General features: G+C 55.5%; 43 protein-coding genes, 2 tRNA genes, 3 rRNA genes and 1 pseudogene (2 of these 49 only partly in view). 39 read left to right on the forward strand and 10 right to left on the reverse strand.

Annotated features, from left to right (window positions below):
• From BLU07_RS00765 to rrf, 5 genes are all read left to right on the forward strand, one after another.
• Positions 1–748 (forward strand): 16S ribosomal RNA (locus BLU07_RS00765); it begins 789 nt to the left of the window's first position.
• Between the two features lie 130 nt (positions 749–878).
• Positions 879–955, forward strand: a tRNA-Ile gene (locus BLU07_RS00770).
• 24 nt (positions 956–979) lie between these two features.
• Positions 980–1,055, forward strand: a tRNA-Ala gene (locus BLU07_RS00775).
• A 295-nt stretch (positions 1,056–1,350) separates the two neighbouring features.
• Positions 1,351–4,241: ribosomal RNA gene (locus tag BLU07_RS00780) — 23S ribosomal RNA — on the forward strand.
• 131 nt (positions 4,242–4,372) lie between these two features.
• A 5S ribosomal RNA gene (gene rrf / locus BLU07_RS00785) occupies positions 4,373–4,488 on the forward strand.
• Together the 16S, 23S and 5S rRNA genes with 2 tRNA genes alongside form the textbook arrangement of a ribosomal RNA operon.
• A 304-nt stretch (positions 4,489–4,792) precedes the next feature.
• Here rrf and BLU07_RS00790 read toward each other — a convergent pair.
• From BLU07_RS00790 to BLU07_RS00805, 4 genes are all read right to left on the reverse strand, one after another.
• Positions 4,793–6,253, reverse strand: a complete 1,461-nt coding sequence (locus BLU07_RS00790; protein WP_092383197.1) for a protein adenylyltransferase SelO — start codon at positions 6,251–6,253, stop codon at positions 4,793–4,795.
• Between the two features lie 90 nt (positions 6,254–6,343).
• Positions 6,344–7,408, reverse strand: a complete 1,065-nt coding sequence (locus tag BLU07_RS00795; protein WP_092383199.1) for a putative urea ABC transporter substrate-binding protein — start codon at positions 7,406–7,408, stop codon at positions 6,344–6,346.
• A gap of 550 nt (positions 7,409–7,958) precedes the next feature.
• A complete protein-coding gene (locus BLU07_RS00800; protein WP_172830076.1) occupies positions 7,959–9,302 on the reverse strand; it encodes a metal-dependent hydrolase family protein in 1,344 nt (447 codons plus the stop codon).
• Between the two features lie 68 nt (positions 9,303–9,370).
• Positions 9,371–9,976: a LysE/ArgO family amino acid transporter gene (locus BLU07_RS00805; RefSeq protein WP_092383201.1), complete on the reverse strand. Its 606-nt coding sequence runs from the start codon at positions 9,974–9,976 to the stop codon at positions 9,371–9,373.
• A gap of 89 nt (positions 9,977–10,065) precedes the next feature.
• On the opposite strand from BLU07_RS00805, the gene BLU07_RS00810 reads away from it, so the two are divergent.
• Positions 10,066–10,935, forward strand: coding sequence for a LysR family transcriptional regulator ArgP (locus BLU07_RS00810; RefSeq protein WP_092383203.1), 870 nt, complete (start codon positions 10,066–10,068; stop codon positions 10,933–10,935).
• 6 nt (positions 10,936–10,941) lie between these two features.
• Here the strand turns inward: BLU07_RS00810 and BLU07_RS00815 are convergent, their stop codons facing one another.
• Complete coding sequence (locus BLU07_RS00815; protein WP_092383205.1) at positions 10,942–11,841, reverse strand: mechanosensitive ion channel family protein; 900 nt, start codon at positions 11,839–11,841, stop codon at positions 10,942–10,944.
• Positions 11,842–12,012: 171 nt separating this feature from the next.
• Between BLU07_RS00815 and BLU07_RS00820 the strand changes: the two genes are divergently transcribed.
• A complete protein-coding gene (locus BLU07_RS00820; protein ID WP_092383207.1) occupies positions 12,013–13,344 on the forward strand; it encodes a sodium-dependent transporter in 1,332 nt (443 codons plus the stop codon).
• 145 nt (positions 13,345–13,489) lie between these two features.
• Here BLU07_RS00820 and tssH read toward each other — a convergent pair whose 3' ends face one another.
• On the reverse strand, positions 13,490–16,225 hold the full coding sequence (tssH, locus tag BLU07_RS00825; RefSeq protein WP_092389486.1) for a type VI secretion system ATPase TssH: 2,736 nt from the start codon (positions 16,223–16,225) through the stop codon (positions 13,490–13,492).
• Positions 16,226–16,230: 5 nt separating this feature from the next.
• Positions 16,231–17,064: a hypothetical protein gene (locus BLU07_RS00830; RefSeq protein WP_092383209.1), complete on the reverse strand. Its 834-nt coding sequence runs from the start codon at positions 17,062–17,064 to the stop codon at positions 16,231–16,233.
• 321 nt (positions 17,065–17,385) lie between these two features.
• On the opposite strand from BLU07_RS00830, the gene tagH reads away from it, so the two are divergent.
• From tagH to BLU07_RS00965, 27 genes and pseudogenes are all read left to right on the forward strand, one after another.
• Positions 17,386–19,083, forward strand: a complete 1,698-nt coding sequence (tagH, locus tag BLU07_RS00835) for a type VI secretion system-associated FHA domain protein TagH (RefSeq protein WP_172830077.1) — start codon at positions 17,386–17,388, stop codon at positions 19,081–19,083.
• Positions 19,080–19,904, forward strand: a complete 825-nt coding sequence (locus tag BLU07_RS00840) for a PP2C family protein-serine/threonine phosphatase (protein ID WP_092383213.1) — start codon at positions 19,080–19,082, stop codon at positions 19,902–19,904. The genes tagH and BLU07_RS00840 overlap by 4 nt, the downstream gene beginning before the upstream one ends.
• Before the next feature lie 23 nt (positions 19,905–19,927).
• On the forward strand, positions 19,928–20,491 hold the full coding sequence (tssJ, locus tag BLU07_RS00845; protein ID WP_092383215.1) for a type VI secretion system lipoprotein TssJ: 564 nt from the start codon (positions 19,928–19,930) through the stop codon (positions 20,489–20,491).
• Positions 20,492–20,524: 33 nt separating this feature from the next.
• On the forward strand, positions 20,525–21,859 hold the full coding sequence (gene tssK, locus BLU07_RS00850) for a type VI secretion system baseplate subunit TssK (RefSeq protein ID WP_092383217.1): 1,335 nt from the start codon (positions 20,525–20,527) through the stop codon (positions 21,857–21,859).
• Between the two features lie 67 nt (positions 21,860–21,926).
• Positions 21,927–23,225 (forward strand): DotU family type VI secretion system protein, encoded by a 1,299-nt coding sequence (locus BLU07_RS00855; RefSeq protein WP_092383219.1) that lies wholly within the window; start codon positions 21,927–21,929, stop codon positions 23,223–23,225.
• Entirely contained in the window at positions 23,222–26,818 is a 3,597-nt protein-coding gene (tssM, locus tag BLU07_RS00860; protein ID WP_092383221.1) for a type VI secretion system membrane subunit TssM, read from the forward strand. The genes BLU07_RS00855 and tssM overlap by 4 nt, the downstream gene beginning before the upstream one ends.
• Before the next feature lie 26 nt (positions 26,819–26,844).
• A complete protein-coding gene (gene tagF / locus BLU07_RS00865) occupies positions 26,845–27,438 on the forward strand; it encodes a type VI secretion system-associated protein TagF (protein ID WP_157719032.1) in 594 nt (197 codons plus the stop codon).
• Positions 27,439–27,612: 174 nt separating this feature from the next.
• The gene (locus BLU07_RS00870) at positions 27,613–30,000 is read left to right on the forward strand and encodes a serine/threonine protein kinase (protein ID WP_092383225.1); all 2,388 of its coding nucleotides are present in this window, start codon (positions 27,613–27,615) and stop codon (positions 29,998–30,000) included.
• A 41-nt stretch (positions 30,001–30,041) separates the two neighbouring features.
• Positions 30,042–30,455, forward strand: coding sequence for a TssQ family T6SS-associated lipoprotein (locus BLU07_RS00875; protein ID WP_092383227.1), 414 nt, complete (start codon positions 30,042–30,044; stop codon positions 30,453–30,455).
• A 19-nt stretch (positions 30,456–30,474) separates the two neighbouring features.
• Positions 30,475–31,476, forward strand: coding sequence for a type VI secretion system protein TssA (gene tssA / locus BLU07_RS00880; RefSeq protein WP_092383229.1), 1,002 nt, complete (start codon positions 30,475–30,477; stop codon positions 31,474–31,476).
• A gap of 48 nt (positions 31,477–31,524) precedes the next feature.
• Entirely contained in the window at positions 31,525–32,052 is a 528-nt protein-coding gene (tssB, locus tag BLU07_RS00885; RefSeq protein WP_197675100.1) for a type VI secretion system contractile sheath small subunit, read from the forward strand.
• 28 nt (positions 32,053–32,080) lie between these two features.
• Entirely contained in the window at positions 32,081–33,580 is a 1,500-nt protein-coding gene (gene tssC, locus BLU07_RS00890) for a type VI secretion system contractile sheath large subunit (protein ID WP_092383233.1), read from the forward strand.
• Between the two features lie 88 nt (positions 33,581–33,668).
• Entirely contained in the window at positions 33,669–34,154 is a 486-nt protein-coding gene (locus BLU07_RS00895) for an Hcp family type VI secretion system effector (RefSeq protein ID WP_092383235.1), read from the forward strand.
• Between the two features lie 298 nt (positions 34,155–34,452).
• The gene (locus tag BLU07_RS00900) at positions 34,453–35,259 is read left to right on the forward strand and encodes a type VI secretion system accessory protein TagJ (RefSeq protein WP_092383237.1); all 807 of its coding nucleotides are present in this window, start codon (positions 34,453–34,455) and stop codon (positions 35,257–35,259) included.
• A gap of 13 nt (positions 35,260–35,272) precedes the next feature.
• Positions 35,273–35,770 carry a type VI secretion system baseplate subunit TssE gene (gene tssE, locus BLU07_RS00905; RefSeq protein WP_157719034.1) on the forward strand — a complete coding sequence of 166 codons (498 nt, stop codon included), beginning with the start codon at positions 35,273–35,275 and terminating at the stop codon, positions 35,768–35,770.
• A gap of 2 nt (positions 35,771–35,772) precedes the next feature.
• Positions 35,773–37,647 carry a type VI secretion system baseplate subunit TssF gene (tssF, locus tag BLU07_RS00910; RefSeq protein WP_407920100.1) on the forward strand — a complete coding sequence of 625 codons (1,875 nt, stop codon included), beginning with the start codon at positions 35,773–35,775 and terminating at the stop codon, positions 37,645–37,647.
• Positions 37,644–38,666 carry a type VI secretion system baseplate subunit TssG gene (gene tssG / locus BLU07_RS00915; protein ID WP_157719036.1) on the forward strand — a complete coding sequence of 341 codons (1,023 nt, stop codon included), beginning with the start codon at positions 37,644–37,646 and terminating at the stop codon, positions 38,664–38,666. The genes tssF and tssG overlap by 4 nt, the downstream gene beginning before the upstream one ends.
• A 269-nt stretch (positions 38,667–38,935) precedes the next feature.
• Positions 38,936–41,173, forward strand: a complete 2,238-nt coding sequence (locus BLU07_RS00920; protein WP_092383245.1) for a type VI secretion system Vgr family protein — start codon at positions 38,936–38,938, stop codon at positions 41,171–41,173.
• 15 nt (positions 41,174–41,188) lie between these two features.
• Positions 41,189–42,295: a DUF2169 family type VI secretion system accessory protein gene (locus BLU07_RS00925; RefSeq protein WP_157719038.1), complete on the forward strand. Its 1,107-nt coding sequence runs from the start codon at positions 41,189–41,191 to the stop codon at positions 42,293–42,295.
• 2 nt (positions 42,296–42,297) lie between these two features.
• The gene (locus tag BLU07_RS00930; RefSeq protein ID WP_092383249.1) at positions 42,298–43,602 is read left to right on the forward strand and encodes a PAAR-like domain-containing protein; all 1,305 of its coding nucleotides are present in this window, start codon (positions 42,298–42,300) and stop codon (positions 43,600–43,602) included.
• Positions 43,599–44,453 (forward strand): ankyrin repeat domain-containing protein, encoded by an 855-nt coding sequence (locus tag BLU07_RS00935; protein ID WP_197675042.1) that lies wholly within the window; start codon positions 43,599–43,601, stop codon positions 44,451–44,453. The genes BLU07_RS00930 and BLU07_RS00935 overlap by 4 nt, the downstream gene beginning before the upstream one ends.
• Before the next feature lie 83 nt (positions 44,454–44,536).
• Positions 44,537–45,154: a hypothetical protein gene (locus tag BLU07_RS00940; RefSeq protein WP_092383253.1), complete on the forward strand. Its 618-nt coding sequence runs from the start codon at positions 44,537–44,539 to the stop codon at positions 45,152–45,154.
• Between the two features lie 28 nt (positions 45,155–45,182).
• Positions 45,183–45,995 carry a hypothetical protein gene (locus BLU07_RS00945; protein ID WP_092383255.1) on the forward strand — a complete coding sequence of 271 codons (813 nt, stop codon included), beginning with the start codon at positions 45,183–45,185 and terminating at the stop codon, positions 45,993–45,995.
• A 25-nt stretch (positions 45,996–46,020) separates the two neighbouring features.
• Positions 46,021–49,959, forward strand: coding sequence for an RHS repeat-associated core domain-containing protein (locus BLU07_RS00950; RefSeq protein ID WP_092383257.1), 3,939 nt, complete (start codon positions 46,021–46,023; stop codon positions 49,957–49,959).
• Positions 49,960–49,970: 11 nt separating this feature from the next.
• Positions 49,971–50,252: a hypothetical protein gene (locus BLU07_RS00955; RefSeq protein ID WP_092383259.1), complete on the forward strand. Its 282-nt coding sequence runs from the start codon at positions 49,971–49,973 to the stop codon at positions 50,250–50,252.
• 63 nt (positions 50,253–50,315) lie between these two features.
• The gene (locus BLU07_RS00960) at positions 50,316–50,498 is read left to right on the forward strand and encodes a hypothetical protein (protein ID WP_092383261.1); all 183 of its coding nucleotides are present in this window, start codon (positions 50,316–50,318) and stop codon (positions 50,496–50,498) included.
• An 11-nt stretch (positions 50,499–50,509) separates the two neighbouring features.
• Positions 50,510–50,767: pseudogene (locus tag BLU07_RS00965) on the forward strand (transposase); the annotation flags it as partial.
• A 36-nt stretch (positions 50,768–50,803) separates the two neighbouring features.
• Here the strand turns inward: BLU07_RS00965 and BLU07_RS00970 are convergent.
• Positions 50,804–52,009 carry an IS256 family transposase gene (locus BLU07_RS00970; RefSeq protein ID WP_092383263.1) on the reverse strand — a complete coding sequence of 402 codons (1,206 nt, stop codon included), beginning with the start codon at positions 52,007–52,009 and terminating at the stop codon, positions 50,804–50,806.
• A 44-nt stretch (positions 52,010–52,053) separates the two neighbouring features.
• Here BLU07_RS00970 and BLU07_RS00975 point away from each other — a divergent pair, with 44 nt between their 5' ends.
• Both BLU07_RS00975 and BLU07_RS00980 read left to right on the forward strand, forming a co-directional pair.
• Positions 52,054–52,482, forward strand: a complete 429-nt coding sequence (locus BLU07_RS00975; protein WP_092383265.1) for a hypothetical protein — start codon at positions 52,054–52,056, stop codon at positions 52,480–52,482.
• A gap of 16 nt (positions 52,483–52,498) precedes the next feature.
• Positions 52,499–53,353: an ankyrin repeat domain-containing protein gene (locus BLU07_RS00980; protein ID WP_092383267.1), complete on the forward strand. Its 855-nt coding sequence runs from the start codon at positions 52,499–52,501 to the stop codon at positions 53,351–53,353.
• A gap of 240 nt (positions 53,354–53,593) precedes the next feature.
• On the opposite strand, the gene BLU07_RS00985 is transcribed toward BLU07_RS00980, so the two are convergent.
• Positions 53,594–54,169 carry a hypothetical protein gene (locus BLU07_RS00985; RefSeq protein WP_157719040.1) on the reverse strand — a complete coding sequence of 192 codons (576 nt, stop codon included), beginning with the start codon at positions 54,167–54,169 and terminating at the stop codon, positions 53,594–53,596.
• A 50-nt stretch (positions 54,170–54,219) separates the two neighbouring features.
• Positions 54,220–54,624, reverse strand: coding sequence for a DUF5675 family protein (locus tag BLU07_RS00990; protein ID WP_092383271.1), 405 nt, complete (start codon positions 54,622–54,624; stop codon positions 54,220–54,222).
• A gap of 199 nt (positions 54,625–54,823) precedes the next feature.
• Between BLU07_RS00990 and BLU07_RS00995 the strand changes: the two genes are divergently transcribed.
• The 3 genes from BLU07_RS00995 to BLU07_RS01005 form a co-directional block, all read left to right on the forward strand.
• Positions 54,824–55,660, forward strand: a complete 837-nt coding sequence (locus BLU07_RS00995) for a YihY/virulence factor BrkB family protein (protein WP_407920101.1) — start codon at positions 54,824–54,826, stop codon at positions 55,658–55,660.
• Between the two features lie 100 nt (positions 55,661–55,760).
• Positions 55,761–56,726, forward strand: coding sequence for a zinc-binding metallopeptidase family protein (locus BLU07_RS01000; RefSeq protein WP_092383275.1), 966 nt, complete (start codon positions 55,761–55,763; stop codon positions 56,724–56,726).
• A 223-nt stretch (positions 56,727–56,949) separates the two neighbouring features.
• Positions 56,950–57,671: the 5' portion of an ATP-grasp domain-containing protein gene (locus tag BLU07_RS01005; RefSeq protein ID WP_092383277.1), read on the forward strand. Its footprint extends 586 nt past the window's final position; only the first 722 of its 1,308 coding nucleotides appear in the window; the start codon lies at positions 56,950–56,952; the stop codon falls past the right edge of the window.

Consider the following 57,671-nt stretch of genomic DNA (forward strand, 5'->3'; position numbering starts at 1 on the left):
CCTGGTAGTCCACGCCGTAAACGATGTCAACTAGCCGTTGGGGACCTTGAGTCTTTAGTGGCGCAGCTAACGCACTAAGTTGACCGCCTGGGGAGTACGGCCGCAAGGTTAAAACTCAAATGAATTGACGGGGGCCCGCACAAGCGGTGGAGCATGTGGTTTAATTCGAAGCAACGCGAAGAACCTTACCTGGCCTTGACATGCTGAGAACTTTCCAGAGATGGATTGGTGCCTTCGGGAACTCAGACACAGGTGCTGCATGGCTGTCGTCAGCTCGTGTCGTGAGATGTTGGGTTAAGTCCCGTAACGAGCGCAACCCTTGTCCTTAGTTACCAGCACGTTATGGTGGGCACTCTAAGGAGACTGCCGGTGACAAACCGGAGGAAGGTGGGGATGACGTCAAGTCATCATGGCCCTTACGGCCAGGGCTACACACGTGCTACAATGGGCGGTACAGAGGGTTGCCAAGCCGCGAGGTGGAGCTAATCTCTCAAAACCGTTCGTAGTCCGGATTGGAGTCTGCAACTCGACTCCATGAAGTCGGAATCGCTAGTAATCGCGAATCAGAATGTCGCGGTGAATACGTTCCCGGGCCTTGTACACACCGCCCGTCACACCATGGGAGTGGGTTGCTCCAGAAGTAGCTAGTCTAACTTTCGAGAGGACGGTTACCACGGAGTGATTCATGACTGGGGTGAAGTCGTAACAAGGTAGCCGTAGGGGAACCTGCGGCTGGATCACCTCCTTAATCGAAAGATCACAAACGCTGTTCAAGCACTCACACGAATTACTTGATTCCCTGGTTTTGGCGATTGGCATGTGGCTCTGTGAGCTGCAACAAGCCCAGATGATTGGGTGGTGAAAAGCCCGAGGCAATTGGGTCTGTAGCTCAGTTGGTTAGAGCGCACCCCTGATAAGGGTGAGGTCGGCAGTTCGAATCTGCCCAGACCCACCAATTGTCGAGGTGTGAAGGTCTGAAGGGGCCATAGCTCAGCTGGGAGAGCGCCTGCCTTGCACGCAGGAGGTCAGCGGTTCGATCCCGCTTGGCTCCACCATCGCCGCACAAAAACCGGATATGACACAGAGTACAGACAGGAATGATCCTGGGAGCTTGCTCCATTAGAATCGATCATTGCTGTCTGGTCTTTGCGCCAGACGTTCTTTAACAATTAGGGTTTGTGATAGAAGTACAGCGTATACAGTGTTTCACTGCATTGTATACAGCTAAGGTAACTTGTGATCTCAAGCAAGTTCCGGATTGTCGTGAATCATGTCAAATACCTATGACAGCGAATGATCGGCTTACCCACGGGTTTACCTGGCGGGTGTGCAGATTGTTTGGGGTTATATGGTCAAGTGAATAAGCGCATACGGTGGATGCCTTGGCAGTCAGAGGCGATGAAAGACGTGGTAGCCTGCGAAAAGCTTCGGGGAGGTGGCAAACAACCTTTGATCCGGAGATGTCTGAATGGGGAAACCCACCCAACACAAGTTGGGTATCACACACTGAATACATAGGTGTGTGAGGCGAACCCGGGGAACTGAAACATCTAAGTACCCGGAGGAAAAGAAATCAACCGAGATTCCCCAAGTAGCGGCGAGCGAACGGGGACTAGCCCTTAAGCAGTTTTGAGTTTAGTGAAAGGTTCTGGAAAGTTCCGCCATAGTGGGTGATAGCCCCGTACACGAAAAGCTCTTAGCTGTGAAATCGAGTAGGTCGGCGCACGTGAAACGTTGACTGAACATGGGGGGACCATCCTCCAAGGCTAAATACTCCTGACTGACCGATAGTGAACCAGTACCGTGAGGGAAAGGCGAAAAGAACCCCTGTGAGGGGAGTGAAATAGAACCTGAAACCGTATGCGTACAAGCAGTGGGAGCGGACTTGTTCCGTGACTGCGTACCTTTTGTATAATGGGTCAGCGACTTATATTTTGTGGCAAGCTTAACCGTATAGGGGAGGCGTAGGGAAACCGAGTCTTAATAGGGCGTTTAGTCGCAAGGTATAGACCCGAAACCGGGCGATCTATCCATGGGCAGGTTGAAGGTGCCGTAACAGGCACTGGAGGACCGAACCGACTACCGTTGAAAAGTTAGCGGATGACTTGTGGATAGGAGTGAAAGGCTAATCAAGCTCGGAGATAGCTGGTTCTCCTCGAAAGCTATTTAGGTAGCGCCTCGTGTATCACCACTGGGGGTAGAGCACTGTTTCGGCTAGGGGGTCATCCCGACTTACCAAACCGATGCAAACTCCGAATACCAGTGAGTGTCAGCACGGGAGACACACGGCGGGTGCTAACGTCCGTCGTGAAAAGGGAAACAACCCAGACCGTCAGCTAAGGTCCCAAAGTTATGGTTAAGTGGGAAACGATGTGGGAAGGCTTAGACAGCTAGGAGGTTGGCTTAGAAGCAGCCATCCTTTAAAGAAAGCGTAATAGCTCACTAGTCGAGTCGGCCTGCGCGGAAGATGTAACGGGGCTCAAACCATACACCGAAGCTACGGGTTCATCTTAGGATGAGCGGTAGAGGAGCGTTCTGTAAGCCTGTGAAGGTCAATTGAGAAGTTGGCTGGAGGTATCAGAAGTGCGAATGCTGACATGAGTAACGACAATGGGAGTGAAAAACTCCCACGCCGGAAGACCAAGGGTTCCTGCGCAACGTTAATCGACGCAGGGTGAGTCGACCCCTAAGGCGAGGCCGAAAGGCGTAGTCGATGGGAAACGGGTTAATATTCCCGTACTTCTAGTTACTGCGATGGGGGGACGGAGAAGGCTAGGCCAGCAAGGCGTTGGTTGTCCTTGTTTAAGGCGGTAGGCTGAGATCTTAGGAAAATCCGGGATCTTAAGGCCGAGAACCGATGACGAGCTTTCTTTTATGAAGGCGAAGTGGTTGATGCCAAGCTTCCAGGAAAAGCCTCTAAGCTTCAGGTAACTAGAAATCGTACCCCAAACCGACACAGGTGGTCAGGTAGAGAATACCAAGGCGCTTGAGAGAACTCGGGTGAAGGAACTAGGCAAAATGGCACCGTAACTTCGGGAGAAGGTGCGCTGGTGAGGGTGAAGTATTTACTACGTAAGCCCATGCCAGTCGAAGATACCAGGCCGCTGCAACTGTTTATTAAAAACACAGCACTCTGCAAACACGAAAGTGGACGTATAGGGTGTGACGCCTGCCCGGTGCCGGAAGGTTAATTGATGGGGTTAGCTTCGGCGAAGCTCTTGATCGAAGCCCCGGTAAACGGCGGCCGTAACTATAACGGTCCTAAGGTAGCGAAATTCCTTGTCGGGTAAGTTCCGACCTGCACGAATGGCGTAATGATGGCGGCGCTGTCTCCACCCGAGACTCAGTGAAATTGAAATCGCTGTGAAGATGCAGTGTATCCGCGGCTAGACGGAAAGACCCCGTGAACCTTTACTATAGCTTTGCACTGGACTTTGAATTTGTTTGTGTAGGATAGGTGGGAGGCTTTGAAGCGTGGACGCTAGTTCGCGTGGAGCCAACCTTGAAATACCACCCTGGCAACTTTGAGGTTCTAACTCTGGTCCGTTATCCGGATCGAGGACAGTGTATGGTGGGTAGTTTGACTGGGGCGGTCTCCTCCCAAAGAGTAACGGAGGAGTACGAAGGTGCGCTCAGCACGGTCGGAAATCGTGCGTAGAGTATAAAGGCAAAAGCGCGCTTGACTGCGAGACCAACACGTCGAGCAGGTACGAAAGTAGGTCTTAGTGATCCGGTGGTTCTGTATGGAAGGGCCATCGCTCAACGGATAAAAGGTACTCCGGGGATAACAGGCTGATACCGCCCAAGAGTTCATATCGACGGCGGTGTTTGGCACCTCGATGTCGGCTCATCACATCCTGGGGCTGAAGCCGGTCCCAAGGGTATGGCTGTTCGCCATTTAAAGTGGTACGCGAGCTGGGTTTAGAACGTCGTGAGACAGTTCGGTCCCTATCTGCCGTGGACGTTTGAGATTTGAGAGGGGCTGCTCCTAGTACGAGAGGACCGGAGTGGACGAACCTCTGGTGTTCCGGTTGTCACGCCAGTGGCATTGCCGGGTAGCTACGTTCGGAAGAGATAACCGCTGAAAGCATCTAAGCGGGAAACTTGCCTTGAGATGAGATCTCACCGGGAGCTTGACTCCCCTAAAGGGCCGTCGAAGACTACGACGTTGATAGGCTGGGTGTGTAAGCGTTGTGAGGCGTTGAGCTAACCAGTACTAATTGCCCGTGTGGCTTGACCATATAACACCCAAGCAATCTGGTGTGTATGGACAGATGAACGACAAGACGGACTTGTGCGATCACTGTTACTAAACATCTATCACAACCCTATTGGCCCTGGCGTGGTAATCCACGACAGTGCAAAAGAATTGCTTGACGACCATAGAGCGTTGGAACCACCTGATCCCATTCCGAACTCAGCAGTGAAACGACGTATCGCCGATGGTAGTGTGGGGTTTCCCCATGTGAGAGTAGGTCATCGTCAAGCGCCAAATAAAGAAACCTCGCCATTTGGCGGGGTTTTTTTATTTCTGTTTCATGGATAATCCTTCTGTTACTACCACCGTCCATGTGACAAATTCGCCGGGAGCGAATTTGGACAGCCGCAGGCTGCCCGCAGGGCGCGTGCCTGGATGGCACGCGTCAATGTAGGTCATCGTCAAGCGCCTATACTGAAACGCCCCGCTCTGGAAACAGTGCGGGGCTTTTCTTTGTGCGCAGGAAAGCGGCTGACGGCAAGTCTCCAGCCTCCAGGGAAGCCCACCATTAGAAAGCATCCCACTACACTGCCCTCAGGTCCCGCAGAACGTTTGCAATACGCGTTCGCTGGGTTCAGGCGGGCGGCAGTAGTCTGCCATGCCCGGTGAGCAGGCATAGGGTTGGCGTAAATGGCTCAGCAACTGTTCGCAGGGTTGCAGCTCTCCGAACTGAACAGCTGCTTGCAAGGCGTGTTCAACCTGATGATTGCGCGCTATCACTTGCGGGTTGTGCGCCTGCATCAGCGCTACTGCAGTGGTCTGATCCCCATGCTGATCGTTCAGACGGGCTTGCCAGCGTTGTTGCCATTGAGTAAAAGCGGGCTGCTGGAACAGCGGCTGGGTTGGCAGTTGAGCCAGGCTGGCTGGATCGCCGGACAGGGCCCGGAAGCTGTTGGTAAAGTCGGCCTTTTCCTGTTCCAGCAGCTTGAGCCAGTCGTCGATCAGGCGGCGGTCAGACTCAGTCGCGTCTGCAAGACCCAGTTTGCAGCCCATGCCTTGTAACCAGGCCTTTTGGTAATTGTCGACATAGTCACCCAGTGCCTGTTGGGCGAGGCTGATGGCGTTCTTCTGGTCCTCGGCGAGAAGGGGAAGCAGGGTTTCGGCAAAACGCGCCAGGTTCCACTGGCCTATTGCCGGCTGGTTGGCATAGGCATAGCGGCCATGCTGATCTATCGAGCTGAAGACGGTATTGCTGGCATATTCATCCATAAAGGCGCAGGGGCCGAAATCAATGCTTTCGCCACACAGGCTCATATTGTCGGTATTCATGACGCCGTGAATGAAACCGACCTGCATCCAGTTGGCAATCAGTTCGGCCTGACGCTGAATAACGGCACGCAGCAGGGCCAGATAGGGGTTGTCCGCCTGCGCGCAATCCGGGTAGTGGCGGTTGATGCAGTAGTCGGCCAGTTCTCGAACCCGCTCGACCCCTCCCTGATGGTGAGCGTACTCGAAGGTGCCGACGCGCAGGTGACTGGCAGCGGTACGCAAGAGTACGGCACCGGGTTCTACCTGTTGACGGTAGACCGGCTCGCCAGTAGCGACAACTGCCAGGCTTCGTGTGGCAGGAATACCAAGGCCGTGCAATGCTTCACTGATAATGAATTCACGCAACATGGGGCCCAGACCAGCGCGGCCATCGCCACGGCGAGAAAAGGGCGTTGGGCCAGAGCCTTTCAGCTGCAGGTCAATGCGCTGGCCGTCGGGGGTTAGTTGTTCACCCAGTAGCACGGCGCGGCCATCACCAAGAATAGTGAAATTGCCGAACTGGTGACCGGCATAGGCCTGGGCCAGTGGCTCGCTGCCGGGTGGCAATGCGTTGCCCGCACAGATAGCCAACAGCTCATCGCTGTGCAGCGTGGCGGGATCCAGCCCCAGGATGTCCGCCAGTGCCGGGTTGCGCAATACCCAGTGCGGTTCAGCTACCGGCGTCGGCAATTGGTGGGCAAACAGCCCGGGATTGAGACGCGCATAACTGTTGTCCAGATTCCACATGCGTTGCTCCTGACGGGTGAAGGCAGGCAAGCGTTGGCTTGCCGCCGCACCTGTCAGTGTAACGGACGTCAGGTGTCATGTGGTGAACACTCAAAGCGTATTGTCCACAGCCATCTGCAGAAAATCATGGTTGAAACGCATGCGAACAAAGTCCGGGTTGCCCAGGACCGAACCGTCGGGCATGGCAATACCGATAACGTCAGCCGAGGCTGCCCCGTCGCCCAGCAAACCATGCTCAAAGGAAAAAGCGGTAACGAAATCCATGGTTTCGGTCAGCCGTTCTGATGTCAGATAGTCCAGCTTGGCCTGCGGTGTCGGGAACAGGTAAGTGGCTTCCAGCTGACGTTCGAAACCGGCCAGATCCGTCCCCGAGCCGGCTGCCATAAGCTCGCGGGCGGCGATGCCTTCCGGCGTGTCAGACAGGAGAATCCCGACTGCCTCGAACCAGGCGCCAGTCATTGCCTTGCCCAGCTCGGGGTTGGCGGCGAGTGTAGCCGAGTTGACACCCATGATGTCGAGGATTTCACCGGGGATCTGGGTGGAATCAAACACCTTGACTGCTTCAGGGTGCTGCATGACGGTTTCCAGTTGCGGGTTCCACAGGGTAACTGCCTGCACGCTGTCATCCAGAAAGGCATTGGCAATATCGACGTCCGACGTATTCACCACACGCACGTCACGTTCACTGAGACCGACGGTATCCAGCGCGCGTGCAAGCGTGTAATGGGAAACCGACAGCTCCAGCAGATTTACGTCCAGCCCGGCAATGTCTTCCAGTCGTGTGCGGTTTTTCAACACGACGGCATCATTGCCATTGGAGAAGTCACCAACGATGACTGCGGTGGTATCTACGCCAGCTGCCGAGGGAATGGTCAGCATGTCCATATTGGTCATGGTTGCGCCATCGAAACGCCCGGCCGTGTAGAGGTTGATGGCTTCGATATAGTCGTTGACCTGAACCAGCTCCACGTCGATACCGTATTTCTTGGCCCACTTGTCCATGATGCCGCTCTCATCCATATACTGCCAGGGCATGAAGCCGACATAGATTGACCAGGCCAGAGAAAATTTCTTTGGCTCGGCATGGGTCGTGTTGGTGAACAGGGTAGTGCTTACCAGCAACGCTGAAAGCAAGCAAAGTCGTTTGATAAACATGGTCGTTCTCCTTTGATATTTCACTGTCTGGTTCGCGTTGCAGGTCAACGCGTTGCGCTGTAGTCATAGGCACAAGGCCATTGATTGAAGGGAATGGAGCGGGCGTGTCAGTGAGCGGGCCAGGGACTGGCAAGCCAAGCAATGACTGCTGTGAAATTGCTCGCTGAAACCGCGATACAGGTATGCCCCTGCCAACCAGGTGGCATCTGGCTGGTAATCGACAACAAGGGTATGCAACCGGATACGTTGGTGTGAGTGATACCGGGTTGTGCAGACAATACAGACATCAATGGTTACCCCGCTGAGAACCATGTGATCTGGTCGTCCAGATGGAAATTCGGCGCAGGCCGTCCGGGTCGTCCCGGATATGCAGCAAACAAGTGCTGCCAGGTCGAAAGTAGTAAAGCAGGTTTTATGCCAATGAATGGAAGAGTGGCAGTACAAAGGCTTTGTGTGGCCGCCACAGGCACGTGGATATCAGAGGGGTGCCCACCCGAGAGTCACAAAAGGGTTTTTTCCAAGGCTGCCGGCACCAAAGCAGCGCACAGGTTTACAGGGTGTTCTTGTGGATAACGCCATTCTTGATGATCAGACGAAAGTTCTGTTCAGGGTCTGCGATGAGTGACAGGTCTGCCGTGGGGTCGCCCTCAACCAGCAACATGTCGGCAACTGCCCCTTCAACCAGAATGCCCAGCGGACCAGCCAATGGGTAGCGAGGGCCAGCCAGACCGATCAGGGCACCATTGTTAGCCGTAGCAATCTGCAGTACTTCTCCGGGGCTGTACCATCTCTGCATGGAGACCAGCAGCGCATTCTGGTTCTCACCCAGGTTGCCAGTGCCGAGCATATCGGTCCCGAAGGCCACCTTGACGTCATGTTTTTTCGCCAGGTCAAAGGCGCGGTCGGTCCCCTGGTGCACCATTTGTTGTTTCAGTCGCGACGGCCCGGTTTGCGGGTTGGACAGCTCGTTATCGATAAATGGCTGCAGGCTCCACCAGGCCTCTTTGCTTGCCATCAACTTGACCGTATCTTCATCCACCAGTTGACCGTGTTCGATGCTTTTTACCCCGGCTTCAAGTGCCATGCTGACGGCTCTGGAGGTGTAGGCATGCACCGCCACATAGGTGCCCCAGTTTTCCGCTGCCATTACTGCAGCACGCAATTCGTCCCGGGTGTATTGAGTGACATCCAGCGGGTCATACATCGAGCTGACGCCGCCGCCAGCCATCAGCTTGATCTGGGTGGCGCCAAGCATCAGTTGCTCTCGGGTGCGCTTGAGTACTGCATCGGCACCATCTGCGATCGCCGTCACACGGACCTGATCGGGATAACTCAATGGGGCGTTGCCGGCAGTCGGGACTTCATGGGGTAAACGAAAGTCCCCGTGGCCACCGGTTTGCGAAATCATTGCCCCGGAAGGAAATATTCGCGGCCCTGAAATGACCCCTTCATCAATCGCTCGGCGCAAACCGAATGAAGGCCCACCCATATCCCTGACCGAGGTGAACCCACGCATCAGAGTGGCATCGCCGACGGCACCGGCCAGCAGATGAATATACGCAATATCAGCGGTGAGGGCGGTGACAGAGGAGGGTTTGACCAGAGTGGAGTGCCAGTGGGCATCGATCAGCCCGGGCATCAGAGTGCGGCCGTCACCGTCAATCACCGTCAGGTTGTCGGTCGATTCAAGGGCGATTGAAGCAGAGGAAATCTCTTCAATCAGGCCATTGCGCACCAGTACATTTACCCGCTGCTGGCTGCGCTCGGCTGACTGGCCATCGAACAGATAGACGTCTTCCAGCAGCAAACCGTCGCTAGCGGCTGTTGCGGGCAAGGACAGGCTGAATGACAGCATCAGGATGCAGCTCGGCAACAGGCAGCGCAGGCGAATCATGGGCAGGATCTCGAGTGGATTGAGTATGCCAAAAGTCTAGCAGGTGATGATCAAAACGCGACTGCGGTCTACCAGACTTTTACCAACAGGGATCCAGCCAGGGCCAAGAGCATCAGGGCAATCAGGCTGTCGAATACCTGCCAGGCGCGTGGGGTTTTCAATTGCCGGGCCAACAGGGGGGCGCCGGCGGTCAGGCCACCAAACCAGAGTGCAGAGCCCAGCGTTGCGCCACACGCATAGGCCCAGGGACTGGTTTGCTGGGCGCCAACGCCTCCGATCAGTACCACAGTATCCAGATAGACATGCGGATTGAGCAAGGTTATTGCGAGGGTGGCTGAGGCCAGTTTGCCAGGGCTGCTGATCTGTATCGAGGGCTCGAGGGTCAGGCTGCCCTGGCCGCGCCAGGCACGCAGTGCGGCTTGCCCACCCAGCCAGAACAGCAGGGCGCTGCCAGCCAGTGTCAGCGCCGGAATAACTGCAGGCAACAGGCGCTGTATCGTATCGAGAGCAAAAATACCGCTGATGATCAGCAGGCTGTCGCAACTGATACAGATGGCTGCCAGCAGGCGGCGATGCTGCCCGAACATGCTTTGCGTCAACACCCAGGTGTTTTGCGCGCCAACTGCAACGATCAGACTCAGGGTGATACCCAGCCCGGAAAAGAATGACCCCATAAACCCTCCTTTCAGATCAGGTCGCCATTCTCGGGTTTCTGGAGTAAATTAATCCAACGAATAAATCTATTTGCTGATAAGAAAATCTAATGCTTGAGTATCGTTTGTTGGCAGCCCTGGCCGCAGTCATCGAAGAGGGCAGCTTTGAGCGCGCGGCGCAGCGGCTATATATCACCCAGTCCGCGGTCAGTCAGCGCATCAAGCAACTGGAAAGTCGTTTGGGTCAGGCTGCCTTGTTGCGCATCAGTCCACCGCAACCGACCGCTTTTGGACGTCAATTGCACAACCATTTGCGGCAGGTCGAGCAAATGGAGCAGCAGCTGGGGCTGGGTGATCCCCTGGAAGCAGTGCCTGTCCGGCTGACGGTCAATGCCGACTCACTGGCTACCTGGTTACCGGCTGCTTTGAGTCTGCCGGAGTATCCCGGGGTGCGTTACCATCTGAGCGTGGAAGATCAGGCGGTGGGTCTGAAGCGGATGAAAAACGGCGAGGTGATGGCCTGTCTGTGTGCCAGTGCAGAAGCAGTCAACGGCGGTCGGGTCGAGTTTCTCGGTTTGCTGCGTTATCGTGCCGTCGCCACCCCGGCTTTTGTGGCCCGGTACCGCGCACTTCCCGGTCAGGGTCACTGGCTAAGTCGTGCTCCCTGTCTGGTATTCAATCAGGACGACCGTCTGCAACATGACTATCTGGCCAGTCAGGGGGCCGGCAGCCCTCAACATTGCCATTATTGTCCGAGTTCAGAGGGCTTTGTGCAGTGTGTGGAGCAGGGGATCGCTTTTGGCTTGATCCCGGAATTGCAGATCCGCCAGCAACTGGCCAATGGCGCGCTGATTGAAGTGTTGCCGGACACGCCGGTGGATGTTCCTCATTATTGGCACTACTGGCGAGCAGAAAGCGCGGTGTTGAAGACCTTGCGCCTGTCGGTACGCGAAGCGGCGCGACAGGTCCTGCAGACCTGAGCGAATTCAGTTGTTGCTTGTGGGGGCTCCGTCCGTCTGCTCCTCACCGGCGTGTTCTTCCTTGACGGCTTCCTTGGCCGCTTCGGTTTCCAGGGTCAGATAGCGCCGCAGCATGGCTTGCTCGGTACGGCCTTTCTTGCGTGCCGGTACTGGAAAACGCACCAGCAAATTGATCTCTTCCGGCTTGGGAAACAGCAGGGTGATACGTGGCTCCACCGAGGGCACATCAATCCCCTGTTGTTTGCCGAGACGCGACAGATGTGTCCGCGCTGCCTGGATAAACTCTCCGCATACCTCATTGGCCGCCTGCAACAGATGACGTTCCGCACGGGACCAGTCATCCTTGCGTGACAGCGGCACTACCGAGATATGCAGAACATAGTCCTCGGTAAAACTTTCGTTGATCACCGCTTCGCTGAGAAAAGTCGAGTTGGGTAATACGATCGCGCGCCCGGTGTGCTGGTGCGACAACTGCTCCGGGCCAATTTCCAGAATGGTGGTGGTCAACATGGTCAGATCGATCACATCGCCACGCAATTTCTTGACTTCGATACGGTCACCCAAAGAGAACATGCCGGCACTGGAACGCAGCATCCCGCCGGTGAAGCACATCAACAATTCCTTGGTCGACAGAATGATCGCCGCAGCAAAGGCAACGACGGATAGCGCCAGAGTCCGCAGCTGATCAGCCCACACCACAATCAGCAGGAAAATACAGGCAATCACCGCCAGATAGCGCGCCATGACCAGCCAACGACGCTGTGATTCGTGGGTCGACCAACTCACGCGACGAATGCTGGCCGCACCCAGTCGATAGGCCATGCTCAGGGCAATGATCAAGAGCCCGCTGCTGATCAGTTTGCCGAGGAAAACGCTTTCAGTGAAGGTGTTGAGCAGGGTGTCCATGGGGTGACATTGGCCAAAGTGAAAGGAGGGTGGAATCAATGTGCCGATAGTGCCCGATTCACTGCGGCGGATCAAAGTCTGCGGCCTTGCCGGTCAGCGTATGGCTTGCAAGCAGGTATTGACCCGCTGTTAGAGTAGTTGGCTTTGCCAGCCGAATTTACAGGAGTCGTTATGTCCAACCCGGGGGCGGAAACCGCGAAAACCCGCGGCCAATGGTCCTCAGAGCCGGCTTTTATATTTTCCATGGCCGCTGCTGCTGTCGGCCTGGGTAACCTCTGGCGCTTCCCCTACATGGTCGGTGAGTATGGGGGAGGTGCCTTTATTCTGGCCTACCTGATCGCTCTTTTTATTGTCTGTTTGCCGATCATGTATCTCGAAGTTGCGGCCGGCCGCCTGGCACAAGGCAATACGGTGCATACCTATCGCCAGGTTCATCGCTGGGGCGCCTGGTACGGATGGTTCGTGGTCGGACTGACGGTGATTATCTCCAGTTATTATCTGGTGATTACCGGCTGGACCCTGGGGTATGCAGTGGATGCCATACGCGACGATTTGCAGGTGTTCAGCGATTTTTCCGCGGGCTATGCCTCGGTCTATTACTTTCTTGGCATCATTGCCCTGAGCAGTCTGGTACTGATCAGGGGTATTGGCGCGCTGGAAGCCTTTTCCAAGATTCTGATGCCGGTGCTGCTGATCATCATCATCGCTCTGGTCATCACTGCATCGCAAATGGAAGGCTGGCAGCAAGCCAAAGAATTTCTGTTGTATGCCGACTTTTCTGCCTGGCAAGAATCAGAGTTGTGGATCATGGCCTTCGCCCAGGGGTTTTACACGCTGGCGATCGGGCAGGGTTATCTGGTGACTTACGGTAGTTACATCCCGGCTAAGGCGCATGTGCCTCGCGCCTGTCTGATTGTTGGCGTCACTGAAAGCGGGATTGCCTTGCTGGCCGGCTGGATGATTTTTCCCTTCGTGTTTACCTATGGCATGGACCCGGGTCAGGGCAGCCAGCTGGCTTTCAGTACCTTGCCCGTCGTGTTTGAAAACATGAGCTGGGGCGTGCCGGTGGCGATGGCGTTTTTCCTGTTGTTCTTTATGGCCGCTTTCAGTTCCTGCCTGGCGGGGTTGAAGGTGATTGTCAGCGCCATTGCCGAAGAGTTTGGAGTAAGCAATCTCCGCGCCGTTGGGATGGTTGCGGTTATGATGCTGGCCTTGGGTTTACCGTCGGCGCTCAGCTTTTCTCCGCTCGAACTCAGCGTAGGTGGCACACCGGTGCTGGACTGGATCGACCAACTGGTGGGCGGTCAGGTGGTGCTTTTTTCGGGCGTTCTGGGCGCTGGTTTCTTCTGTTGGATGGTCAAACCCATGCGTTTGCGCAAAGGGTTGGGCACCCGCTCACACTGGTGGGAGTGGCGCATATATATCGTTGGCCGGTGGCTACCCTTTTTGGTACTCGGCTGGGTGCTGTTGATCTGGTTGCTGGGTGGAGGATTGGCCGATTGAATGACAGGCAATGATCGGACTCCATCTATCCTGCGCGGGTAGAGCTGTCGCACCTGGCAGGGATACCCAGGTGCTTCAGGCTCAAGAGAAAATACCGCATCCCGGGGCAGCGTGATTCTCGGCACTAGTACCCATCGTCCCCTGCTCAGGGCTCCCTGGTATCTTCAAAGGTGAAAGTGAAATCGTCCTTGCTGGCAGTCATATGTACCGAGACGAGGCCGTTGCCCTGGCTCAGGCGCGTCAGGTATTCATGGCTGATAGCGGGCAATACGGTTTGAGTGAGAATGGCGTCGATCATCCGTCCGCCAGACTCCACTTCGCTGCAACGACGTATGATCAGATCGACGGCCTCTTGGGCGTAGGTGAAGCTGATGTCGTGTTGCGTTGACGTGCGTCGGCAGATGCGCTCAAGCTGCAAGCGGACAATCTGCTCAAGCGTGTCCCGAGAGAGTGGATAGTAAGGCACCACCACAAGACGCCCCAAAAATGCCGGCGGAAAAACATCAAGCAGCGCAGGGCGCAGGGCTTTTGCGAGCGCGTCCGACTCGGGCATCAGCTCGGGTTCCTGGGTCAGCTGCATGATCAGATCGGTGCCAACATTCGAGGTCAGCAGGATGATGGTATTGCGGAAGTCGATTTGACGACCTTCTCCATCTTCCATCCTGCCCTTGTCAAACACCTGGAAGAACAGCTCGTGTACATCCGGGTGGGCTTTTTCGATTTCGTCCAGCAATACCACCGAGTAGGGCTTGCGGCGAACGGCTTCGGTCAAGACGCCGCCTTCACCGTAACCCACGTAGCCCGGTGGAGCGCCTTTGAGGGTGGAAACGCTGTGAGCTTCCTGGAATTCGCTCATGTTGATGGTGATGAGGTTCTGTTCACCACCGTAGAGTGTTTCGGCCAATGCCAGGGCGGTTTCGGTCTTGCCAACACCGGATGGGCCGGCCAGCATGAAAACGCCAATGGGTTTGTCCGGGTTGTCCAGGCGGGCACGGGCTGTCTGGATACGACGACTGATCATGTCGAGGGCATGCCGCTGGCCAGCCACGCGCTGTTCCAGCGTGTCGCCCAGATTCAGCACCGTGGTTATTTCATTGCGCAACATTTTGCCGACAGGAATACCGGTCCAGTCTGCAAGCACTGCCGCCACTGAACTTTCGTCTACGGCCGGAAGAACCAGAGGTGACTCGCCCTGCCGGGTCGCCAATTGCTGAACAATAGTCTGGTGCTCGTCCATATACTGTGCCAGTTCGGCTTCAGTTGCATCCTGCCTGGAATCCGAATCCGAATCCGAATCCGAATCCGAATCCGAATCCGACGCTGTGTCTGCCTGGGGTTGTTTGAGCAGATTGCGCAGCTCTACCAGGCGACGGGCCAAGGCGCGCTCTTCGTCCCAGCGTTCCTGCAATCGAGACGCTTCATCTCGCGCGTCTGCCAGTGCCTGAAGGCAGTGTTGCTCCCGGGTGTCAGCATCAATGCCGAAGCTCTTTTCATGGGCAATGATCGACAGCTCGGCTTCAAGACCGGCAATTCGGCGTTGGCAGTCATCCAGTGCGGCAGGCAGGGTGTGCTGACTGATGGCCACCCGCGCACAGGTGGTATCCAGCAGACTGATAGCTTTGTCCGGCAGTTGTCTTGCCGGTATATACCGATGCGAAAGCCGCACTGACGCCTTCAGAGCTTCATCCAGAATATGGACGTCATGGTGTGTCTCCAGAGCGCCGACCAAGCCCCTGAGCATATCAATCGCATTGTCCTCATCAGGCTCGTCAATCTGAATCACCTGAAAACGCCGGGTAAGAGCGGGATCCTTCTCGATATGCTTCTTGTACTCGCTCCAGGTGGTCGCACCTATGGTGCGCAGGTTGCCTCGAGCCAGGGCGGGTTTCAGCAGGTTGGCGGCATCGCCCGTTCCAGCGGCGCCGCCTGCGCCGATAAGCGTATGTATTTCATCAATGAACAGAATGATGGGGACCGGACTGCTCTGAACCTCGTCGATAATCTGGCTGAGGCGCTGCTCAAATTCACCTTTCATGCTGGCGCCGGCTTGCAGGAGCCCCACATCCAGCATCAGCAGGCGAATCCCTTGCAGCGGAGGCGGTACGTCCCCTTCAGCTATGCGCAGGGCAAAGCCTTCTACTACGGCGGTCTTGCCCACACCGGCCTCGCCGGTCAGCAACGGATTGTTCTGTCGGCGACGCATGAGAATATCGACCAGCTGTCGAATTTCCGGGCTGCGGCCGATGACCGGGTCAATCTCGCCATTGTGCGCGCGTTCGGTAAGGTCGACCGCAAAACGTTTGAGGGCGTCCTGTTTGCCCATCGCCGCTGGCGACATGGACTGACTGGATTCGCCGGGTGCCAGGCCTGCCAGATGACTCTGGTCTGAAGGTCCTTGAATGTCTTCCGGAGAGCCGTCGGTTATGGAAGAAAATGACTGATGAAGCGCCTCGGGGTCGATAGCCGCTAGGTCAGGACTGATACTGGCCAGCACGCGCTGCAGACGATCGGTCTTGAGCATGGCAAACAGCAGCGACCCGCTACGGATACTGGAAAGCCCGAACAGCAGGGTGCTGTAGACCCAGGCGCGCTCAATACTGAATTCGATGTCATCCGAGAAGTCAGTAATCTGGTTGGCGCCTGAGGGTAACCGGTCAATGGCCGTATTGAGGCTGGCAGCCAGTTTTCCGGCATCAAGGCCAAAGTGCCGCGCGATGCGGTGGAGGTCATTATCGTCAGCCAGCAACAGTTGATGCAGCCAGTGCGACACTTCTATGTAGGCATTGCCGCGAAGCTTGCAGAAAACGGTGGCCCCTTCAACGGCCTTGTAGAGCAGCGGGTTGAGCTTTCCGAAAAGGTCGATTCGACTGATTGCGCTCATTGGCTTCATTGTCCTTGCTGGCTGGTTGCTGAAGCCAGTGAGGCGGGATACGGGGTCGGGCGCGCGGTGAATGGGCGCGAATGCTCATCACGTTCGTCGGTTACCGGTGTCTCGGTGGTCGGGTCGAGTGCCCACGATGAACCGCGGCGTGCCAGGGTGTAAGCCACTGGCTTGCCCTCTTCCATGACTTTCTGCGGGCCTCTGGACTCAAGTGAATACAGGGTGACCTCATAGGCTGTCGGGTGGTGGCCTGCGCGCCACTGGCTCGGAACCAGCCGGGCGTAATTCAGCGTATTCGAGCCTGGCAAACGTCCCAGCACCCGGATTCCGAGATTGGCTTCGGCTACCAGAGGGTAGTGAACCGGTCGGTTGCGGCGTGAAACATCAAGAACATGCAAAAACGAAAAGCGCGTCCAGTCGCCAATGCTGAACAGGTCATTGCCGGGGGCCGACAGCACCAGATAGTTCTTGCGTGGAATATTGATCTGGGAAAGGTGCGCTTGCGTTGTATCCAGATGAGGGAAGCCGCCCCATGGACTGTCAGTTACCTCAAAGCGGCGACGCAGAAACTCGATTTGCGGGCCTGAAGAGCCTTGGCTGATGTAGTTGATGCCGTTATTCACATCGGGTTTGTGGATCAGGGTGTCCTTATTGGTATGCAGGCTGAAGCTTGAGCTCAACAGACTGGTTGCAGGCGCCTCACCACGCCATATCTGTTCGACGGCAAGCACAAGCCCGGGATCCACCTCGCTTGCAGAAGACGAAAAGGGTATCAGGGCAACGACCGCAAGCGCACAGAAGGACGCGAGGGTCTTGGTAAATCGATTTTTGAGTTGCATGGCGATCCCGTAGAGCAATGATGACTGATGGCAAGAGCCCGTAACCGATCCGAGACGGACTGAAGACGTAAATATCAATTGAGGCGAAGGAATGGACTGCAGGAAGGGTGGTCAACGCATCCATGCTTGCGACTCGAGGCGTAGGATATACAGGAGCGCAGATCGGTTCAATTCAATAAAGCTTCTCATTTTGTGAACCGCGTCACATTTTCGACGATTTAAACGGCAGGCGATACAGGCTATAGTGGCGTCCGCTATGAAACTGTCAAATTTTTGCTATCGATGAACGTGTCGATGCGAGAAGCCAGGGAAGGACAAACAATGGGATTCAGCATGTCAGCTGTCGGCTTGGAAGTGGCCGTGATCGCATACGGTGGTGAACCGGTTCCGGAGCCAATTGTGTGTCAGTTGGAGGGCCGTGCCGGCCTTACTATCGGGCGTAATCCAGGCAATGACATGGTGCTTGATGACCCCGCCCGTCAAGTCTCGCGATTTCAGGCAAAAATCTCCAGAGCTGCCAAAAACGCTGAACTGTCCAATGTGAGCAGTCAAAGCAGCGTACTGATCAATGGAACAGAGGTGAGACCTGGGGCGAGCGCACACGTCAGTGCGGGCGACAAGATAGTCATGGGCAAGTATTTGCTGGAGGTGAGGACAACCCAGTCCAGCATTGCACCGGACACAGATACGGACACAGACGCAGACACGGATGAACAACAGCAAGCTGCTGCTGCAAACGCGTGGGGAATTGCTGAACCACCGAAGCCCACAGATAGCGGAATGGTCCAGATTCCGGATGACTATGATGTCTTTGCCTTGCCGGACAGCGAGCCGGTTGAGTCAACAGAGACACAGGTCCAGTCGCTTGGCGACTTTGCTGACATCGAAGCCAGGGCACTGCTACAAGGTCTTGATCCCCTGGAGCCTGATCGCGCGGATCAGTTGATGGAAGAGCAGAAACCAGATAAGGGCGCAGTGCTTGAACTGGTGGATGAAAAACTGGACCCCATGAAGCTGTTTGGCGAAGGTGGCAGCGAGACAGCGGTGGAAACCCTGGCACTGGACCATGGGCCGGAAATACAGGGAATCATCAACCTGAATCAGCCGCCGCGTCGGGACGCTGAAGCAAAACAGGCAACTGACGAGCCCGCTACTCCGCCCGACAGCACCCCGATTGAAGAGGTTGCGGAGCAGCAGCCCGCGGCCGATGACAGCCTCATGTCGCTGCTTGAGAGTCGCTCAGACTCACCAGACGAAGCACCGCAGCCCGAGCCCGCTGTCGAAGAACTTCAAGAACTTCAAGAACTTCAAGAACTTCAAGAACTTCAAGAACCTCAAGAGCCTCGGGAACCGCAGCAACCGCAGCAACCGCAGGAATCACCGCGTACACGTAAACAGCAAACAGCGGTAACAGCACATCATTCCGCCGATGCAATGAAAGTAGCGCTGGCTCAAGGCTGTGGGATATCAGAAGAATCTCTACCTGAGTTGACGTCGGATATCATGCACGACCTCGGAATGCTGTTGCGGGCATTCAGTGATGGAACGGTAAGGTTGATGCACTCACGGTCGATCACCAAGCATGAAATGCGCGCGAATGTCACCATTATCGCGAGCGCAGGAAATAATCCACTGAAGTTTGCCCCCGATGGCGCTTCAGCACTACAGCAGTTGTTGGGTAAACGCTTCAGTGGGTTTATGCCGCCGATTGAAGCGATTGAAGATGCTTATGACGACCTCTCTGCGCATCAGCTGGGACTGCTGGCGGGTGCACGTACTGCAGCAAGCGATCTGGTGGAAAAACTCAGCCCGGAAAAAACGGTAGAGAATACCGAAGAAATCGGGGCGTTGGAGCGACTGCTGCCCGTATTCAAAGAAGCAAAGATGTGGCGCAGGCACAAACTCCGCTACAAGAAGATAGCGGATGACAAGGAAAGTTTCGCAGCATTGATCGAGAAGGCATTCGTACTTTCCTACGAAGATGAAATAGAACGCATTTATTCAGGGCGTGAACAATGAACACCTTTGTAGTGAGCAACGGCATGCAAATTGAGTATGCCAGTTTGTCGCGTCAAGGGGGTCGTGAGAATAATGAGGATGCATGTGGTTACTGCGTAACCAATGACAGTGCCTGTTTTATAGTGTCTGACGGTGCCGGTGGTCACGGTGGCGGTGAAGTGGCCTCCGAGACAGCGGTAAGAACTGCCCTGAGTGCTTTCAGCTCCCATCCGGAATTCAGTACGGATAACGTAAAAAATCTGATGAAACAGGTTAACTCGGCAGTTCGGTATGGGCAGGGTCTGAGTGAGCGCCTGAGCAAAATGAGTGCAACCATTGTCGGGCTGTTTCTTGACCCCGAAGGGGGAAAGGCGCTGTGGGCTCATATAGGAGACACACGGCTTTACCTGTTCAGGCGCGGTGAGTTTATACAGCTGACGAAAGATCACAGCGTCGTGCAGCGTTACATAGACGCAGGCCTGGTAGACGGGGATGGCAGCAGAAATCACAAAGACAGAAATATGTTGTTCGCCGCTTTGGGGATGCCAGAGGAAATCGATGTTGAAGTGAGCGAATCAGTATTTGATACGTGTGAAGGAGACGTATTTTTCTTGTGCACCGACGGGTTTTGGGAGTTGGTGAACGAAGAAGAGATGCAGGAGCAGTTAATGCATTCGACCGCTGCACAGGAATGGCTGCTCAGGATGGAAAACCTCCTTGAGCAAAGAGCCAAAAAGGGGCACGACAACTACAGCGGATTGGCAATCTGGCTGGGAACACCCCATGAGATGACGGTTCCCTGGGTAAAACATGACCTCAGTGATGAAAACAATGCGCTCTGACCGGCAAAACGCCAGGATCTATTGTGGCCAAAGGTGTGGTGAATAACATGAATGTTTCGCAAGGCGTGACAGTTAAAGTTATCGCAGGATTTGTAGTGCTTCTGTTATTGGCCGGCTGCGCGAAGAGCGTCAGTCCGGATCATGAAACGCTTGTCACATTGCAGATAAATTCCAGCACGCTCATAAATCCGGATTTGAATGAACGGGCGTCACCCGTAGAGGTGCATGTCTATTTCCTGAGAGATGACAATGCTTTCCTGGAACAGGACTATTTCGACCTGGTGGCCTCGCCCGAGCAAGCCTTGAGGCAAGACCTGCTGATGAATGAAAGTGTCATCGTGGTGCCTGGCCAGGCCGTACAGAAGAGAATGTATGTTGATGACGGATATGCCTATGTCGGTGTTGTTGCTTCGTTCAGAGATCTTGAAGGAAGTGTGTGGCGAGATATCAAGCAACGACCCGCCAAATCGGATGGCGGGTTGGGATCAGTCATCATGCCGACGGGCTGGCTGATGCGCAACAAGGGATGGAGTCTGTATGTGTCGTTGCATGAAAACGAAGTCAGAATTTCAGAGAACATAAAATAGTCAGATGCTTGCAGTAAAGACAGGGATGACGTTATGGGATTTAACAACAAGGTCGTATGGTCAGAAGGGATGTTCTTGCGCCCTCAGCACTTTCAACAGCAAGAACGATATATCGAGTACTGTCTACACGAGCGCAATCTGGCGAGTGAACCCTATTACTGGGGGTTCAAGAATCTGGAGTTGGATACCGCTGCGCTGGCGATAGGGAAAATACGTCTTTTGCAGGCTGAAGGGATACTTCCAGACGGGACGCCCTTCAGTTTCCCCGATATGTGTGATGGGCCAGAACCCAAAGGCTTTGTAGAAGGTGCCGTAGGGGAAATCATCTATCTGGCACTCCCCTTGAAAAGGCCTGGCGTAGAAGAAACCATTTTTGAAGAAAAGTCTGGTTCCTTGGCCCGATATATTGTCTCTGACGACGATGTCAATGACTGCAACTCTATTGGCGGTGATCCTGCTGAACTGCAGACAGGGATACCCCGCTTCAGATTGCTCATGGGGAAAGAGTTAACCGATGCATGGACGGCATTGGCTGTGGCAAAGGTCATAGAATGCAAAAACAATCGTCAACTGGTACTGGAAAAAGACTTTGTACCGCCGCTGTTGAGAAGTGGCTGCAATCATGTTTTTCATGCCTGGATTGTTGAGTCCCTGGGGCTTGTGTATCAACGGGCGGATGTATTGGCCGAACGTCTGAACCAGCCCGGCCGTGGTGGGGTGTCGCAGGTTTCTGAATTCCTGATGCTGCAAATGTTGAACCGGTACCAGCCAGTGCTGTGGCACGCGGCCGAGTGCAGCAAGCAGCACCCCGAATCGCTTTACAAGCTGATGATACAGATTGTCGGTGAATTGGCAGCTTTCTCGAAAAGCCCCCGGCGGCCTGCAGAAATGCCGAAATACAATCACGATAACTTGCGAGACTGTTTTGAACCGCTGATGTTGGTGATGCGGGAAAGTTTGTCGCAAGTGCTTGAGCAAACGGCGATTCAGATTGATCTGCAGGAAAAGAACTATGGCATCTATGTGGGCCACGTGGGTGACAAGACGTTGCTTAAAAGCGCTAACTTCATCATCGCTGCACATGCAAGTATTACCGGTGAGATGTTGCGCACTCAGTTCCTGAGCCAAGTCAAGATCGGGCCTACCAGTAAAATAAGAGACCTGGTCAACTTGCATTTGCCCGGCGTCAAGATAAAACCCCTGCCCATTGCGCCAAGAGAAATCCCTTACCACTCTGGCTACAACTACTTCGAGATGGAGTGTAATGGCGAGCTGTGGGGTGATATCCAGAACTCGGGTGCCTTTGCGCTGCATGTGGCTGGAGAGTTCCCCAATCTCGAACTTGAATGCTGGGCGATTCGCAAATGAAAAGAGTGAGCCTTTTTTACTGCAAGCACGCGTACGTTCGGGCTTTCAAGAGTGGCTGTGAACACCTATGACACAACATCACAATACCGGCAGAAATAGTACTGACAGGGTTTTCGCGGTCCCCAATCCTGGTGGTTCGGAACCAAGGCAAGCTGACACGCCGGCTGCGTTTCAATTTGCCGATGAATTCCAGATTCATTCAGGTAGCAATCGCCTGATAGCTGCGGCTAATCCATTGCTGAATCTGATTTACCAGATACGCACACTGGTACATAACTCAGAGCCGGAAAAGCTGCGTGACTATCTGGTCAAAGAGATTAAAAGCTTTGAATCGAGGGCCAAGTCACAAGGGATCGCCCGCGATGATGTCATGGCGGCGAGGTATTGCCTGTGCACCGTACTGGATGAGACGGCAGCACAGACCCCTTGGGGCGGTTCAGGCACATGGTCCAAGCATAGTTTGTTGGTAACTTTCCATAATGAAACCTGGGGCGGTGAGAAGTTTTTCCAGTTGCTTGCAAAGCTGTCGCAATCACCGTCACAGCATGTGGATTTGCTGGAGATGATGTATTACTGCATCTGCCTGGGATTCGAAGGACGCTACAAGGTAGTCAATAACGGGCGAACGCAACTGGAGAGCTTGCGAGCAAGGCTGGCGGAGATCATCAAGACGCATCGCGACGAATACGCCAAGGCGCTTTCCCTGAACTGGCGCGGCGTAGAAGCAGCTGCTTCAAAAGTGTGGAATGTTATTCCCGTCTGGGTGTCCTTGCTCGTCGCCCTGCTGATTGGCTTTATGGTGTTTGTACTGTTCACTTTCAAACTGGCTGACAAATCAGACTTTACATTCTCTGCTATCAGCAGGCTGGAAGTGCCTGAGTTGCCAAAGGTCGCACCCTCGCCACCGGTACAGGCAAGATTCACCAGGTTCCTTCTGGAGGAAATCAATGCCGGCCTGGTGTCCGTTGATGAAACGCCGGAATACAGCAGGGTCATCATCCTGGGTGATGGTCTGTATGACTCGGGTAGCGCAACGGTTCGCAATCGTTACCTTCCCGTGCTGGATAAAATTGGCGCTGCCTTGCAAGCCGCCAAGGGGGATGTCGTCATTGCAGGGCATAGCGACAACATACCCATCCGAACCATCCGCTTTCCATCCAATTGGCATCTGTCTCTGGAGCGCGCCAATTCAGTGGCTGCCATCCTGTCAAGATCCGTTACCGATGTTGCAAGAATTTCAACAGTAGGTCGTGCTGAATTAGAACCTGTTGTCTCCAATGACACGGCGGAGGGTCGAGCCATGAATCGACGTGTCGAAATTACCATTTTTGCAACGCCTGCAGAACTTACTTTTGAGATTAAATGATGCGCAGACTTTACCGGCTGATTTTTAATCGAATCACTTTTATCATCATTGGCATTATCGCTTTTACCGCGTTCATATGGTACGCGGGCCCGCTGTTTGCCTTTGCGGAGTGGCGGCCTCTGGCGCCAGTATTCAATCGACTTGTTGTCATTGGCGTCGTCTATTTTCTGATTCTGCTCAGGGTGCTTATCTACTTCTGGGTCGCCAAGAGAATGAACGCCAAGCTGATGAATGCAATGGCCGGCATTTCTAAAAATGACGGCCCTGAAGACAGCGTTCATCAAGAATCAATTGACTCGATCTCCAGCCATTTCGTGAAGGCGATGGGGCAGTTGAAAACAATGAAAATGGCCTCGGGCAATGAAGGCTTCTGGCAGCGTTTGCGCAAGCGCTACGTGTATCAGTTGCCATGGTACGTTTTCATTGGTGCACCTGGTTCCGGTAAAACCACGGCACTGGTCAATAGTGGTTTGAGCTTTCCGCTGGAGGAAAGCACGGGCAAAGACAGCATCAAAGGGATTGGTGGAACGCGTCAGTGCGACTGGTGGTTTTCCGATGAAGCTGTGCTGATAGACACGGCTGGGCGTTATACCACTCAGGATAGTGATGCAAGTCTTGATAAGGCGGAGTGGGACGGCTTTCTCAATCTTCTGAAAAAGTATCGTCCCAAACAACCCCTGAATGGTGCCATCCTGACCATCTCCATCCAGGACCTGCTTGGCGAGGATGCGGAGGGTCGCGCACAGCATATGAAGCGGTTGCGCGCACGTCTGAATGAGCTGAATTCCGGATTGGGAATCGTGCTGCCAGTCTACGTGCTGGTAACCAAAGCCGACCTTCTGGGTGGTTTCAACGAGTATTTTTCGGCCTTGAACAGGGAGGAACGGGCTCAGGTGTGGGGGTTCACGCTGCCCTGTAACGACAATGGGCGTGTCGCGGACAAAGCTGAGCTGCTGCGGGAAATGGACCAGCTTACAAAGCGCCTGCACGACGATCTGCCCAAGCTGATGTTGCATGAAAATGAACTGTCACGTCGTGCCAGGGCCTATTCGTTACCCCAGAATTTTGCAAACGTGTCACCGCTGCTGTGCGATCTTGTGGCTGAGGTATTCACCAACAATCAATTTACCGACAATGTACTGCTGCGAGGGGTATATTTCACCAGCGGTACCCAGGAAGGTACGCCGTTTGATCGTGTGCTGAGCGTACTTGGCAACAACCTGGGTTGCGACGCACGGGTGACGCTGCAAAGCTCTCCGGTAAAAGGAAAGAGCTTCTTTCTTGAAGATTTGCTGAAAAAAGTGATTTTCAGGGAAGCACACCTGGCCGGTCGAAACCTGAAAGCTGAACGACGCGAGGCTTTCCTCAATTACTGCGGGCATGGGCTGGTAATTGCCTCACTGGCGATTACCTGTGCTTTATGGATTTCAAGCTACAAGAAAAACACGGACCACCTTGAATTCGTTGACAGTAAAGTTGATTTTCTTGAGGGCGATCTCGACGCGCTCAGAGAAACCCGTGGCCAAAGTCTGTATGAAATAATACAAGTACTCGATCAAATGGACATGCTGGCAGACAGCAGACAGTTTGTATTCGATCAGCCGCCCTATAGTCACAGGTTCGGCTTGTATCAAGGGTATAAAGTGCATTCTGCTTCTGACCTGAAGTATAAGGCTACCCTTGAAAGTACACTGTTGCCGCGGGTCATAAAACGGCTGGAATATATTCTTTCCCAGCCAGCCGAAGGCAACCTTGAGGTGTCCTATGAGGCGTTGAAAGCCTACCTCATGTTTTATGATGCCATGCATTACGATGCCAATGATCTTTATGATTTTGTCATCGCGGACTGGCATGCCAACTTGCCGGCGAGCATTCAGGGGGCCCAGCGTGACAGAATGGATTACCACTTGCGCAACCTGCTGTTCCATGACTACGTGGCTTCGCCATTTCAGTTGGATGAGGGCATGGTCAAGAGTAAACGCTCTGAACTGGCTGCCTACAGCTTTGCGCATAGAGCCTATAGCCGAATAAAAAGAAGCCTGACCGAAGCCGTGACCGGAGAATTCAACGTTGCCCAGGCTGCAGGGCCGCAAGCGATGCTGGTTTTTTCCCGGGAAAGTGGCAAGCCTTTAACGTCAGGCATCCCCCTCTTGTACACCTATAATGGCTATCACAAGCTGTTTTTGCCGGAGATCAGTTCGGCGCTGGGGGCGCTTCATCGGGAAGAAAGCTGGGTGTTAGGAAACGCGGGTCATATAGAGACTGATTTCAGGGATGAAATTTTCCAAAGTAGCCTGCAACGCGATGTAAAAAGGTTGTATCTGCATGAATACGTCAATCAGTGGGAGGAATATCTTGCTGATATCCGGCTGATCAACACGACATCGATGACGCAGAGCCTCGAGGTCGCTCGCGTGCTGTCAGCCCCGGATTCTCCTGTTGCCCAATTCCTGCGTTCGGTCGCCAAGGAAACGCACCTGCTGGCGGGCACCCAGAAAACATCCAATGATCAATATTCATTGCTGGGTCGGGCCAAGATGCGGGTAACCACCACAATGTCCGATGTCGAGCGTGTGGCAGGGCCGGATATATTTCAGCGCCGAGGTGATATTGAACAGTTGGAACTGATTGTTGATGACCGCTTTCAGCCGATCCGGCGAATGGTTGAAGGTGACGGTGGTGCAGTCCCCCTGGATTCGGTCATCAACATGTTCAACGATCTTTACATGACGCTGTCGAGTACGGACGCAGCAGCTCGAAGTGGTGTCACCTCGGCCACCCTGGCGTCTCCCCAGGGCGTTGACTTGACCCGCGTTCGTGCTGAAGCGGCACAGCTGCCAGTTCCGTTGCGTACCATGCTGGAAAATCTGGCGGATGCCAGTGATCAGCAGATTTCGGGAAGCACCCATAAAAGCCTGTCAGGTGAACTGGAAAGCCGTATAGGACGGTTCTGCCGAACGGCAGTCAATGGCCGTTACCCTTTCCAGCGTGGCTCCAGCAGGGATGTGACGACAGCTGACTTTACCCGGTTGTTCAGCCATGGCGGCATGTTCGACCAGTTCTTCCAGGAGCACTTGAGACAGCGAGTCGATACCACGGCCCCGGTCTGGACTATGCGCCAAGCGGGCGGCGTCAACGTCCCTGTCCACTCCTTTCAGCGGGCGGCGCGCATCCGCGACGTCATGTTCCAGCATGGGAGTGCTGCACCGCAGATGGCATTCACCTTCAAGGTGATCGAAATGGATGCCTCGATCGCATTTGCCAACTTTGATTTTGATGGCCAGGTTTTCCGCTATGCGCATGGGCCACAAATGCAGTATCAGGTGAAATGGCCCGGACCACGAGGGGCAACCCAGGTGCGAGTCGAGTTGGCTGATTCCAGTGGTCAGAGAGCATCAGTGGTCAAGGAAGGCCCCTGGGCAGCGTTGCGGTTTTTTGATGAGGCGGAGAACCGGCGCTCGGGTGGACCGGAAAAGTTCATTTCAACCTTTGTTGTAAACGGGAACAAATTGGTACTCGAAGTAACCGCCAGTAGTGTAGAAAGCCCCTTCATGCTTTCTGACTTTACCAATTTCAGATGTCCGGTTCTGTAAGGGGGCAAATAGTGAATTCCGCAGTTATGCAGAAGTTTGCGTTTGGGTTTTATGGAAAGATTCCATCAGTTGGCGACTTTGTGCATAGAGGCTTGTCCGGAGCATCTATCTCCTTGATAGATGCCTGGCTTCAGGCCGGAATGGATTCAATGGATTTGAACAGCTCGCCTCATTATGAGCGCTACATGGTATCGCCCATATGTTGTTTTATTTTGCCAAAGAACGTGTGGAGTCATAACGCTGTCGCCGGTTTCATAATGCCCAGCATTGATCGCGTCGGGCGGCTATTTCCTTTGGTGGTCATGCTTGAAATGTCCCAGGAAGAGGACATCGATCACGCAATACTGGCAAGCGCCCTTGCCCACGCCAGTGCCGACGCCCTGCATGCATTGCATCAGCGCCTGAGTCCAGGCGAGCTCTATGACAGGCTGGTGTGCTCCCGCGAGTTGACGATAAAGGCGGGTAACAGCGCTGTGTTCGATGCCGGGATAGGTGATTCCTGTTCAATCGGGGGAACGCGCTCGCTTTGGTGGCGCCTGAGTGGATCCGAGATGACGGAACCGACTGTATTTGAGAATTCAGCGGCAGAAAAAATATTCCCCTATTTGTTTTCGGGGTGACTGCTGACGCATTCAGGCGCCTTAAACGGCAGAAAGTTGATTAAAAGTGTGCACTGCTTCACAAAACGACAATTTAGAGGCGCAGAGAGGCCCAAAGGCCGTTGATTTATGGGATAGGGCTACCTTAGACTCAGCGCCTGTCAGAAACGGACCTCGCCCCAGGAAGTATGTTGCATGGATGCCTCGTCAACAGCCCGATCATCGTTACTTGATATGGATAGCGCAGGCAATCCTGACGCTCCCTGTGTCAATGCGCTGCCTTCAGGAACACGATTAAAGGAATTTGAGCTCCTTTCCCCTCTGGGGCAGGGTGGCTTCAGTATTGTGTATGCGGCGATGGATACGGCCTTGCAGCGTCCGGTAGCCGTCAAGGAGTATATGCCGTCGAGCTTTGCCAGTCGTGCCGATAGCTCGCAGGTCATCCTCAGATCACAGCGTCACAAAAGCTCCTTCGATGCCGGCATGAACAGTTTCATCGAAGAAGCGCGTTTGCTGGCCCAATTCAAGCATCCTGCCCTGGTTGAAGTGCTCAGTTTCTGGGAAGAAAACGGCACGGCCTACATGGTCATGCCCCTCTACAGTGGCAAAACACTCCGGCAGACGCTCCGTGACCAGCCCGGCTGCGCCAATGAAGTCTGGCTCAAGGGTCTCATCGCCCCGATTCTGGATGTGCTGGAATTACTCCACGAACAGCAGATTTACCATCGCGATATCGCTCCGGACAACATCATCATCAAACTGGACGGGCTGCCCGTTCTGCTTGACCTGGGGTCTGCGCGCAAAGTGGTTACTGACAGCGAGCATGCGCCTACAGTGGTGGTCAAGCCGGGTTATGCGCCGATTGAACAGTACGCAGAAGACAAAAGCGTACCCCAGGGCCCCTGGACCGATATCTACGCACTGGGTGCATTGCTGTATTACTCCGTAACCGGTCGGGCACCCAGCGCGTCGGTTTCACGGATGATGAAGGATTCGCTGCAGCCGCTGAGTGATCAACCGCTGACTGGTTACTCCAGAGAGTTTCTGGCGGCCATTGATCTGGCGCTTGCCTTGCAACCAGCGGACCGGCCGCAGTCCATACGCGAGTTCCGGGATGCCCTGGAAGTCAGTAACTTGTCAAAGTCACAGGCACAAATGGCCAGGGCAGTGCCTGCGGACTCAAACCCTGAATATCTGGATGAAGAAAAAACGGTCATTCTTTCTGCCGCGGATCTGGAGCAATTACTTCAGGGCGACGCCGAACCGGATGCCCGGACTGACGCTGGTGAATACCAGGACGTGTTCAGCGCTCAGGAACCGCAGCAGGAGACCCACGCTTTTGCGGATATGGATGAGTTTCTCAATCCCCCAACGCCGCAATCGCTCGGCACGGTTTCCGTACCTGAAAGCCATGCTGCAGCCAGTGTGCAGGCAGTGTCCGACAACCGCAAAGCGACCGGCAATCGGCCCAGCAATCGCCGTCTTTTGGCATGGGCTGCAGCCGTAGTCTCCGGCACCTTGTCAGTCACCCTGTTGATCGCAGCCATACTGACCAGCCAGAATGAAGATCAGCCTGCCAGTGTGCTGGCCGACGTTCCCCAGCCGGACGTGGAAGCACCCATTGACGTTGCTGTGGCCAGCGACGAAGACCCCGAGCCTTCGGTTGATCAAATGGATACCACTGCGGGTGAGGCGCTCTTTTTCGACGTGCCCCGGCAACCTGAACCCCCTTTTGCGGACCCGTTCCTGCATAGCCCGGTACCCTATGAGACAGCAGGGGAGGATGCATTGCTGTTTTCTGCCCTGAGCCAGGAAGCGCAGCAGGGTGCGCCTGGGTTATCGAACGAAGACTTTTTGTTCGCCGAGGCGCAAGAGGGTGCCAGCAACCCTGGTATTACCCTCAGTCAGGCGAGCGAGCCTCCGCCAGTGGTGACGGCCAGCCCACGCCCCGGCAATACCAGCCGGCCACAAGCCACGTCCACCCCCGCCCGGGCCGAACGCAATACGGCGCCGGAAGTTGCCACCGGGAAGATTGCGCTGAATGTTTTGCCGTGGGGAGAAGTCTGGGTTGATGGCGAGCTGATGGGTATTACGCCCCCCCTGCGTGAACTTCAGTTACCTGTAGGTCAGCGCAGCATCGAAATTCGCAACCCGGGTTTCTCCAGCCTGACACACAGCATCGAGGTCAATGCAGACCGGGTACCGCTCATAGCCCATGAGTTCATCTCCGGTGCTGGCGCGCGCAATCTGGATGTCCCCGAGAGGTCGGCGCCGAGAGTGACTGAGGTACAGCAAAGCCCGCGTACTCCGCGTACTCCCGCCCAACCGCAGGCCCCTGCGACCCCGGCCAATACGGACAGCCCTGCTGCCATGCAGTTTGGTTTCGCCGATCTTCGTGTCAGCCCGTGGGCAGAAGTATGGGTAAACGGTGAAATGCAGGGTATCGCCCCGCCATTGAATGAACTGCGGCTGCCGGAAGGGGAGCACATCATTGAGTTTCGCAACCAGAATGCCCCCGTCGCCAGGCAGACGGTAACGATATCCAGTGCGCGCCGTGCAGTGCTGGTGCAGACATTCGACTGACAGACGCTTTTTCATACACCCAAGGGTTAAGTGGCATAGACATGAAACGATCGATTCAGAATTTTGCCTTGACTGGCATGTTGGCCATCCTGCTGACAGGTTGTCTGGCAACAGGGCCTACCGTAGCGCCGCCTCTGACAGCCGAGGAGATTGCCCGTCAGCGAGCCAGCCAATCACTGGATGATGCCTTGGCACTGTACGAGAAAGGCTATTACCAGCAGGCGGAGCACCGGCTGCTGAGTGAAGACATCTGGCGGGGCAGCAATCAGACGCAGCAGTCTGCCTTGAAGCACCTGGCTTTCATCTACTGCATCAGCGACAGGAAACAGATGTGTCGCCATGCCTTTGAGCGCGCGATACACATCAATCAGAACTTTACCCTGAGTTCAGCAGAGGCGACGCACCCGCTCTGGGGGCCGGAATATCAATTGGCCCGCACGGGCAAGCAGAATTGATGAAAACGCCGGAGTCAGTATGAGCATCGATATCTCGATTTTGCTTGAGCCTGTATCGGTCGATAACCCGGCTGGCGCGGAGCTTGATTATGACCAGGAATTCGTTTCCCTGGTCACTGAAATGCAGGGCAAGCCCGAGCAGCAGTATGGGGAAACCCTGATCCACGCTGTCGAGCCTGACTGGACGCTGGTTTCACGGGAAGCCCAGGCCCTGTTGAAAAAAAGCAAGGACTTCAGGTTGGCGGTCATGATTACTCGGGCGCTGACCAGAACCGAGGGTGTAGCCGGCGCAGTGCTTGGAGTAGAACTGCTACTGGCATTGACCGAGCACTATTGGGCCAATGGCTTTCCGGCGCTGGAGTTTGAAGGGGAGGCGGACCCCTTGCTGCGCAGCAACGCGCTGACAGAATTGACTGCTAATAACGGCCTGATCAAGGACCTGCGCGAGCGCATCATCCATAGCCGCACACTGGGCAATATTGCGCTCGGCTCCCTGGAACGTATCCAGCAGTCGCGGGAAGCCGTCGATGACATTCCGCTGTCACGAGACAACGTCACGACGTTTCTGCAGGATGAATTGAAGGATGGCAACCCGGATATCGCCGCGCTGCCGACATTGCACAAGCTGACGAATACGCTGAAAGAGCGCATCCAGTGTCAGCTGGGCGCCGAATATGCACCCGATTTCGGCGCATTGTGCAGCTTTCTTGACTGTTTTCTACGCCCGGAACTGGCCGCAGAGGAGTCCCCGCAAGCGCCGGAGGCGCCCGCTGTGAGCCAGGGCCCGGCGTCAAACGGAGTTGCACATGCATCAGGCCGGCTTGGGCGTCAGGACGCCATCTCCATGCTTGATGCGGTGTGCGCCTACCTGGAAGAGTGTGAACCCGCCAACCCTGCACCGCTACTGATTCGCAGAGCGCGGAACATGATCGGCCAGGATTTTGTTTCGATTCTCAGAGACATAGCGCCTGACGGGTTGCATCAGGTTGAAATGATAACTGGTATTTCCGCAAGAGAATGATCAGCACACAGCTGACATGCCGTTCAAGGAGAGAATATGACGTCCCCAATCAATTCCAAAAGCAGTCAGAAGTTCATAAGCCGTAACCGCGCCCCGCGTGTACAGATTGAATACGATGTCGAGCTTTACGGCTCGGAAAAGAAAATCCAGTTGCCCTTTGTCATGGGCATCATGGCCGACCTTGCAGGCAAGCCACTTGAGCCCATGGATTCAGTCGCTGACCGCAAGTTTCTTGAAATCGACATCGACAACTTCGATGAGCGAATGAAAGCCATCAAACCAAGGGCAGCCTTCCACGTGGACAATACCTTGACCGGTGAAGGCAATCTGGCGGTTGAGCTCAATTTCGAAAGCATGGATGACTTCTCTCCTGATGCCGTAGCAGAGCAGGTTGATGCGCTGTCGAAGCTCCTCAATGCGCGTACAGAGCTGAACAATCTGCTCACCTACATGGATGGTAAAACGGGTGCAGAAGAGCTGATCGGGCGTGTTTTACAGGACCCCGCGTTGCTCAAGTCGCTGGCGCAGTCACCCAATCCCGAAGTCAAAACAGTTGATACTGAAGACAACAACTGAATTCAATTTACAAGAGGAGCTTCAGGCCATGGAAACCAGTATTCGGGATGAAGAACAGCAATCCACACAGGTTGCGTCGAATGATTTCTCCGCGCTGCTGCAGCGTGAGTTCAAGCCCAAAACCGATGAAGCCAGTGCAGCTGTTCAGAATGCGGTCAAGACACTGGCTGAACAGGCGTTGGCAAATTCGCTGACTGTCAGCAAAGATGCCTACAAGGCGATTGAAGATATCATTGCCGAAATTGACAGAAAGCTGTCAGAGCAAGTCAACGCGATTATTCACCATCAGGACTTTCAGCAGCTTGAAAGCGCCTGGCGTGGTTTGCATTACCTGGTGAACAACACCGAAGTTGATGAAATGCTGAAAATCCGGGTGCTGCCAATCTCCAAAAGAGAGCTGCACCGAACCCTGCGCCGGCACAAGGGCATAGGTTGGGATCAAAGCCCGATCTTCAAGAAAGTCTATGAGCAGGAATACGACCAGCTGGGTGGCACGCCTTACGGGTGCCTGGTGGGTGATTTCTATTTTGATCACTCGCCCGCGGATGTCGAGCTGCTTGGCGAAATGGCCAAGATTGCTGCAGCCTCGCACTGCCCCTTCATTTCCGGGGCCTCTCCGGCCGCCATGCAAATGGAATCCTGGCAGGAGCTGGCCAATCCTCGTGACCTGACCAAGATTTTCGAGAACACCGAATATGCCGCCTGGCGGAGTTTGCGTGCTTCCGATGACTCCCGCTACATCGGGTTGGCGATGCCGCGGTTCCTCGCGCGGATGCCTTACGGGATCAAAAGCAATCCGGTTGATGCCTTCAATTTTGAAGAAGAAACCGATGGAACGGATCACGGTCGCTATTGCTGGGCAAACTCTGCCTATGCCATGGCCGTCAACATCAACCGTTCATTCAAGCATTTCGGCTGGTGTACCTCGATCAGGGGCGTTGAGTCAGGCGGTGCGGTCGACGATCTGCCTACGCATACCTTCCCAACCGATGACGGCGGCGTGGACATGAAGTGCCCCACTGAAATCGCCGTCTCTGATCGCCGTGAAGCCGAGCTGGCCAAGAATGGCTTCATGCCGCTGGTCCACAGAAAGAATTCGGATGTAGCCGCATTCATCGGTGCACAGTCTTTGCAGAAAGCGCATGAGTACTATGATCCGGATGCCAGCGCCAATGCCAAGCTGGCTGCGCGCCTGCCCTACCTGTTTGCCTGCTGCCGGTTTGCTCATTATCTGAAATGCATTGTTCGCGACAAGATTGGTTCTTTCCGCGAGCGTGAAGATATGCAGCGCTGGCTCAACGACTGGATCATGAATTATGTGGATGGCGATCCGGCCAACTCATCCCAGGATACCAAGGCCCGCAAACCTTTGGCTGCTGCCGAAGTGTATGTGGAAGAGGTTCGCGACAATCCTGGCTATTACACGTCGAAATTTTTCCTGCGGCCACACTATCAGTTGGAAGGGCTGACGGTGTCACTGCGTCTCGTTTCAAAATTGCCTTCAGTCAAGCAGTCTGAAAGCAACTAAAGGTGTCCGGGCTGTCAGCTGTAGCTTTCGGTCAAACTGGGCGGCGGGCATGAAGCCCGCCAATACAATTGTAATTCAAGGATAAAATATGGCTTCTCTTCAGGATTTCTTCATTAAAATCGATGGCATTCCCGGTGAGTCGAAAGACGCCAAGCATGCGGGTCAGATTGATGTCACCAGCTGGGGTTATGGTGTAAGCCAAACCTCAACCTCGCACACTGGCGGTGGTTCGGGTATTGGTAAAGCCAATTTCAGTGAGCTTTGCTTCAATCACTATATTGATAAAGCCACCCCGAACCTCATGAAGTATTGCGCCAGCGGTAAGCACATCCCCACCGTCGAGCTGTCGTGCTGCAAGGTTGGTGATGGCTCGCAGGAGTACATGAAGGTGACGCTGACTGAAGTACTGATCACCCACGTACAACCAAGCGGTTCCACATCTGACGCACGCGTTATGGAGCAGGTTGGCATGTCTTACGGCAAGATCAAAGTTGAAGTCAAGGAGCAGAATACTGACGGGTCCATGGGTGCTACCGTTACCGGTACCTGGGATGTCAAGCAGAACAACGAGTGATCAAAAGGGGCGCAGATTCATTCTGCGCCACTTTTTTTGTTGTGGGGTACGCCCGGCTCGATGTCGGCGTATCTCACAACATTGCTCGTTGGGCCCTCAGAGCAACATCAATGACTCTGTTGGCATCAATAGTTTGCCAAAAGCCCCCAGTCATACGTCACACACCATCCAATCTATTCAGTGCAAGACCGCGCTAAATACGTCTGTTTGGCCTCGCCCCTGGCCTGGCAGGCATATATTTCAGCACGCTCTGACACTGCAGTTTCATTGACCACTGATCTCGCAAGGACGCTATCCAATGCAGTCAACCCGTAAAATTCTGAACCATGAGATGCCACTTGCAGAACAGATCGAGGAGACCGTCTCGACCATCCGCAAGGAACCTGCCGAAGTCAAACATCGCGTTGCATTGGCGCAGCTGTACATGGCCTCAAGACAGTGGCAGCAAGCGACTGCTCAACTCGAGCGCGCAGCGCAACTGGCTCCAGCCTGTATGCCGCTGGCTGCAGCCTACAATGAAGCTATTCGTTGTGAAATGCTGCGCAACAAGGTGTTGGCCGGAGAAAGCTTGCCTGCAATGCTGGACGGCGCCCCTGCCTGGGTAAACACGCTGGCATCGGCTTTGCACCTGTTGTCATTGAATGACGTTGCCCAAGCCGCGCAGATGCGCGATGACGCTTTTGACGCTGCTCAGGCATGCCGTTTTGAAATCAATGGGCAAGCTGCAGAGTGGCTTGCAGATGCTGACAGCCGCCTGGGTCCGGTATGCGAGCTGTTCATGAATGGCGCTTATTACTGGGTTCCATTGTCAGATATCGCCGAACTTGAAGCCGAAGCTCCCGTAGACCTGCGCGACCTGTTCTGGCTACCATGCAGCGTGAAACTGGTCGATGGGCAAGCGTTCAGTGCCTTGATGCCATGCCGCTACCCGGACGAAGATGGCCAGGGTGGAGATGACACCTTGTTGTGCCGCAAGACTGAATGGCAAGAGTTGGGAAGCGACACTTGGGTCGGTCTTGGACAGAAGATTTTTGTCAGTGACAGTGGTGAGTTTCCTGCCCTGTCGGTACGCAGCCTTGTCAACATGCATGCCTCAGAGGGCTGACAGGGTCATGAGCGTGAACAAGACCAAGATACTGCCATCCCTGATTGATCGCCTGACAGACTTGAATCCTCGCAGCAGCTCGGAAGCCAGCGCGGCCAGGGCATTCAGCAACAAGGATTTGCGCTCAGCCGTCATACGGGACCTGGGCTGGTTATTGAACACGATCAATGCAGCCTCTACTTCGGGTATCCCGCCTGAGTGCCTTGCCTATGAGTCTGTGCTCAATTACGGCTTGCCGCCCTTGTCCGGTATTCATGTCTCCGACAGTGACTGGGCGCATGTAATGGACTCCTTGCGCGCTTCAATTTTGCGCTACGAACCCCGCATTGCGCCAAAGTCTCTCAAACTGTCCTTGCGCGGTACGGAAAGTTTCAACACAACACACAATCAGCTATGCATTGAAATTCGCGGGCAGCTGTTGGCAGAACCCTATCCGGTTGACCTTTTGCTGGTATCCCATGTTGATCTGGAGACCAACCAGATCGTGCTTGACCACAACGAAGGGCCTTGATGATGGATCCGCGACTGCTCGATTACTACAACCAGGAATTGAACTACCTCAGAGAGTCCGGCCTTGAGTTTTCGCAACGCTTTCCCAAGATTGCCTCTCGCCTTGGCTTGCATGAGTCGGAAATAACCGACCCCTATGTCGAGCGACTGCTCGAGGGGTTCTGCTTCCTGACAGCTCGCATCCGCTTGAAAATGGATGCCGAGTTTCCGAGATTTTCGCAGCGGCTGCTGGAAGTTATGTACCCTAACTACCTGGCACCAACGCCCTCGATGTGCATTGTCCAGTTCAAGCCCGGGGACATGAGCAGCCATGATGGCTCCGGTTTTCAGATACCCAGGGGTTCTCGTTTGCGGGAACCGGCACAGCCCGGGCGTAAAACCCAGTGTGAGTTTCGTACGGCCCATGAGCTGGATTTGCTGACTCTGGAGGTCAATGAAGCTGGCTTTTCCAGCATTCCGGGTGAGCTGTACAAAAACCTCAAGTCCCCGCAGCGTCAGGCACGCTCCGCCCTGCGCTTGAGCTTCAGGTTCGACGTTGCCGAAGGCAAAAAGCCGCACCGCGTTGACACCCTGCCGCTGTACATCAATGCCGACAATCGCCTGTCATCCCATCTCTATGAAATCATCATGGCGCATACCGTTGGCGTCGCCATGCGACCTACCGACGGCACACCGGGTGACTGGCGCATACAATCCAAAGACGCATTGATGCCCGTTGGTTTTGCGGAAGACGAGTCATTGCTGCCTTCGTCCATAAAGGGCTTCAGCGGCCACAGACTGCTACATGAATACTTTGCGTTTCCAGCCCGCTTCAATTTTTTCAGGCTGAATCAGCTTGGCTCCCTGGCAAGCAAAGGCGAGTTTCCGCTTTCCTTCGAGGTGCTGATACTGCTCGACCACGACACCTCCGAGTTCGAGCAACTGGTTGACCGTGATAATTTCTGTCTTAATTGCACGCCGGTCATCAACCTCATCGAAATGCGATCTGACAGGGTTCCCATTGCTCCAGGTACCAACGAATACCACCTGGTTGCCGACCGGACACATCCGATTGACTACGAAGTATTCAGTGTCAATGCTGCGGAAGGATTTGGCCGGGATAACTCGGTAGAGGCAGAGTTTCGCCCGTTCTACTCGTCAGTTGCGACTGACAAATCAAGTCATGGAAGCTATTTTTCAGCGCGTCGCGAGCCCCGCACAAAATCCAGTCTGATACACAGCAAGGGCCCCCGCTCAACCTATATCGGCTCCGAAGTCTTCTTGTCGCTGGTTGATCAGAACGAGGCGCCATTTTCGAGCTCGCTGAGGCAGCTCGGGGTTGATATAACAGCCACCAACAGGGATTTGCCGCTGCTGGTCAAGGTGGGGACGGACAACGATCTGCTGGCCATCAACTCGTTCCCGGTGTCTGGTATCCGCATTCTGCGCGGGCCAAGCCGGCCGGTTCCGGCCATCCCGGAAGGCGAAATCAACTGGCGACTCATCAACCAGCTGTCACTGAATTATCGCATGCTGTCTGAAGTCAGCTCGGAAGAAACTACAAGTTTGCTGAGTATTTTGCTCTCCGCCTACAAATCGCTGGGTGATCCTGCCATTGCCAAGCATGCCCAGTCGATCCTCTCGGTTACCTTGAAACCGGTCACCCGCAGGTTGCCCGGAAACGGACCGCTGACTTTCGGCAGAGGGGTGCAGATAGATATTACCGTGGACGAATCGCTATTCTCCGGGGCCAGCGCCTACCTGTTCGGTAGCTTGCTGGAGCAATACCTTGCCCGTCATGTAAGCATCAACTCATTCACCGAATTCCATCTGCACAGCGCTCAGCGCGGCCTTGTCGGTAAATGGGCGCCCCGTTTCGGTACGAGGCCTTGTGCATGAGCAGCACTGCGTCGGACGCCTTCCTCGAACTTGTCGAATCGCTGGAGAAGGATACCCACACCTTTGATCTTTTTGCCTTGTTGCGGCGAATTGATGCCCTCAACAAGAACAACCTGCCACTGGGCAGAGCTCCGCGACCACGCAACGAACCCATTCGTCTGGGTCAGAAGCCTTCTTCATCGTTTGCCCCATCCGCGCTCGCCGATCTCGAGCGTAATCGTGACAGCCAGCCGGCCAAGCTGACCATTCACGGGTTCGGGCTGTTCGGTCCAAACGGCCCCATGCCATTGGTCATGACCGAATACGTGCGCGAGCGCAGCGAGTTGCATGGAGACAAAGCGCTTGCCGAGTTCTTTGATCTCTTTCATCACCGCCTGATCTCATTGTTTTATCGCGCCTGGGCAGAGGCGCAATCCACCAACAGCCTGGACCGTCCGGATACCGACAGTTTCAGTCGATATGTGTCCAGCCTGCTGGGGTTGCAGGGGCGCAGCATTGTTTCGCGGCCCGGCTCGGTACCGCACCATGCCTATTTGTCTCAAGCCGGCCATTTGGCCAGGCAGGTGCGCAACGCGGAAGGGCTCGCGCGCATCATTGCGTCTTACTTTCAGGTCGAGGTCAACGTCTGCGAATTTGCCAGCCGTTGGCTGCGCATTTCCGAAGATCAGCAGACACGCCTGACCGGCTTTCAAGGCTGTCAGCTAGGGGTGGACACTATCGCCGGTCGCCGCGTACTCGATCGTCAGCACCATTTCAAAATTGTCCTCGGCCCCCTGACCCTCGCTCAATATTCCAGCTTCCTGCCTGGCGGCGCAGGCAACCGTCAGTTGAGTGACTGGATAAGCACCTATGTCGGTATTGAATTCAGTTGGGAAGTCAGTCTGATATTGCAGGCGAACGAAGTTCCCACCTGCCAGCTGGGAGGGCCACAGCAATTGGGTTGGCTAACCTGGGTGGGTGATTCAGGGAAGAAAGACCGCTCTGATCTGACGCTCTATCCGGAACCGTGCCCAGAGTGACCTGGCAAGAGCAGTCGTCTGGCCGTCCAGAGCTGTGATTTTATGGCTCTGGATCAGTCACTTCAGCGCTTGCAGACTTAAATTGAATATAAAGTGTGAAGCAGTTCATGGTTTTGAATTCTGCCAGTCACCTGCCGGAAAACTTGCTGATATAGTTCGCGCATAGTTTGGCGCGGTGCGGGCACGGGGCCTGCAGCAGTATTCCCCTGATACCTGCAGCTGCGACTACTGCACCGTACGAATGTCATGAAAATCTGCCAGGAGGGTGGATGAATCGCCTTATCAATGTCACTACGGCGCTTGGCGACCGTCTGCGTTTTTCCGCTCTGAGCGGGCATGAAGAAGTTTCCCGTCTGTTCGACTTTGCCCTCACGCTCAAAAGTGAAGACGATAACCTGTCCCCGGATGCCATGCTCGGCACCTCGGTCACTGTCGAGATCAAATTGCCCGGTGGCGGCGTGCGTCACCTCAACGGCCAGTGCGTGCATTTTGCTGCCGTCGGCAGCGCCGGTCGCTTCTATCTCTATGAAGCCCAGCTCAACCCCTGGCTATGGTACGCCACGCGGCGCACCGACTACCGTATCTTCCAGAAGATGACCGCCCCGGACATGATCCGGCAGGTGCTGGCAGACTACCCGTTTGAAGTCCGCCTGATCCTCAGCCGCAGCTATCGCGTATGGGACTATTGTGTGCAGTACCGGGAAACCGATGCCAACTTCGTCATGCGCATGCTGGAGAACGAAGGTATCTGGTTCTGGTTCGATCACAGTGCCGGTGAGCATGCCCTGGTACTGACCGATGACATCGGCCTGCGCAACCCGTATCCGGGTTACGCTTCCATTCCCTACTATGCGCCGGACCAGACCTACCCGGACAAGGATCATCTCGACCGCTGGAGCGCCGGTCAGCAGGTGCGCAGTGGCCAGTTCATGGCCCGCGACTACAACTTCACCATGCCCAAGGCCGACCTGGCGGTAGTCAACAACCTGCGTCCCGGCCACGCCCACGACGGCTACGAGTGCTTTGACTACCCCGGCGGCTACGATGACCTTGACCAGGGTGATGCCTATTCCCGGGTGCGTATGGAAGAACTGCAGAGCACCCAGGCCCGCGGTCATGCCGCCGGGCGCGCCCGGGGGTTGGCACCGGGCTGGCTGTTCACCCTGGAGAAACACCCGGTCGGCAAGTACAACGTCGAATACTTGATCGTCGCCGCCGACTACCGCTTTAGCGACAACGACTATGAAGCCGGCGGCAGTAGCGACAGCCACAGCTTTCGTATCGACATCCAGACGCACCCCAGCGACCAGCCGTTCCGCCCGCAACGGCTCACGCCCAAACCTTTGACCCAGGGGCCCGACACCGCCACGGTAACCGGCCCGCCCGGGCAGGAAATCCATACCGACAAGTACGGCCGGGTCACCGTGTCCTTCCCCTGGAACCGTTACTGCAGCAAAGACCAGGACAGCTCCTGCTGGATTCGCGTCTCGCACCCCTGGGCGGGGTCGGGCTTTGGCGGCATCCATATTCCGCGGATTGGTCAGGAAGTCCTGGTCGACTACCTGCATGGCGATCCGGACCGCCCGATCATCACCAGCCGGGTGTACAACGCCCTGCAGATGCCCCCATGGGGCCTGCCGGCGAATGCCACCCAGTCCGGCTTTCTGACTCGCTCGACCCTGGGCGGTGGTTACGACAACGCCAATGCCTTGCGCTTCGAAGACAGCAAAGGCGCCGAACAGCTGTGGATTCATGCCGAGCGCAATCAGGATATCGAAGTCGAGAACGATGAAACCCACTGGGTCGGCAACGACCGCAGCAAAACCATCGACCGCGACGAAACCAGCCATATCAAGCAAGACCGTACCGAAACCGTTGACCGCCACGAGACCATCACCGTCCATGGCAACCGCAAGGAAGAGGTGGATGGCAACGAAACCATCGCCATCCACAAGAACCGCACCGAAACAGTGGATCTGAACGAGAAGATCAGCATCGGTCGCAACCGCACCAAAAGGGTCGGCGGCAACGAAAAGGACAGCATCGGCAGAAACTGGTCCACCAAGGTCGGCAAGAACAAGACCGAGACCATCGGCATGGCCTACATCCAGAACGTGGGTCTGGGCCGGATGGAAAACGTGGGGTTGGGCTACAGCCTGAATGTCGGGTTGATGATGAATACCGTCGTCGGCTTGAACCAGAGCGCCCAGATTAGCAGAAACAAGAGCACCACCGTCGGCAAAACCTATAGCCTGACGGCCGGAGGAAGCAGTGCCCCAGGCGGTGGTGTGCCAATGGCAAACACCTTGGTCGCAGGGGGGGCTCCAGAAGGCAAATCCTCAGGAGGGTCAAACATAACCATGGATGGCGATTCGATCACCCTGACGGTGGGCAAGTCGAGCCTCATGCTCAAGGCCGACGGGACCGTCACGATCAACGGCAAGAACATCGATATCCTTGGATCGGATCACGTGCAGGTCGACTCAAAGCGTGTCGATCTCAATTGAGAATGGATGATGGAAATGCGTCAACCTCCTTATGTTCTTGAGTCCCCCGTAGAGGCAGCGGCCCTGCCGGAAGTGCGAAATCACACGCACTTCCCCAGCCAGTACTTCCAGATGATGGATACCAGTGACAAGGTCTTTCATGTGTTGGTCAGCCGCCTCACTTACGACCTCAGCAACCTGGACGAGCAAAAAAAGCCTCGATTGGCTCGTGAACAGCAAGAATTGGTTCAGTCAGACATGTTCTACAGCAAGGTCAACGCCAGCAGTCTTGTTCAGGAAAGTGATTTTGCACCCTACAAGCCTCGCTGCGACGTTCTCTTTGCACACGCCACAGCCTACGCGCCCGATGGGAAACAAGCCACACGCTGGCCCGTCGGCGTAAAAATAGGCGAATGGCGCAAAGTCATGGCCGTGTGCGGACCACGCACCATCCAGCCGGGAGTGCTGGGCTGGAAGCTGAACAATCCTGAACCTGCCATTCAGGTCCCGATACGCTACGAACTCGCCTTCGGCGGCACTTACCAGTGGCCGGAAACCCTCGCTGAGGATGAGGAGCCACAGATCCACGCCAGGTACGAACCTAACCCGATCGGTTGTGGCCTGCTGCACTCACTGTGGCTGAAAAAGGTGCGCCCGCAGATGCTCAAGGCGCCGCAAATGGAAGTGTTCGAACAACCATTCAAGGACCATTGGCTGGAGCGCCTGGACTATCCGGTGATGGGCCTCGGCGCCATTGGTCGTTGGTGGCAACCACGTGTGTCATTCGCCGGCACCTATGACCAGAACTGGAAAGAACATCGCTGGCCCCGCCTGCCTCTGGATTTCGACGCCAACTATTGGAACTGCGCCCCGCAGGATCAGCAGATCGATTACCCAGAAGGTGGAGAAGAGATTCTGCTTGTAGGCCTGACCCCAGGCGGCGGACAATTCCGCGCCTGCCTGCCAGACCGTCCACCCCATGCCTTGGCGCGCCTGCATGCAGGTCCGATCCTGGCGCGCCCGATGCACCTGGACACGCTTATTTTCGACATGCATCGTATGACGCTGACTTGCGTCCACCGTATGCTCATCGCCGCCGATGCCGACGTGCGCGTGCTCGAAATCCGACGCAGGGAAGCATAAAAATGGCCAGCGAAGCCGCTATAGCCAAGGATACGCAGTTTGTGCTGGTCAGCATGCTGCCAGACGTCTGTCTCACTCCCGACAAGAAAGGGAAGCCAATTCCTTATCCCATTACCCATGACATGGGCCAGAGCAAGCAGTGCTCGCCCAACGTGTTCTTTCGCGGTCAGCCGGCCTACCTGCACGAGGAAAGCTACGCCGATAACGTCAAGGGTGACGAACCAGGCGCCGGCAAAGGAGTGGTTTCAGGCACCCATACGAAAATCAGCCGCAGCGAACAGTACAGCCCCAGTGTCTTCATCAACGGCCAGCATCTGGTGCGAACGGGCGACAAGGTATGGATGAACCGGGCCGACCCGGGCAACGCCGTTGGCACTAACGCCGCCAGCAGCAAGAAAGCCCGCTGGGACTGCCGCAAAGGTCAGATCACTGCGGCCAAGGACCAGCTGGAGGATATGCCCGAGGGCCCAGAAAAGGATCGCTTGCAAGCGGCCACGGAACGCTTCGAGCGCAATAACGTGGCGGTGGAGCACGCGCGACTTTCGCAGGCTGTTTACGATCCCAGTCAGCCTCCTCCCGAAGGCTGGATCGATATCAGCAACGATCCGGAAAAGTTGGCGCAATACAATTTGGATCCTGATGACCTTAGCGCAGAAGGCTCCAATTTCCGAGCTGCAGTTTATGAACCTGATCCAGCTGTGTTCGGTTCGGATATGAAGCCAACGGTTGCCTTCAAGGGAACGCAAAATGGTGAGGACTGGAAAAATAATCTTGCGCAGGGCATAGATCGACAATCGGACTATTACGAGAACGCTGTCCAAATCGGAAAGGATATTAAACGATCTGGAGCCCTTGTCGATATTACCGGGCACTCCTTGGGGGGAGGCTTGGCTTCTGCTGCCTCGCAAGCCAGCGGCAGGCCGGCCACTACATTCAACGCCGCTGGACTGCACGACAATACGGTGGAGCGTTATGGAGGCGTTGTACACCAGACGGATATCCAGGCCTATCGTGTCGATGGTGAGATACTGACCGGCATTCAAGAGCCGGGCTGGGGCGGTACGGCAGCCGCCGCCGGCGCGGGCTTTTCTCTGGGTGGTGTCAAGGGGGCTGCTATCGGCGTACTGGCACGCTGGGGTCTTGCAGCCGTGATGCCCGACTCTGTAGGTACGCCGCACACATTAGAGGGCAAAGGCCTGGACCCCATTGATCGACATTTGATGCCTCAAGTCATCGACTCGATTGAGGAGCAGAAGTCCGAAGACCAACAGGTCTTAGCCTCAGCTACCGGGAAAACATGCCAATGAAAGCATCACTGCTACACAAAATGCCCTTCTTGCTCTCACGCCGCAATTGGCTGATTCTTGGCGTAACGCTTTTGCTCACCGCCTGCTTTCCAGGCAATGGTCAAGGAAACCGCTTTATGAACCATTCATACCCCGCCAGCACCTTCTTCAAAGGCCACTATCTGCTGCTGGCCCAGGCGATCGAACGCAACGATATGGCTCAGCTAAGGCAGCTGGCAGAGGGTCAGGACCTTAGTCTTAAAGGCGAAAAGGACATGGACCTGATGTGGTTTGCTATCGCCCACGAAAACTTCGATGCCATCCAAGCATTAGTGGAACTGGGTGTTAATCCGGACGCACAAATAGCACAAGGTATCGGCAGCGCCTTGCAATTTACCTTTATGAAGCACGATGACACCCGCTACCTCAAGGCCATGCTCGACGGGGGATTATCACCGAATCATCAGTACCCTGGGCAAAAACTGATGCTTCAGCGTGGGGTATTCGGCGGGCTGGAACATGTCAAATTGTTATTGGAGCACGGTACCCGTATCGATGACCGTGACAGCATCGGGAGGACAGCGCTCCACGAAGCCAGCACCAGAATGAAGCCCGACATTGCCATTTACTTGGTGCAACAGGGTGCAGAATTCAATACATACACAGCCGTAGGGTCTTCCATAGCCTGGGGGGTTTATCTCGACATCAACGATACCCGCCCCGGCAACCCCATCCATACCCAATTCCTCGAACTACGCGACCTGATGATCGAAAAAGGCGCCAAGTGGCCGCCAGATTCGCCTATCGAGGTCCGTGACCAGATGCGCGCTCGCGGGGAAAACCCGCCCGTACCTCCGGGACAGCCGCGCTGACATGGCGCCTGCAGAGAACCCATTGCTCACAACACGGCAAGCAATACACCCACTCACCATTTATCTTGAGAGCTGAAAATCCGATGATCATCTTCCCCCGTTTCAATCATCAGGCCGCACGGGTCCTCACTTTGTTGGTCTGCCTGGTTGCTATTCCCCAGGCTCAGTCAGTCGAGGGCACATCGCCCCCGAACATTGTGTTTGCTGAGACCAACTACCAACTGGCCTGGCAGTCGAACCCGACTCCGGGTTACAGCAAACACGAGTTCCTGCCCCAGGGCCAGGAACTCCCGTATTACCACAACATGCTGCTGGTGGAGCAATTGACGAATGGCATGACAGTGCCCCAGGTCGTGCAGAGCCAGATCGAGCTCGTCACCGAGCGCAAGCAAAGCGATCCGGTCGCCCAGCATCGCATCATGAACAATGAACAAACCGGAGAGTTCCTGCTGGACTTCCTGCTCAGCGCGGCAGATTCCGAGCACGGCACCATCATCGAGTGGAACGTCTACCGCTATATCCCGCAGCAAAGTGCCGACGGCAGTGAAGGGGTCTTGCTTTTGGGCTACAGCGCCCGCGCCTATGGCGACGAGGAGGGGCGAAGCTTCTTGATTGAGCTGCAGGAAAGCCGGCCACAAATAATCCAGGCACTCGTCTCGCTCAGCGTTCCAGAACACATAGGCACCACAGCCGAGCGCTGATAAACCTATTACATAGGCAACCGTCGCCATGTCGATTACTCTGGCCCCCATTACCGTCCGCGCATACAGGCCCGTAGCGCTGCCCAACGGCAACGCGGTCATTGTCGACCCGCGGGAGAGCAGCGTTTTGCTGGAAACGTACAGCCCGCAAAACCCTGACACCATGCTGATGAGTGAGGCGCTGAACTACGAGCAGTATGCGCAAATGCGGGCAGAAAACCCCGACATTGCCTTTCCGGAGTTGGTCAAGCCCGTGCCAGCCGACCAGCAGGGGCAGGACAGCACGCAAGCACAACAAGGTCGCATTCAACCCAATAATTATCCCCAGCCCGGACCTATTGGCAACACCACTGGCATTATTGTCCCGAAGACCAGTGCCGCCCCAGCCGGAGCTCCGGGTAACCCCTCAGGCGGCGCGGAAACCGAAGCCGAAAGTGGCTGGTGGAAAAGCTGGGGGTCAGCTGTCACGCACGGTGTGCTGGATGTGGTCGGGCTGGTACCAGTCTTGGGTATACCAGCGGACCTTACCAATGCCGCGATTTATGCCGCTGAACGCGAGTATGTGGATGCCGGTCTCAGCGCCGCAGCCGCTATTCCCTTTTTCGGATGGGGAGCCACCGCAGTCAAGAGGGGCAGGCAGGTCGGTAATGCCGTAGACGCTACGCGCGCAGCCCAGACAGGTACTGAAGCCGCCGTCACAGGCGGGCGCCAGGGGGCTGAAGCAGTTGGTAACGCATCGGCCAGGAACACCGGAAGTCCCTCGTCCACAGGTGGCCGAGTTGACGGCAACACCCCCCCCAACAACAGGGACGGCCAAGCCAATAGGCCCTGCGCCTGCTGAACGCACTTATGAACAAGGATGAACCATGAGTATCACGCCGCCCAATATTCAATTGGCAACCGGTGCCTGCGTGCTGCAAGGCGAGGACGAACTCGATTTCACGCTCGACGGCGCTTTTGCCTTGCAATGGCAGCGCACCTACCTCTCAAACAACGACGACTGCGGCCTGCTCGGCCCAGGCTGGACGCTACCGTTGTCGTTTGCGCTGGAGCGCAGCGACAGCCATCTGTTTTTCATCGATCTGCAAGGTCGCCGCACGCAGTTTCCACTGCTCGACGTCGGAGAGCGTTTCTTCTCGCGCTTCGAGCATACGACCCTGTTGCGCAGCGCTGAACAGCAGTATGAGCTGATCACCCCCGAAGGCCTGCGACTACTATTCTCACCGCTGGCCTCTCCTGGCTACACGAACACGACCGACGCTTTACGCCTGCCGCTGCAAGGCCTGCGCGACCCCAACGGCAATGGCTGGCACCTGCAATACGACGCCCGTGGCCTGCCATTGGAACTCGAAGGCACGGATGGCTACCGGGTGGCTTTCGTTTATGACGATGGCTTCGATTCGCCGCGTCTGCGCGAGGTGCGCTATCTGGCCGACACCGGTGCCGCCAACAACTTCTTCTCCCGTTCCTCACGCCTGCTGGTGGAGTACCGCTACAACAGCACAGGTGACCTGACCGCCGTGCTTGATGCTGAAGGTCGATATTGTCGACGCTTCGATTATGCCAATCACACCCTCAGTGCCCATTGGCAGCCGTCGGGTCAAGTCGTCCGTTTCGGCTGGTCAGCGCACCACCCCGACGGCCAGGTGCTGTCGGTGCAAACATCGAGTGAACGCCAGTGGTGGCTGCACTACGATACTGCCGAACGCAGCACCCGAATCACCGAACAGTCTGAAGGTCTGTCACGTTTCAGCATCCAGTACTTCGATGCCGAGCAGCGCCTCATCGCCCTGCACGATGCCTTGGGCAACATCACCCGTTCCGAGCGCGACGCATTTGGTCACGTCATTGCTCATATCGACCCTCAGGGTGCCACCACGCGCTACAGCTACGATGAGCACGGTAACGTACTCGTCATCACTTGGCCCGACGGCACCATTGATGCGCTTCAGTGGGATGCAAACCTGCGCAAACCTGTGGCCCACACCAACCCGCTTGGACATACTACCCGCTACGACTACGACGCCCGCGGCAATCTGATGCGTGTTACTGCGGCCGATGGCAGCCAGACCACTTACGAACGGGACGCCCGCGGCCTGCCAGTGGCCATCATCGATGCTCATGACAAGCGCAGGATACTGCGTCTGGATGCCATCGGTAGGGTCGTGGAGTACACCGATTGCTCCGGCCAACGCACTCATTATGAGTGGGACATCTACGGCAATCTCGTCGCCTTCACCGATGCTCTGGGCCAGCGCACTCGCTATACCTACCGATTCATCAACCGTCAGGCATGCCTGGTCAAACTCGACCTGCCGGGCGGTAGCTGTGAGCGGTTTGCCTACGATGCCCAGAGCAACCTCATAGCCCACCACGACGCTATGGGCCGCACAACGCGGTACCAGTTCGACAGCGAAGGCCGACCACTTGCACGCACCGATGCCATCGGCCACCGCCTGGACTACCGCTACGATGGTTTTGGCCGGTTGATCACACTGCGCAACGAGAACAACAGCTATTACCACTTTGCCTGGGATAACCTGGATCGCCTGATAGCCGAACAAGGCTTCGACGGTCGCCGCATTGACTACCGCTATGACGCAGCCGGCCATCTGCTGGAAAGCGTTGACGGAGTGCCCGTGGGCGGCCCCATGCTCGGACACGGCTGTACTTCGGTGTTGCGTAGCTATTACCAGCGCGATGCCCTCGGGCGGCTGCTGGAAAAACGTGCCGCCAGGCCCGGCGCCCCAGCGCTGCGCACCCGATACGCCTACGACGACGCTGGTCAGTTGACCCTTGCCCGCAATGCCTTCGCGCGGGTGCAACTGACTTATACGCCCAACGGGCAGATCGCCTGCGAACAGACTCTCAGCCGCTTTGGCACACATACCCAGCTGCGCCATGAATACGACGCCCTGGGCAACCGTATCACCACCACGCTGCCGGATGGCCGCCAACTGAATACGCTGACGTACGGCAGCGGGCACGTTCATCAGATCAACCTCGACTTTCAGGTTATCTGCGACTTCGAGCGCGACTCCTTGCACCGGGAAACAGGCCGCACTCAAGGTGCGCTGCGCAGCCGCTACGAGTTCGACGCCCTGGGCCGGCTGCTCGCCAGTCACACTGAACGTCCCGATGCCGGGCTGCGCCCAGCGAATGAACAGGCGACCGGCCAGCAGCCCAAGGCCACCAGTGCCGGCCAGCGCATCGCCCGCCGTTACCGTTACGACACCACAGGCCAACTCCTTACGCTGGACGACGCCCGCGCGGGCCAAACCCAGTACCGCTACGACGCCATCGGCCGACTGCTTGCGGCAGGCACACCGACGCAACAGGAACATTTCGCCTTCGACCCCGCGCATAACCTGATCGAGTCGGGGGCTGACACGCAAGAATCCGCCGACACACCTGCGGCGATCCACTGGAGTGATGAAGGTTGGATCGAGTACCTGCGCACCCAGCGGCCAAGCTCTAATCATCCGCCTCTGACAGCGCAGGACATGCTACTCGATCCCCGCCAATGGCCTGCCGGCAAGGGCAATCGTCTGGCTGTCTGGCAGGAACATCGCTACGCCTATGATCACTGGGGCAACTGCACTGACAAGCGCAGCGGGCCACACCGTCATCTGCACATGCAGTGGGATGCAGCGCATCAGTTAAGCGCAGTGCGTATCGACGATGCCCGCACCCAGGAATCGCAATACTGGGCTTACGCCTACGACCCCTTCGGCCGGCGCATTGCCAAATGGCACACCAATGAAGCGGGGCAGCGTCCGGCGCCTGAAGCCATCACCCACTTCAGCTGGGACGGCAACCGGCTGCTGACCGAACAGCAGCTGTGCCGCACTCCGGATCAAAGCGAGCCGCAACTGCATCACAAACTTTACGTCTACGAGCCGGACAGCTTCGTGCCCCTTGCCCAGGTCCAGACCGTGCGCGCACCGGACGATCCGGACACCATTCTGCCCGACCCCGAAGAGGCCAGCCTGCAACAGCAATATCCGGACATCTGGGCCGCCAACGTGCTGCCGCTACAGCGGCGCATTGCCGCGCGCCTCAAGAACACCCTGCCCAAAGCCCCCGAACCACCGGCAAGCACAACGCAGATTCTCTACTACCACACCGACCACCTCGGCACCCCGCGAGAACTGACCAATGCCGAGGGCCACATCGTCTGGGAAGCTCGCTACAAGGCCTGGGGCCGCGTACATCAGATCGACTATCCAGCCGTGCCGCACACCATCGCCGACGGCAACACCCAGCGCCAGGTATGGATCGAGATCCCACCCGACGAACGCCCGGTGCAGAACCTCCGCTTTCAGGGGCAGTACCACGACGAAGAGACAGGGCTGCACTACAACCGGTTCAGGTACTATGATCCGGACTGCGGCCGCTTTGCGAGCCAGGATCCGATTGGGTTGGCAGGTGGGGTCAATACTTACCAGTATGCGCCGAATCCGATAAGCTGGATTGATCCGTTGGGGTTGTGTTGTGATGGAGTGGTTACAAAGGGCGCAGGGAAGTCACCCAACATCAATCCTGGAGATGTTGCCAATAGAACCCCCGAGCAAATTGATGCCCTCGCTAGAGAGCGGGGGCTAATCCCGAGAGGCCCTGATCCTCAAGCGGGCAGAGGCGCTTACGTTGATCCTGCAACAGGAAATCAGCGTGTGCTATGTCATACCAACTGCGCAAACCCGCACGCACACGTGAATAATCCACAGGGGCAGCGTTTGGACATTGACGGCAATGTGGTTTTGCCAGAATCTCCAGCAGCTCATTTGCCGATAAATTACCCATAAGGTGACCGGTCATGATGCACGATTGGACGTTGTTGACACTGATAGTTGACTGGGCGAATGGTACGATTACGATTGCGTTTAGAAATTGCCAATCACAGGAAGTGTTTCTGATAGCAGAAGGGCTGATAGACCTGAGAGTGCCTAAGCGAGAAGAATGGGGCGGAAGTGTCTCCGTCAATGAGGTTGACGGGCCGAAGGTGCTTCAGAACGGAAGTTTGTACTTTTCCATAGAAATGCAGTCCGGCGACAAAATAGAGATGGAGGCAAGGTCTATTTCTTTGCCAGACGGTTAGTTTGTCGCAAAGGAGGCAAACCCTCTTGAGGGAACTAAATATACCGACAAGGTTACGCGCCAAATGGAAGGTAAAGACCTTGACCATAATTCCCCGAGCTTAATTGATAAACAAGCTGGTGCGGCCAAGGTCAAAAAGATAACCGGCGGTGATGGTATTGAGCGAACCAAGGTGGAGCTGCCCGGCAGTGTAAACGGTAAAGACGGTAATTTCGAGGGCGGAGAAAAGGGGACAGATTTATTTTAAGGAGGTTGTAGATGCCCAGGATGGGTCGAGTGGTATTGCCGAACTACCCGCACCACGTAGTGCAGCGGGGCCATAATCGTCAAGTGGTGTTTGCTTGCGAGGATGACTTTCAGCGCTACCTGTCAGATATGCGGGAGTTGAAAGAGGCCTTTCAAATCAAGCTTTATGCATGGTGCCTGATGACCAATCATGTGCATCTTCTCGTCTGCCCAGAAAGCGCGGCAGGCCTTGGCCAGTTTATGAAATCGCTGGCAGCCAGAGCTACGCGCGAGGGTGTTCAAAACTCTGTGTCACCGACAGCAGCGTCACAGACTGATGTATTCGTCCAGGCGCTCGGGGAAGTGGATGGCCATCTGCGACAGCGTCAGGTTCCAGTTCTGAACGGGGTGGGTCCAGCGCTCGGATGCCTTGAGTATACCGGCATAGAACAGCTTCAGTAAGGCGTTCTCACTGGCAAAGCCGCCCTTGGTCTTGGTCAGCTTGCGGAACTGGCGATGCACAGCCTCCACCGCATTGGTGGTGTAAATCGCAGTGCGGACGTAATCGGGATATTTGAAGTAGGCCGATAGGGTTGGCCATTTGCCCCGCCAAGACTTGATCACCATTGGATATTTCTCGCCCCATTTGGCTTCCAGTTCATCGAGTGCGATTTCTGCGGCGTTCAGCGTTGCAGCCTTGTAGACGGGCTTCAGATCAGCCATGAAGGCTTTCTGGTTTTTCGATGCGACATACTTCAGCGAGTTGCGGATCTGGTGAATCACGCAATGCTGGATTTCCGTTTTCGGGTAAATGCTCTCGATGGCTTCCGGGAAGCCTTTCAGGCCATCTACACAGGCGATCAGGATGTCCTTAACGCCACGATTGTAGAGGTCTGTCAGCACGGAGAGCCAGTGATGGGCGCCTTCCTGGTCGGACAGATACAGGCCAAGCAGCTCCTTCTTTCCCTCGATGTTCAGGGCGAGAATGGTGTAGATGGCCTTGCTGACGTAACGCCCGTTTTCCTTGATTTTGTAGTGAATGGCGTCAAGCCAGACAATTGGATAGATGACTTCAAGATCACGCTCTCGCCATGCCTGTAGCTCTGGCAGAAGTTTGTCGGTGACAGCATTGATGGTGCCGTTGGACAGCTCAATATCATATAACTCAGCAATGTGAGCGCGGATGTCCTGGTAGCTGTTGCCGAGCGCAAACAGGGCCAGGATTTTGCGCTCCAGCTCATCGGTCAGGTGCGTCTGGTGTTTCTTGATAAGCTGGGGCTCGAAGGTGCCGCTGCGGTCACGGGGCGTCTTCAATTCGAAGCTGCCGACGGGGCCTTTCATGGTCTTGCCAGTCGTGCCATTCTTGCGGTTCGGCGTGGCTTCTTTGGCAAGATGATTGTCCAACTCAGCCTGCATGGCGGCTTCGGTGAGTTGCTTGATCAACGGCGTGAGAATGCCGTCTTTACCGGTCAAATCCTGGCCGTCACGCAGGGCTTGCAGGGCGGCGTCAATGTCGAATGTGGGTTTGCTCATGGTTCACCTCTCTGATGAGTAGATTAAAGAGGTGACACAGAATTATGAACACTACAGATGTTTGGCGCTACGACGGCAGTATCTGGCGACAGTGCGACTTCCCGAGCAATGAGCAACTGGGAACAGTGACGGTTGCCCCCGATGGCAAGGTCTATATCTCCGGTGAAGGCGGCAGCCTGTGGGTGGGGGAGACGGATACCTGGGAGCGGGTTGGTGGCTTGGGCTCCAGTATTCTGTTCAACGACAGTGTGTGGTTCGACGGCATGCTGTGGCTCAGCTCTGATTACCAGCTACGGGTCTGGGATGGCCAGCGGTTACGCCGTCCCACGCATAACGGCAAGGATATTACCCACGCAGGCTTTCTGGATGCCTATGACGGTCTACTGGTGGCGGCCACCCGGCATGAGGTTCATGCCTATGACGGCAGCAACTGGCACTGCCTGGTCAAACCGTATCACCAGGGAGAGAGCTGATGGGGGCGAGCTTTTAATGAAAACAGCGCTATCAATCAAGGTGTCCATTCTACTGTCACGCCGCAACTGGCTGATTCTTGGCTTAACGCTTCTGCTCACTGCCTGCTTTCCAGGCAGTGGCCAAGGTAGCCGTTTTATGAACCATTCATACCCCGCCAGCACCTTCTTCGAGGGCCACTATCTGCTGCTGGCCCGGGCGATCGAACGCAACGACATGGCCCAGCTAAGGCAACTGGCAGAGGGGCAGGACCTAAGTCTTAAAGGCGAAAAGGACATGGACCTGATGTGGTTCGCTATCGCCAACGAAAACTTCGATGCCATCCAAACATTGGTGGAGTTGGGTGTTAATCCGGACGCACAAATAGCACAAGGCATCGGTAGCGCCTTGCAATTTACCTTCATGAAGCACGATGACACTCGTTACCTCAAGGCCATGCTCGACGGGGGGATCTCACCCAATCATCAACACCCACGGCAAGAGCTGATGCTTCAGCGTGGGGTTTTCGGCGGGCTGGAACATGTCAAGCTGTTGCTGGAACGTGGTACCCATATCGATGCCCGTGACAGCATTGGGGGAACTGCATTGCATAGTGCCACTACAAGCGTGGAGCCTGATATTGCAATCTATCTTGTTAATCAAGGTGCCGACTTCAATACCTACAAAACAAATGGATCATCGGTAAGTTGGTCCGTATATCTATCAGTTCAAGATATGCGCCCCGGCAACCCCATCCATACCCAATTCCTCGAACTTCGCGACCTGATGATCGAAAAGGGCGCCAAGTGGCCACCAGATTCGCCTATCGAGGTACGTGACCAGATGCGCGCCCGAGGCGAAAACCCGCCCGTTCCACCCGGACAGCCGCGCTGATCTAACCACTGTCGCGCAGCTTGCTCGTTTAACGGGGTGTTCATCATCGGTGGGCAGATCAGGCTGACACTACTATGATTAGGTTCGAAAACAATTGGGTGCTTCGGATAGACATCCGAGACGCAGCGAATACGGGCCGGAAGCAATGCAACGCCGTGTTCCGGGCGAGCCTATTTCCAACTGCGTTGATGTCCGGACTGAGTAGAGCGCTAGACCTAGCCTCGTGTAGTCATTGCCCAATCAGTCGTGACGCAGTTCAGAGTCTGATGAGATCTCCTGCATCTGTTCGCGGCGCTGGTAAATCCGCTTGCTTAAAGCCAGCAACACTTCATCACGGGCTTCGCTGTATTCCGGCGAGTCTATATCTCGCAGAGCCATGTAACGCTCTTCAAGTCCTAGGATGCTGGCAGATAAGTTGTCGACATAATCAGGGCCGAGATAACCGACCAATGCGCCTAGCCGTTGAATAGTGTGCCGGTACTTGGTCACAGCTTTCAGAAAGCCTTCAGGGTTCGACATGATGCTTTGTCCGATCAGCCAACGGAGATGCAAGGATTCAGCTCCATCTGTATACCCCATACATTCAAAAGCCACCTCCAGTGCCAGAGGGTGACCTTCCAGAACCATTTGTTCGAATTCAGGCGTCCTTTCCGTTATGGGGTGAGTTGCCTGTTGGCTGAAATACTGCATCAGGGCTTGCTGTGTAATCTTGCTTGGTGCACTGGTAAAGGCTTCAAAAGCCGCCAGCGTTTTTTCAGAGTCGCTTTTGGCTGCATTGGCAAACGGGCTTATCAGGCCTGCGGCCAGCATGAACACAAGCAAAACGAGTCCTGGCAACACTGGGCGAGTCGGTGCTTGCATTCTGGTCATTTGGATTGCTCGCTAATTTCAACGAAGATGATGCCAGCATCGACGGCTGCGGCCATGATTTTGTCCAAAGCGATTCTACTGCTCCCTACAGAATTTTGACCTTTAGACGTGCCTGGCAGTATGCAGCCATCTGTGTCGTCAGGAAAATTGCCACGGTGTATTTGAATGGCTGAGCGCTCAGGAACATGATGAAGTTGAATGGTGTCGTGAGACCACTTCGAGGTTTCTGCTTTGCGGATAAAGGCCGTATATTGGCCTGCAGGTATGCAGCTAATAAATTCCTGATTATCTTTCCAGGGTAGCTCTAACGCATATCCGATTTTAATGCCGTTGAGATACAGATCGCTGATAAATGATTCTGCTGTTTCCGTCGTTCTGACGAGCTTGATTCTACATCCCATGTGAAACTCCTTTTATGTTTTATGGCATCCTGCCTTTGTCGGTTTAATCTACATGATGGAGCATCAATCGAGCAAGCTGGCGGCCTTGTTTTAATGTTTGACGGAGCTGGGTGACAGTACAATCAGCAGACAATTGGACGCGAAACCAACGAGGTGCGGCTGTGGCTATACTGGGCCTGCAAGGGGCGAGTTTTTTTCGCTGATCAAGAATACGGCCAGAAATTTCATCGATGATGACATGTCTACCTACGCGGCAGCCTTGTCATACCGGGCCCTGTTCGCGCTGTTCCCGTTTCTGCTTTTTCTCATCGCAATGCTGAGCTTCCTCAATCTGGGCGACGTTTTCGACCGGATGCGGGAGCAGACGCTGCTGGTGCTGCCGCCCACCACGCATGACCTGATTGATACTGTCATCAGCGACCTGCAGGACAGCAACAACAGCATTTTTTCGGTGGCCATACTGATCGCCATCGGGGTTGCATCCAAGGGCATTCGCTCGCTGATGAACGCGATGAACAAGGCATACAACATCACCGAATCCAGGCCGGCCTGGAAGCTGTTGTTGTTGTCCGTGGTGTATACCATCGGGGTTGCCGTGATGCTGTTGTTCGCTACCGCCCTGATGGTTGTTGGGCCGCAGACGATCGAGTGGCTGGGTGCCTGGGTGGGGGTCGGCGAACTGGCGGTTACACTCTGGGCTTTGCTGCGTTGGCCGTTGGCAGTCGTTTTGCTGATGCTGGTGGTCGCCATTCTTTATTACCTGATGCCGAATGCAGAGCAGAAATTCCGCTTTATCACTCCGGGTTCAGTGGTTGCAGTCATTATCTGGATAGCCGCATCCGTAGGGCTCAGCATCTATGTGAGCAATTTCGGCAATTACGATGTGATGTATGGCGGTATTGGCGCCATCATTGTGCTGATGTTCTTCTTCTACATTTCGTCGGCCGTTCTGCTGCTGGGGGCGGAGTTGAATGCCACCATCGAACATGCTTCGGTTCAGGGCAAGGACCAGGGCGACAGGCTGATTGAGCCATGAAGAGGCTTGCGGTTGGTCATTCTGGCCGAAAGGGTATAGGTTAGTTGTCTACCCGAAAACTATCTGCTGAATAGCGCAGTTAGTCAGGAGCTTTGTTTTTATGTTGGCATTTTCCAATCCGGTGGGTGCCGGAACTCTCTGGTTCCATAATCTGACCACCGCCGAGGGTACCCCGGTAGCCTACGATCCCCAGGCTCGAACCTTCTTGCCCATGCCGCCATTCTGCGCCAATCGCGAGATCATTGGCTGTAACTGGATTGCCCCGGAGGAAGGAGCCTTTTGCCGTGCCTGTGCCATGACGGCACTGGCGCCGGACCCGACGCTTCCCAACGCCATGGAGAACTGGGCCGTGACCGAGGCCGCCAAGCGCTGGGTGCTGGATAATTTCGGTCGCTGGCACTGGTTCCGGCCGGAAGATTCTGGCATGCGGCCCATCTTCCATATGCTTGCCGATGGGCACACGCTGGCCGCCATGGGGCATGGCGATGGCGTGGTAACCATCAGCGTCTCCGAGGCTGACCCGGTGGTGCGGGTTACGCGCAGAGAAGCCCTGTACGAGCCTTACCGGACCATGATCGGGCATATGCGTCATGAGATTGCGCATATGCTGTGGTGGCGGCTGAGCTTGCGGGAGGACTTTCTGCTCGCCTTCCGGGACATGTTTGGTGATGAACGCACCGACTACACGGCTGCGCTGCAAAAACATTTCGATCAGGGCCCACCGCAAGACTGGGAGCTGTTTTACCTGACCTCATACGCCTCATCGCACCCCCATGAAGACTGGGCCGAAACCGCCGCGCATCTGTTGCATCTGACGGATATAACCGACAGTTTCGTGGCCACCGGGCTGACCTCCCCAGAGCTGCCCCGGCACAACTGGGACCCTTACTCAGAGCCTGATTGCGCCTTGCTGATCAATGTTGCGACTGCACTGGCTGCGCGGGTCAATCACATCAACCGATCAATGGGCCTGTCCGACCTTTATCCCTTTGCGCTGTCGGAAACCGCCCATCGCAAGCTGGCCTTTGTACATGGTTGGCTGCGCCGCGGGGCCCTGGGGTTCTGACCGGCTTTTTCCCTTTATCCCATGGTTGGTCTATAGTGGTTTGTAGCCAGATTCCATTTATACCGCAGTTTACTGGCTCGATCATGCAGCCTGGGCGCACTTGAAACAGCCCGGTTGCCAGCTAGCTTATCCCCTCTTGACAATACTGTTTGCGGCTGAGGTCACCTGGTGATGTCAGTCTGGTTTGGGTTTGTGGTGAGGAGACTATTCAGGAGTACGTCGCATGTCGATTACAAGTGAAACTGAATTATCTCAAGAAGTACTGGCCTGGCGTGACGAATCCATGGATTCGGTGAAAGGCACCGAAACCCCCAAGGATCCGAACAAGGGCTATATCGCACTGCTTGGCTGGAGTGTGAATGCCATCAAGGCAGCGCAAAAATTCGATCGCCGTTATATCGTCGTCGCGCCGGATTGGGCTGCGGATTTCTGTACGGCTAACAACATTCCTTTCATCCAGTGGGATTTTATTCGTTTGAATGATCGCTCGCTGGAGATCGCCGAAAAGCTGCTGGCTGAAGGCGTCGATGTCGCCATCCCGCTGTTTGAAGAGACCGTTGAGTGGTCCGGTGCCATCAACTCCGTTTTGCTGAAGAATCCGCGGATGTACGGGCAGTCCATCCTGTTCCGTGACAAGGCGCTGATGAAGCGTCGCGCCCAGCTTGGCGGTATTCGTGTCGGGATTTTCGAAGAAGCCCACGAGAAAGAAGACATCGTCCGCTTTATGAAGCGCGTCAACCAGACCCTGCTCAAGCTGGATGGCGACCCGGATGACCCGATTCACGTCAAAGCCTTCGACAAGGCCGGCTGCCTGGGCCACCGGATGATCCGCAAGATCGAAGAGATCGACAGCATCCCGGCCGAGGAATATCCCCTGCTGATGGAAAGTCACCTGGATGGTTGGGAATTCGCCGTCGAGGCCTGGATTCACGATGGCAAGATCAA

The sequence above is a fragment of the Halopseudomonas salegens genome, assembly GCF_900105655.1.
GTDB lineage: Bacteria > Pseudomonadota > Gammaproteobacteria > Pseudomonadales > Pseudomonadaceae > Halopseudomonas > Halopseudomonas salegens.

Coding starts and splice junctions, on each gene's coding strand:
- BLU07_RS00790 (WP_092383197.1), bottom strand. CDS start 6,253: ATGTGGAATCTGGACAACAGTTATGCGCGTCTCAATCCCGGGCTGTTT.
- BLU07_RS00795 (WP_092383199.1), bottom strand. CDS start 7,408: ATGTTTATCAAACGACTTTGCTTGCTTTCAGCGTTGCTGGTAAGCACT.
- BLU07_RS00800 (WP_172830076.1), bottom strand. CDS start 9,302: ATGATTCGCCTGCGCTGCCTGTTGCCGAGCTGCATCCTGATGCTGTCA.
- BLU07_RS00805 (WP_092383201.1), bottom strand. CDS start 9,976: ATGGGGTCATTCTTTTCCGGGCTGGGTATCACCCTGAGTCTGATCGTT.
- BLU07_RS00810 (WP_092383203.1), top strand. CDS start 10,066: ATGCTTGAGTATCGTTTGTTGGCAGCCCTGGCCGCAGTCATCGAAGAG.
- BLU07_RS00815 (WP_092383205.1), bottom strand. CDS start 11,841: ATGGACACCCTGCTCAACACCTTCACTGAAAGCGTTTTCCTCGGCAAA.
- BLU07_RS00820 (WP_092383207.1), top strand. CDS start 12,013: ATGTCCAACCCGGGGGCGGAAACCGCGAAAACCCGCGGCCAATGGTCC.
- tssH (WP_092389486.1), bottom strand. CDS start 16,225: ATGAGCGCAATCAGTCGAATCGACCTTTTCGGAAAGCTCAACCCGCTG.
- BLU07_RS00830 (WP_092383209.1), bottom strand. CDS start 17,064: ATGCAACTCAAAAATCGATTTACCAAGACCCTCGCGTCCTTCTGTGCG.
- tagH (WP_172830077.1), top strand. CDS start 17,386: ATGGGATTCAGCATGTCAGCTGTCGGCTTGGAAGTGGCCGTGATCGCA.
- BLU07_RS00840 (WP_092383213.1), top strand. CDS start 19,080: ATGAACACCTTTGTAGTGAGCAACGGCATGCAAATTGAGTATGCCAGT.
- tssK (WP_092383217.1), top strand. CDS start 20,525: ATGGGATTTAACAACAAGGTCGTATGGTCAGAAGGGATGTTCTTGCGC.
- BLU07_RS00855 (WP_092383219.1), top strand. CDS start 21,927: ATGACACAACATCACAATACCGGCAGAAATAGTACTGACAGGGTTTTC.
- tssM (WP_092383221.1), top strand. CDS start 23,222: ATGATGCGCAGACTTTACCGGCTGATTTTTAATCGAATCACTTTTATC.
- tagF (WP_157719032.1), top strand. CDS start 26,845: ATGCAGAAGTTTGCGTTTGGGTTTTATGGAAAGATTCCATCAGTTGGC.
- BLU07_RS00870 (WP_092383225.1), top strand. CDS start 27,613: ATGGATGCCTCGTCAACAGCCCGATCATCGTTACTTGATATGGATAGC.
- BLU07_RS00875 (WP_092383227.1), top strand. CDS start 30,042: ATGAAACGATCGATTCAGAATTTTGCCTTGACTGGCATGTTGGCCATC.
- tssA (WP_092383229.1), top strand. CDS start 30,475: ATGAGCATCGATATCTCGATTTTGCTTGAGCCTGTATCGGTCGATAAC.
- tssC (WP_092383233.1), top strand. CDS start 32,081: ATGGAAACCAGTATTCGGGATGAAGAACAGCAATCCACACAGGTTGCG.
- BLU07_RS00895 (WP_092383235.1), top strand. CDS start 33,669: ATGGCTTCTCTTCAGGATTTCTTCATTAAAATCGATGGCATTCCCGGT.
- BLU07_RS00900 (WP_092383237.1), top strand. CDS start 34,453: ATGCAGTCAACCCGTAAAATTCTGAACCATGAGATGCCACTTGCAGAA.
- tssF (WP_407920100.1), top strand. CDS start 35,773: ATGGATCCGCGACTGCTCGATTACTACAACCAGGAATTGAACTACCTC.
- tssG (WP_157719036.1), top strand. CDS start 37,644: ATGAGCAGCACTGCGTCGGACGCCTTCCTCGAACTTGTCGAATCGCTG.
- BLU07_RS00920 (WP_092383245.1), top strand. CDS start 38,936: ATGAATCGCCTTATCAATGTCACTACGGCGCTTGGCGACCGTCTGCGT.
- BLU07_RS00925 (WP_157719038.1), top strand. CDS start 41,189: ATGCGTCAACCTCCTTATGTTCTTGAGTCCCCCGTAGAGGCAGCGGCC.
- BLU07_RS00930 (WP_092383249.1), top strand. CDS start 42,298: ATGGCCAGCGAAGCCGCTATAGCCAAGGATACGCAGTTTGTGCTGGTC.
- BLU07_RS00935 (WP_197675042.1), top strand. CDS start 43,599: ATGAAAGCATCACTGCTACACAAAATGCCCTTCTTGCTCTCACGCCGC.
- BLU07_RS00940 (WP_092383253.1), top strand. CDS start 44,537: ATGATCATCTTCCCCCGTTTCAATCATCAGGCCGCACGGGTCCTCACT.
- BLU07_RS00945 (WP_092383255.1), top strand. CDS start 45,183: ATGTCGATTACTCTGGCCCCCATTACCGTCCGCGCATACAGGCCCGTA.
- BLU07_RS00950 (WP_092383257.1), top strand. CDS start 46,021: ATGAGTATCACGCCGCCCAATATTCAATTGGCAACCGGTGCCTGCGTG.
- BLU07_RS00955 (WP_092383259.1), top strand. CDS start 49,971: ATGATGCACGATTGGACGTTGTTGACACTGATAGTTGACTGGGCGAAT.
- BLU07_RS00960 (WP_092383261.1), top strand. CDS start 50,316: ATGGAAGGTAAAGACCTTGACCATAATTCCCCGAGCTTAATTGATAAA.
- BLU07_RS00970 (WP_092383263.1), bottom strand. CDS start 52,009: ATGAGCAAACCCACATTCGACATTGACGCCGCCCTGCAAGCCCTGCGT.
- BLU07_RS00975 (WP_092383265.1), top strand. CDS start 52,054: ATGAACACTACAGATGTTTGGCGCTACGACGGCAGTATCTGGCGACAG.
- BLU07_RS00980 (WP_092383267.1), top strand. CDS start 52,499: ATGAAAACAGCGCTATCAATCAAGGTGTCCATTCTACTGTCACGCCGC.
- BLU07_RS00990 (WP_092383271.1), bottom strand. CDS start 54,624: ATGGGATGTAGAATCAAGCTCGTCAGAACGACGGAAACAGCAGAATCA.
- BLU07_RS01000 (WP_092383275.1), top strand. CDS start 55,761: ATGTTGGCATTTTCCAATCCGGTGGGTGCCGGAACTCTCTGGTTCCAT.